Annotated in this window: 53 protein-coding genes and 1 riboswitch (1 of these 54 running past the window's edge); of the genes, 26 read left to right on the plus strand and 27 right to left on the minus strand. The window is 65.2% G+C overall.

Annotation, left to right across the window (positions count from 1 at the left end):
- The 4 genes from XM53_RS06150 to smpB all read right to left on the minus strand — a co-directional run.
- Window positions 1–646: aminotransferase class I/II-fold pyridoxal phosphate-dependent enzyme (locus tag XM53_RS06150; protein WP_144435477.1), on the minus strand; the 646-nt coding region annotated here is incomplete at its 3' end.
- Window positions 646–1,503 carry a 3-mercaptopyruvate sulfurtransferase gene (sseA, locus tag XM53_RS06155; protein WP_057791389.1) on the minus strand — a complete coding sequence of 286 codons (858 nt, stop codon included), beginning with the start codon at window positions 1,501–1,503 and terminating at the stop codon, window positions 646–648. The genes XM53_RS06150 and sseA, both read right to left, overlap by 1 nt.
- A gap of 81 nt (window positions 1,504–1,584) precedes the next feature.
- Window positions 1,585–1,875, minus strand: coding sequence for a hypothetical protein (locus XM53_RS06160; RefSeq protein WP_057791391.1), 291 nt, complete (start codon window positions 1,873–1,875; stop codon window positions 1,585–1,587).
- 96 nt (window positions 1,876–1,971) lie between these two features.
- Entirely contained in the window at window positions 1,972–2,448 is a 477-nt protein-coding gene (gene smpB / locus XM53_RS06165) for an SsrA-binding protein SmpB (RefSeq protein ID WP_057791393.1), read from the minus strand.
- 224 nt (window positions 2,449–2,672) lie between these two features.
- A riboswitch (TPP riboswitch) is annotated at window positions 2,673–2,761 on the plus strand.
- A 36-nt stretch (window positions 2,762–2,797) separates the two neighbouring features.
- Between smpB and thiD the strand changes: the two genes are divergently transcribed.
- The 5 genes from thiD (at window position 2,798) to XM53_RS06190 (ending at window position 8,663) form a co-directional block, all read left to right on the plus strand.
- A complete protein-coding gene (gene thiD, locus XM53_RS06170; protein WP_057791395.1) occupies window positions 2,798–3,622 on the plus strand; it encodes a bifunctional hydroxymethylpyrimidine kinase/phosphomethylpyrimidine kinase in 825 nt (274 codons plus the stop codon).
- Window positions 3,623–3,780: 158 nt separating this feature from the next.
- Window positions 3,781–4,944 (plus strand): WD40/YVTN/BNR-like repeat-containing protein, encoded by a 1,164-nt coding sequence (locus XM53_RS06175; RefSeq protein WP_057791397.1) that lies wholly within the window; start codon window positions 3,781–3,783, stop codon window positions 4,942–4,944.
- 81 nt (window positions 4,945–5,025) lie between these two features.
- On the plus strand, window positions 5,026–6,225 hold the full coding sequence (locus XM53_RS06180) for an aminotransferase-like domain-containing protein (protein WP_057791399.1): 1,200 nt from the start codon (window positions 5,026–5,028) through the stop codon (window positions 6,223–6,225).
- Window positions 6,226–6,270: 45 nt separating this feature from the next.
- The gene (gene pncB, locus XM53_RS06185; RefSeq protein ID WP_057791401.1) at window positions 6,271–7,563 is read left to right on the plus strand and encodes a nicotinate phosphoribosyltransferase; all 1,293 of its coding nucleotides are present in this window, start codon (window positions 6,271–6,273) and stop codon (window positions 7,561–7,563) included.
- 8 nt (window positions 7,564–7,571) lie between these two features.
- A complete protein-coding gene (locus XM53_RS06190; protein ID WP_057791403.1) occupies window positions 7,572–8,663 on the plus strand; it encodes a CaiB/BaiF CoA transferase family protein in 1,092 nt (363 codons plus the stop codon).
- A 103-nt stretch (window positions 8,664–8,766) separates the two neighbouring features.
- Here XM53_RS06190 and XM53_RS06195 read toward each other — a convergent pair whose 3' ends face one another.
- Complete coding sequence (locus XM53_RS06195) at window positions 8,767–9,114, minus strand: antibiotic biosynthesis monooxygenase family protein (protein WP_057791404.1); 348 nt, start codon at window positions 9,112–9,114, stop codon at window positions 8,767–8,769.
- On the minus strand, window positions 9,111–9,437 hold the full coding sequence (locus XM53_RS06200) for an NIPSNAP family protein (RefSeq protein WP_057791407.1): 327 nt from the start codon (window positions 9,435–9,437) through the stop codon (window positions 9,111–9,113). Before XM53_RS06200 ends, XM53_RS06195 begins: the two co-directional genes overlap by 4 nt.
- A gap of 75 nt (window positions 9,438–9,512) precedes the next feature.
- Here XM53_RS06200 and XM53_RS06205 point away from each other — a divergent pair, with 75 nt between their 5' ends.
- The 9 genes from XM53_RS06205 (at window position 9,513) to XM53_RS06245 (ending at window position 20,801) form a co-directional block, all read left to right on the plus strand.
- Window positions 9,513–10,208, plus strand: a complete 696-nt coding sequence (locus XM53_RS06205) for an ArsR/SmtB family transcription factor (protein WP_057791409.1) — start codon at window positions 9,513–9,515, stop codon at window positions 10,206–10,208.
- A gap of 175 nt (window positions 10,209–10,383) precedes the next feature.
- Window positions 10,384–11,841, plus strand: coding sequence for a MocR-like pyridoxine biosynthesis transcription factor PdxR (gene pdxR / locus XM53_RS06210; RefSeq protein WP_057791411.1), 1,458 nt, complete (start codon window positions 10,384–10,386; stop codon window positions 11,839–11,841).
- Between the two features lie 245 nt (window positions 11,842–12,086).
- Complete coding sequence (gene xsc, locus XM53_RS06215) at window positions 12,087–13,865, plus strand: sulfoacetaldehyde acetyltransferase (protein WP_057791413.1); 1,779 nt, start codon at window positions 12,087–12,089, stop codon at window positions 13,863–13,865.
- A gap of 158 nt (window positions 13,866–14,023) precedes the next feature.
- Complete coding sequence (locus tag XM53_RS06220; RefSeq protein WP_236544431.1) at window positions 14,024–14,881, plus strand: phosphate acyltransferase; 858 nt, start codon at window positions 14,024–14,026, stop codon at window positions 14,879–14,881.
- Window positions 14,878–15,936, plus strand: coding sequence for an acetate/propionate family kinase (locus tag XM53_RS06225; protein WP_057791417.1), 1,059 nt, complete (start codon window positions 14,878–14,880; stop codon window positions 15,934–15,936). The genes XM53_RS06220 and XM53_RS06225 overlap by 4 nt, the downstream gene beginning before the upstream one ends.
- A 123-nt stretch (window positions 15,937–16,059) precedes the next feature.
- Entirely contained in the window at window positions 16,060–18,885 is a 2,826-nt protein-coding gene (locus XM53_RS06230; RefSeq protein ID WP_057791419.1) for a molybdopterin oxidoreductase family protein, read from the plus strand.
- A 115-nt stretch (window positions 18,886–19,000) separates the two neighbouring features.
- Window positions 19,001–19,153: a DUF2244 domain-containing protein gene (locus XM53_RS22975; RefSeq protein WP_144435478.1), complete on the plus strand. Its 153-nt coding sequence runs from the start codon at window positions 19,001–19,003 to the stop codon at window positions 19,151–19,153.
- Window positions 19,150–19,929: a 4Fe-4S dicluster domain-containing protein gene (locus XM53_RS06240; protein WP_057791422.1), complete on the plus strand. Its 780-nt coding sequence runs from the start codon at window positions 19,150–19,152 to the stop codon at window positions 19,927–19,929. The genes XM53_RS22975 and XM53_RS06240 overlap by 4 nt, the downstream gene beginning before the upstream one ends.
- Window positions 19,929–20,801, plus strand: a complete 873-nt coding sequence (locus XM53_RS06245; RefSeq protein WP_057791425.1) for a dimethyl sulfoxide reductase anchor subunit family protein — start codon at window positions 19,929–19,931, stop codon at window positions 20,799–20,801. The genes XM53_RS06240 and XM53_RS06245 overlap by 1 nt, the downstream gene beginning before the upstream one ends.
- 2 nt (window positions 20,802–20,803) lie before the next feature.
- Here XM53_RS06245 and XM53_RS06250 read toward each other — a convergent pair whose 3' ends face one another.
- A complete protein-coding gene (locus XM53_RS06250) occupies window positions 20,804–21,400 on the minus strand; it encodes a DUF1523 family protein (RefSeq protein ID WP_057791618.1) in 597 nt (198 codons plus the stop codon).
- 185 nt (window positions 21,401–21,585) lie between these two features.
- Here XM53_RS06250 and XM53_RS06255 point away from each other — a divergent pair, with 185 nt between their 5' ends.
- The 3 genes from XM53_RS06255 to XM53_RS06265 all read left to right on the plus strand — a co-directional run bounded on the left by XM53_RS06255 (window position 21,586) and on the right by XM53_RS06265 (window position 23,294).
- The gene (locus tag XM53_RS06255) at window positions 21,586–22,185 is read left to right on the plus strand and encodes a TetR/AcrR family transcriptional regulator (protein ID WP_057791427.1); all 600 of its coding nucleotides are present in this window, start codon (window positions 21,586–21,588) and stop codon (window positions 22,183–22,185) included.
- 91 nt (window positions 22,186–22,276) lie between these two features.
- Window positions 22,277–22,951, plus strand: a complete 675-nt coding sequence (locus tag XM53_RS06260; RefSeq protein WP_057791429.1) for a PspA/IM30 family protein — start codon at window positions 22,277–22,279, stop codon at window positions 22,949–22,951.
- A 37-nt stretch (window positions 22,952–22,988) separates the two neighbouring features.
- On the plus strand, window positions 22,989–23,294 hold the full coding sequence (locus XM53_RS06265) for a hypothetical protein (RefSeq protein ID WP_057791430.1): 306 nt from the start codon (window positions 22,989–22,991) through the stop codon (window positions 23,292–23,294).
- Window positions 23,295–23,358: 64 nt separating this feature from the next.
- On the opposite strand, the gene XM53_RS06270 is transcribed toward XM53_RS06265, so the two are convergent.
- Window positions 23,359–24,597 (minus strand): aminopeptidase P family protein, encoded by a 1,239-nt coding sequence (locus tag XM53_RS06270; protein WP_057791432.1) that lies wholly within the window; start codon window positions 24,595–24,597, stop codon window positions 23,359–23,361.
- A gap of 162 nt (window positions 24,598–24,759) precedes the next feature.
- On the opposite strand from XM53_RS06270, the gene XM53_RS06275 reads away from it, so the two are divergent.
- Window positions 24,760–25,758: a P1 family peptidase gene (locus XM53_RS06275; RefSeq protein ID WP_057791434.1), complete on the plus strand. Its 999-nt coding sequence runs from the start codon at window positions 24,760–24,762 to the stop codon at window positions 25,756–25,758.
- 108 nt (window positions 25,759–25,866) lie between these two features.
- Here the strand turns inward: XM53_RS06275 and XM53_RS06280 are convergent, their stop codons facing one another.
- Window positions 25,867–26,655 carry an alpha/beta hydrolase gene (locus XM53_RS06280; protein ID WP_057791436.1) on the minus strand — a complete coding sequence of 263 codons (789 nt, stop codon included), beginning with the start codon at window positions 26,653–26,655 and terminating at the stop codon, window positions 25,867–25,869.
- Between the two features lie 83 nt (window positions 26,656–26,738).
- Here XM53_RS06280 and XM53_RS06285 point away from each other — a divergent pair, with 83 nt between their 5' ends.
- From XM53_RS06285 to XM53_RS06300, 4 genes are all read left to right on the plus strand, one after another.
- The gene (locus XM53_RS06285; RefSeq protein WP_057791437.1) at window positions 26,739–28,217 is read left to right on the plus strand and encodes an NAD-dependent succinate-semialdehyde dehydrogenase; all 1,479 of its coding nucleotides are present in this window, start codon (window positions 26,739–26,741) and stop codon (window positions 28,215–28,217) included.
- Window positions 28,218–28,225: 8 nt separating this feature from the next.
- Window positions 28,226–29,110: a dihydrodipicolinate synthase family protein gene (locus XM53_RS06290; RefSeq protein ID WP_057791439.1), complete on the plus strand. Its 885-nt coding sequence runs from the start codon at window positions 28,226–28,228 to the stop codon at window positions 29,108–29,110.
- A 187-nt stretch (window positions 29,111–29,297) separates the two neighbouring features.
- Window positions 29,298–29,834 carry an RNA polymerase sigma factor gene (locus XM53_RS06295; protein WP_057791620.1) on the plus strand — a complete coding sequence of 179 codons (537 nt, stop codon included), beginning with the start codon at window positions 29,298–29,300 and terminating at the stop codon, window positions 29,832–29,834.
- The gene (locus tag XM53_RS06300) at window positions 29,831–31,855 is read left to right on the plus strand and encodes a vWA domain-containing protein (RefSeq protein WP_057791440.1); all 2,025 of its coding nucleotides are present in this window, start codon (window positions 29,831–29,833) and stop codon (window positions 31,853–31,855) included. Before XM53_RS06295 ends, XM53_RS06300 begins: the two co-directional genes overlap by 4 nt.
- Before the next feature lie 236 nt (window positions 31,856–32,091).
- Here the strand turns inward: XM53_RS06300 and XM53_RS06305 are convergent, their stop codons facing one another.
- The 6 genes from XM53_RS06305 to XM53_RS06330 form a co-directional block, all read right to left on the minus strand.
- Window positions 32,092–32,559 carry an Hsp20 family protein gene (locus XM53_RS06305; RefSeq protein WP_057791442.1) on the minus strand — a complete coding sequence of 156 codons (468 nt, stop codon included), beginning with the start codon at window positions 32,557–32,559 and terminating at the stop codon, window positions 32,092–32,094.
- Between the two features lie 141 nt (window positions 32,560–32,700).
- Window positions 32,701–33,522 carry a trypsin-like serine peptidase gene (locus tag XM53_RS06310; protein WP_057791444.1) on the minus strand — a complete coding sequence of 274 codons (822 nt, stop codon included), beginning with the start codon at window positions 33,520–33,522 and terminating at the stop codon, window positions 32,701–32,703.
- 3 nt (window positions 33,523–33,525) lie between these two features.
- Window positions 33,526–34,320 (minus strand): trypsin-like serine peptidase, encoded by a 795-nt coding sequence (locus XM53_RS06315; RefSeq protein WP_057791446.1) that lies wholly within the window; start codon window positions 34,318–34,320, stop codon window positions 33,526–33,528.
- 101 nt (window positions 34,321–34,421) lie between these two features.
- A complete protein-coding gene (gene glcF / locus XM53_RS06320) occupies window positions 34,422–35,708 on the minus strand; it encodes a glycolate oxidase subunit GlcF (protein ID WP_057791448.1) in 1,287 nt (428 codons plus the stop codon).
- Window positions 35,709–35,763: 55 nt separating this feature from the next.
- Complete coding sequence (gene glcE, locus XM53_RS06325) at window positions 35,764–36,900, minus strand: glycolate oxidase subunit GlcE (RefSeq protein ID WP_057791450.1); 1,137 nt, start codon at window positions 36,898–36,900, stop codon at window positions 35,764–35,766.
- 44 nt (window positions 36,901–36,944) lie between these two features.
- Entirely contained in the window at window positions 36,945–38,384 is a 1,440-nt protein-coding gene (locus tag XM53_RS06330; protein ID WP_057791452.1) for an FAD-linked oxidase C-terminal domain-containing protein, read from the minus strand.
- Between the two features lie 143 nt (window positions 38,385–38,527).
- Between XM53_RS06330 and XM53_RS06335 the strand changes: the two genes are divergently transcribed.
- On the plus strand, window positions 38,528–38,887 hold the full coding sequence (locus XM53_RS06335; protein WP_057791454.1) for a hypothetical protein: 360 nt from the start codon (window positions 38,528–38,530) through the stop codon (window positions 38,885–38,887).
- A gap of 168 nt (window positions 38,888–39,055) precedes the next feature.
- Here XM53_RS06335 and XM53_RS06340 read toward each other — a convergent pair whose 3' ends face one another.
- Genes XM53_RS06340 through XM53_RS06355 form a run of 4 tightly spaced genes read right to left on the minus strand, consistent with a single transcriptional unit; the run spans window position 39,056 to window position 45,754 of the window.
- On the minus strand, window positions 39,056–41,104 hold the full coding sequence (locus tag XM53_RS06340) for a hypothetical protein (RefSeq protein ID WP_057791456.1): 2,049 nt from the start codon (window positions 41,102–41,104) through the stop codon (window positions 39,056–39,058).
- On the minus strand, window positions 41,101–43,875 hold the full coding sequence (locus XM53_RS06345; RefSeq protein ID WP_057791457.1) for a DUF4159 domain-containing protein: 2,775 nt from the start codon (window positions 43,873–43,875) through the stop codon (window positions 41,101–41,103). Before XM53_RS06345 ends, XM53_RS06340 begins: the two co-directional genes overlap by 4 nt.
- Window positions 43,872–44,750, minus strand: a complete 879-nt coding sequence (locus XM53_RS06350; protein ID WP_057791459.1) for a DUF58 domain-containing protein — start codon at window positions 44,748–44,750, stop codon at window positions 43,872–43,874. Before XM53_RS06350 ends, XM53_RS06345 begins: the two co-directional genes overlap by 4 nt.
- Window positions 44,747–45,754, minus strand: coding sequence for an AAA family ATPase (locus tag XM53_RS06355; RefSeq protein ID WP_057791462.1), 1,008 nt, complete (start codon window positions 45,752–45,754; stop codon window positions 44,747–44,749). Before XM53_RS06355 ends, XM53_RS06350 begins: the two co-directional genes overlap by 4 nt.
- A gap of 69 nt (window positions 45,755–45,823) precedes the next feature.
- Between XM53_RS06355 and XM53_RS06360 the strand changes: the two genes are divergently transcribed.
- Window positions 45,824–46,405, plus strand: coding sequence for a DUF1285 domain-containing protein (locus XM53_RS06360; RefSeq protein WP_057791464.1), 582 nt, complete (start codon window positions 45,824–45,826; stop codon window positions 46,403–46,405).
- Window positions 46,406–46,420: 15 nt separating this feature from the next.
- Here XM53_RS06360 and XM53_RS06365 read toward each other — a convergent pair whose 3' ends face one another.
- The 5 genes from XM53_RS06365 to XM53_RS06380 form a co-directional block, all read right to left on the minus strand.
- A complete protein-coding gene (locus tag XM53_RS06365) occupies window positions 46,421–47,002 on the minus strand; it encodes a YdeI/OmpD-associated family protein (protein ID WP_057791466.1) in 582 nt (193 codons plus the stop codon).
- 165 nt (window positions 47,003–47,167) lie between these two features.
- Window positions 47,168–47,293, minus strand: coding sequence for a hypothetical protein (locus XM53_RS23890; protein WP_268873914.1), 126 nt, complete (start codon window positions 47,291–47,293; stop codon window positions 47,168–47,170).
- Window positions 47,294–47,594: 301 nt separating this feature from the next.
- Window positions 47,595–50,393: a DNA polymerase I gene (gene polA, locus XM53_RS06370; protein ID WP_057791468.1), complete on the minus strand. Its 2,799-nt coding sequence runs from the start codon at window positions 50,391–50,393 to the stop codon at window positions 47,595–47,597.
- 777 nt (window positions 50,394–51,170) lie between these two features.
- Window positions 51,171–51,797: a TIGR02117 family protein gene (locus XM53_RS06375; RefSeq protein ID WP_160321368.1), complete on the minus strand. Its 627-nt coding sequence runs from the start codon at window positions 51,795–51,797 to the stop codon at window positions 51,171–51,173.
- Window positions 51,798–51,874: 77 nt separating this feature from the next.
- Window positions 51,875–52,054: a zinc-finger domain-containing protein gene (locus tag XM53_RS06380; RefSeq protein ID WP_057791472.1), complete on the minus strand. Its 180-nt coding sequence runs from the start codon at window positions 52,052–52,054 to the stop codon at window positions 51,875–51,877.
- 74 nt (window positions 52,055–52,128) lie between these two features.
- On the opposite strand from XM53_RS06380, the gene XM53_RS06385 reads away from it, so the two are divergent.
- On the plus strand, window positions 52,129–53,058 hold the full coding sequence (locus tag XM53_RS06385) for an ABC transporter ATP-binding protein (protein WP_057791474.1): 930 nt from the start codon (window positions 52,129–52,131) through the stop codon (window positions 53,056–53,058).
- A 4-nt stretch (window positions 53,059–53,062) separates the two neighbouring features.
- On the opposite strand, the gene XM53_RS06390 is transcribed toward XM53_RS06385, so the two are convergent.
- The 3 genes from XM53_RS06390 to XM53_RS06400 are packed head-to-tail and all read right to left on the minus strand — an operon-like array spanning window position 53,063 to window position 55,918.
- Window positions 53,063–53,893, minus strand: a complete 831-nt coding sequence (locus XM53_RS06390) for an ion transporter (protein WP_057791622.1) — start codon at window positions 53,891–53,893, stop codon at window positions 53,063–53,065.
- A gap of 49 nt (window positions 53,894–53,942) precedes the next feature.
- A complete protein-coding gene (locus XM53_RS06395; RefSeq protein WP_057791476.1) occupies window positions 53,943–54,329 on the minus strand; it encodes a histidine triad nucleotide-binding protein in 387 nt (128 codons plus the stop codon).
- Window positions 54,330–54,340: 11 nt separating this feature from the next.
- The gene (locus tag XM53_RS06400) at window positions 54,341–55,918 is read right to left on the minus strand and encodes a DUF5928 domain-containing protein (RefSeq protein WP_057791477.1); all 1,578 of its coding nucleotides are present in this window, start codon (window positions 55,916–55,918) and stop codon (window positions 54,341–54,343) included.
- Between the two features lie 150 nt (window positions 55,919–56,068).
- On the opposite strand from XM53_RS06400, the gene XM53_RS06405 reads away from it, so the two are divergent.
- Window positions 56,069–56,150 carry the 5' portion of a sulfotransferase family protein gene (locus XM53_RS06405; protein ID WP_057791479.1) on the plus strand. The gene runs 737 nt beyond the window's last position, so the window shows 82 of its 819 coding nt (coding positions 1–82); it begins with the start codon at window positions 56,069–56,071; its stop codon lies off the right edge, out of view.

Genomic DNA, 56,150 nt, shown 5'->3' on the forward strand with positions numbered 1-56,150 from the left:
CGCCGAAGCCCTGGTACGCGATGTCGATCATCGGGATGGCGCCCTTGGCGTTGGCCAGGTCTGTGACGTCGCCCCATTGCTGCATCGTCAGATTGGCGCCGGTCGGGTTGTGGCAGCAGCCGTGCAGCAGGATCACGTCGCCCGCTTTCACGCCGTCCAGGTCCTGCATCATGCCGTCGAAATCGACGCCGCCGGTGTCGTTGTCGAAATAGCGGTAGGGGACGTGTTCGATCCCCATGTGCTTGAGGATGCTGAGGTGGTTGGGCCAGGTCGGGTCCGACACGAAAACCCGGGCACCGGGGTTGGCCATCTTCACCAGGTCGAAGGCCTGCCGCACTGCGCCGGTGCCGCCGGGTGTCGCCACCGCCGCCACCGCATCGCGGGGCGCGGCATCGTCCAGGATCAGCCTGATCATCGCGTCGGAAAAGGCCGGGTCGCCGGCGAGGCCGACATAGGCCTTGGTCTCTTCCTCGTTCCACCATTCCTTTTCGGCGGCCTTGACGGCGCGCATGATCGGTGTGCGGCCTTCGGCATCCTTGTAGACACCGACGCCGAGGTCGATCTTGGTATCGCGCGGATCGTCCTTGTAGGCCTGCATCAGCGCGAGGATCTTGTCGGCGGGTTGTTCCTTGAGGTGTTCGAACATCAGGCTTCTCCGGTTGCGACGGAGACGGTGGGGAAAGCGCCCCATTCGGTCCATGATCCGTCATAAAGCGCGTGGTCGGTCTTGCCGATCCGTTCCAGCGCAAGGTTGATCACCGCGGCGGTCACGCCCGAGCCGCAGCTTGTGATGACGGGTTTCGACAAATCCGCCCCGGCCGCGTCGAAGATCGCGCGCAGCGCATCGGGGGATTTCATCGTGCCGTCATCGTTGAGCAGGGTGCTGTAGGCCACGTTGCGGGAATTGGGGATGTGCCCGGCACGCAGACCTTCGCGCGGTTCGGGTTCGTCCCCCCGGAATCGGCCAGGCGCGCGCGCGTCGAGGATGGTGTAATCGCCCAGCTTGGAGGCGGCGGCGACTTGCGTCACGTCCTTGACGCGGTGCGCTTCGCGCCGAACGGTCATGTGGCGGTCGCGGATCATCGGGGGCAGGTCCTCGGTCGGGCGGCCCTCGGCCAGCCACTTGGGCAAGCCGCCGTCCAAAACCGCCACATCGGTCTGGCCCATCAGGCGGAAGAGCCACCAGACGCGGGCCGCCGAAAAGAGGCCGTGGGTGTCGTAGACCACCACCTGGTGACCGTCGCCAACGCCCATCTGGCGCATGCGGGACATGAACTTTTCCACCGGCGGCGCCATGTGCGGCAGGTCCGAGCGGTGGTCGGAGATGTCGTCGATATCGAAGAAGCGCGCGCCGGGGATGTGCGCCTGGTCATATTCGGCGCGTGCATCGCGATCGACGCCGGGAAGGAAATACGTGGCATCCAGGATCCTGAGGTCGGGATCGGTAAGATGCGTGGCCAGCCAGTCGGTGGATACCAGTGTTTTCGGATCGTCGTTCGCCATGACAGCCCCCAGATGCGGTTGACAGTGACGTAGCGCGGGACGCGGGACAGTGCAAGCGAACGGGGTGTGTCGCAGGCCGGGTCAGCGGGTGAGGATGTTGCGCAAAAGACCGGCCGCCAGCAGGCAGGCGCCACCGCCGAGACCGCCCGCGGCCAGTTGCGTTATCAGGGCCGCAGGATCGAGGGCGGCGCTGTCCGGTGGTGTCTGAGCAAGCCCGCCAACGCCCAGCAGGGCAAGGGCATGGTTGCCCAACGCACCGCCGAGAACGCCGCTGAGGGAATTGATCAGAAGCCCGAGGTTAAGACGGGGAAGTAGGCCGCCGGCGATGTTGCCGCCGATGGCGCCTGCGATCAGACTGATCAGTAAGTCCATGCGTCCCGGTCCCCCGTGCAATCTCGCGTGTCGCTTCCAGAACGGGGGGAGAATAGCAAAAGTCGAGGCACCCGCAGAGAGTGCAAACCGACGCGCTTACATACCGTGGCGCAAAAGCCGCTGCTTCTGGCGGTTCCAGTCGCGCTTGGCCTCGGTCTGGCGCTTGTCGGTGTTCTTCTTGCCCTTGGCGATGCCGATCTTGATCTTGGCGATGCCGCGGTCGTTGAAATACATCACCAAGGGCACGAGGGTCATGCCCTTGCGCTGGGTCTCGTTCCACAGACGCGCCATTTCCTTGCGCGAAACCAATAGCTTGCGGCGCCGACGGTCCTCGTGACCGAAGGGCACGGCCTGCTCGTAGGGAGCGATGTAGCTGTTGACCAGCCAAAGCTCGCCATCCTCGACCGCGGCATAGCTTTCGGCGATGTTGGAGGTCTTCTGGCGCAGGGATTTGACCTCGGACCCTGCGAGCACCATGCCGCATTCCAGATCGTCCTCGATGGCATAGTCGTGCCGCGCCTTGCGGTTCTCGGCGACGACCTTGTAGTTCGGATTGATCTTGGGTTTCACCATGTCGGGCCTGCCTTGGGAACGTGCAAGGAACCAAGATAGACCCTGCGCGCCGGCCTTCCAACCCCTTCGGAGCGAATCGAAAGCTTAACACGGGGCGAGACGCGAAAACCGTGTCGGTATCGCGTCGGTATTTGCGGCTGTATCGCGTCGGTGCCATTGTCCGACCCCCACTTTTAGGCCACCGTGCGGTGCGGTTGACAGGCCGTGACCCGAGCCTATCCTTTCGGCAGAGCCAGGGGCGCCTTCGGGCTGAGATGTACCCTTTGAACCTGACCCAGATCATGCTGGCGGAGGAAGGCGCGACCGAAGCCGGTCGGACCCAGCCTTTTGCCGCAGCGAAAGGAGCCGGATGAACCCCGAGACAAACACCACAGCCAAGGGCCGGATCGCCAACATCCTGTCGGTCGCCGGGTCGGACCCGTCGGGCGGGGCCGGGGTGCAGGCGGACCTCAAGGCGATCTCGGCGAACGGGGCCTATGGCATGGCCGCGCTGACGGCGTTGACGGCGCAGAACACCCAAGGCGTGCAGGGCGTGCATCTGGTGCCGCCGGAGTTCGTGGCTGACCAGATCAGAGTGGTGGCCGAGGACGTGCGCATCGACGCGGTCAAGATCGGGATGATCGCCACGGCGGAGATCGCCCGGGCGGTGGCGGAGACCTTGCCGGACGTGCCGGTCGTGCTGGACCCGGTGATGGTGGCCAAGGGCGGCGCGTCGCTGTTGGCCGAGGATGCGGTGGCGGCGCTGCGCGAGGCGCTGGTACCGAAGGCGGCGGTGATCACGCCGAACCTGCCGGAGGCCGCGGCGCTGCTGGGCTGCGACGCGGCGGTGACGCGCGGCGCGATGGCCGAGCAGGCAGAGGCCTTGCGGGCGCTGGGCTGCGCGGCGGTGCTGCTGAAGGGTGGGCACCTTGATGGCGAAGAGAGCCCGGACGTGCTGGCCGATGCAAACGGTGTGCACTGGTTCGAGGGCGTGCGGGTCGACACGCGCAACACCCACGGCACGGGCTGCACCCTGTCGGCGGCGCTGGCGGCGCGGATCGGGCGGGGAGAGCCGGTGCCCGAGGCGGTGGCCGAGGCCAAGGCTTATGTCGCGCGGGCGATTGCTGGGGCCGGGGCGCTTGACGTGGGCTCGGGGCACGGGCCGACGCATCATTTCGCCGGGATATGGGCGTGACCTTTGTATTGGGGCGCATTCCGCCCCGGACCTGATCCGGGGCCTCTCGTCGCACGGTAACGAGACTGCCTTTGACGGATCGGGATCGGCCAATTCCCGCTCTGAGGAATCGCTGCTGGACGTGGTAGGCTTTGGCGAACCAAGCGGAGCCGCGTGCCATGTCTTCCTCCAGCGTCAGCCTTCTTGTCGGCACCACCAAGGGTGCCTTTATCCTGTCCTCAGGCGCAGGCCGCGACAGTTGGGACGTTACCGGCCCGCATTGCGACGGCTGGTGCATCAACCACATTGCGGGCGATCCCGACACCGGCACGATCTGGGCCGGGGGTGGCGGTGCGTTCTTCGGGGCGGGCGTGTGGCGGTCCGAGGATCAGGGCCGGACGTGGACGCTGGAGCGGCTGACGCGGGGGCAGATGGACGACTGGGCGGCGAACGATCCGGGCTTTGCCGAGATGATCGGCTGGACCGATGCGCCGCTGCCGTTCGACGGCAGCTTTGAACAGGTCTGGTCGCTGGGGTTCGCGCACGGGACGCTATACGCCGGAACGAAGCCCGCCACCTTGTTGAAGAGCACGGATCATGGCCGGACATGGGCCAAGGTGGATGCGTTGACCGAGCATCCATCTGCGAAGGATTGGAACCCCGGGGCCGCGGGGCTGGTCCTGCACAGTATCGTTTTCGACCCTGACGCGCCCCAAAAGCAGTGGATCGGGATTTCCGCCGCCGGGGTCTTTGCCACCGAGGATGGTGGCGCGAGTTGGGAGCGGCGCAACCGGCTGTCCAATGCCGAGACCTGCGGCGCGCATGACCATCCCGCCGCGCCGCGTGACGGCGAGACCGGGCATTGTGTGCACAACATCATGCGCGCGCCGGGCGACGCGGACCTGCTCTATCAGCAGAACCATCACGGCGTCTGGCGGTCGGCGGATGGCGGACGGTCGTGGGACGACATCACCCCGGGCCTGCCCTCGACCTTCGGCTTTCCGATCCGGGTGCATCCGCGCGATCCGCGTACGATCTGGACGCTGCCGCTGAATGGCGACATGGCGGGGCGGTATCCGCCCGATGCGGCCTGTGCTGTCTGGCGGTCGTGCGACGGGGGCGAGACATGGGAGGCGCTGCGCGAAGGGCTGCCGCAAAAGAACTGTTTCTTCACCGTGCTGCGGCAGGCCATGGCCGGGGACACGCAGGAGGCGCCGGGCCTTTATTTCGGGACCAATTCGGGGTCTGTCTTTGCCAGCCTTGACGAGGGCGACAGCTGGCGCGAGATTGCGCGGCACATGCCCACCATCCTGTCGGTCGAGGCGTTCGAGCCTGTGGGCTGAGCGCGCAGGACGGGAATTGAACAGTCGTTCATTTTCCTTTATGCACGCCCCGACCCCTTGCACGACTTCGGGAGACAGCCGATGCCCCAGCGCCCCGCCTTTGCCAAATGGCTTGACGACACCAACGACGTGACCGCCACCTTTCTTGCCGCCGGGCGTATTCCCGGGCTGGTCAACCTTGGCGGTGGCCTGCCGGGCACGGAAATCTGGCCGGTCGAGGACATGACGAAGCTGGCGACATCCGCCGTGGCCGATCATGCGGACGAGACGCTGGCCTATGCCCCCGTCGCTGGCCTGCCCAAGCTGCGGGACCTGATTGCGGCGCGGTATTCTGAAGGGGACCTGACGCTGACCCGCGACAACGTGTTGATCACCGCGGGCGGGGCGCAGGCGCTGAACCTCATTGGCACGGTTCTGCTGGAGGAAGGCAGCACGGTCGCCTCGCAGACGCCGGCCTATCTCGGCGCGCTCGACAACTGGCGGCCGCGGCAGCCGGTCTATCGCCCGATGCGACTGGAGGCGAACGACCTTGACCCGGTGGCGGCCATGACCGGCGCACAGTTTGCCTATACGGTGCCGAATTTTTCGAACCCGACGGGCAAGCTGGTGAATGCGGCGACGCGCCGGCGGCTGGTGGATGCCGCGCACCATACCGGCACCTGGCTGATCGAGGATGACCCCTACGGCACGCTTTATTATGACGACGCACCGATGCCGCGGATGCTGACGCTGTCGGCGGAGGAGGCCGGGGCGCCTTATGACGGGCCGGTGATCTATCTTGGCACGGTGTCCAAGGAGCTGGCGCCGGGTTTGCGGATCGGGTGGATCATCGCCGCGCCCGAGATGATCGAGGTGCTGAAGGCGGCCAAGCAGAGCGCCGACATGTGCACCAGCGGCCTGTGCCAGCAGATCACCCATGACGCCTTTGCAACCGGGCTGGCCGATGACATGCTGCCCAACATCCTCGACCTTTACCGTGCGCGGCGCGATGCACTGTGCGCGGCGATGGACGAACATTTGCCCGACCTGTTCACATGGGAGCGGCCGACGGGGGGCATGTTCGTCTGGGCCACGGCGAAGGACCCCGCGCTAGATACCAACCGGCTGATGGAGGTGGGGCTGGAGCATGGCGTGTGCATTTCGCCCTCGTCGGTGTTCGACCCCGAGGGGCGCGACCATAGCTCGATCCGCATCAACTTTACCTACAATACCGAGGACAAGCTGGTGACCGGTATCGAGCGCCTGGCGACAGCGACCCGCGCCGCGCTTGCGGAGGCGTGACCCTTTTGCTCTAACGGGCGGCAACGTGACTACCGGAGGCCGCCCATGGTCGACATCGCAACCCGTGTCTGGAACCACAAGTGGAAGATCGACCCGATCGTCCGGTCCCTGATCGACACCGATTTCTACAAGCTGCTGATGTGCCAGTCGGTGTTTCGCAACCGGCCCGACACCACCGTCACGTTTTCGCTGATCAACCGGACCAAGGATGTGCGGCTGGCCGAGCTGGTGGACGAGGGCGAGTTGCGCGAACAGTTGGACCATATCCGCTCGCTGTCGCTGTCGCGGGGGGAGTCGACGTGGATGCGCGGCAACACGTTCTATGGCAAGCGGCAGATGTTCACGCCCGAGTTCATGGACTGGTTCGAGAAGCTGCGGCTACCGCCCTATCACCTGGAAAAGCGCGACGGGCAGTACGAGCTGACCTTCGAGGGCAAGTGGCCCGAGGTGATGCTGTGGGAGATCCCGGCGCTGGCGGTGCTGATGGAGCTGCGCTCGCGCGCGGTGCTGCACGACATGGCGCGGTTCGAGTTGCAGGTGCTGTACGCCCGGGCAATGACCAAGCTGTGGGAAAAGGTCGAGCGGCTGCGCGGAGTCGAGGGGCTGCGGATCGCCGATTTCGGCACGCGACGGCGGCATTCCTTCCTGTGGCAGGACTGGTGCGTGCAGGCGATGACCGAACGGCTGGGCGACAATTTCGTGGGCACCTCAAACTGTCTGATCGCCAAGAATCGCGACCTCGAGGCGATCGGCACCAACGCGCACGAGCTGCCGATGGTCTATGCCGCGCTGGCCGAGGATGACGCGACGCTGGCGCGCGCGCCTTATGAGGTGCTGTCGGACTGGCACGACGAGCATGACGGCAACCTGCGGATCATCCTGCCCGATACATACGGTACCGAAGGGTTTCTGGACAAAGCGCCCGACTGGCTGGCCGGGTGGACGGGCATACGGATCGATTCAGGCGACCCGGCGACCGGGGCCGAGATCGCGATCCGGTGGTGGAAGGACCGGGGCGAGGACCCGACGCGGAAGCTGATCATCTTTTCCGATGGGCTGGACGAGGAGAAGATCCTGTCGCTGCACAAGCAGTTCGCGGGCCGCGTGCGGGTGTCGTTCGGGTGGGGGACGCTGTTGACCAACGATTTCCGCGGCCTGACGCCGGGGGATGCGCTGGCGCCTTTCAGCCTGGTCTGCAAGGCGGTGGCCGCCGATGGCAAGCCCACGGTGAAACTGTCGGACAACCCGCGCAAGGCGATGGGACCGGAGGACCAGATCGAGCGCTACAAGCGGGTCTTCGGGGTAGGGGACCAGGAGGAGATGGAGGTGGTGGTGTGAGCACCGCAATGCTCACCGGCATCCGCATCATCGAATTCGAGGGCCTTGGCCCCGCGCCCTTCGCGGCCATGATGCTGGCGGATTTAGGGGCGGAGGTGACGGTGATCCAGCGGCCCGGGTCTGCCAATCCGACGATGGGTGCGCACAACATGCTCGACCGGGGCAAGCGGGCGGTGGTGCTGGATCTCAAGGATCCCGGGGACATGGCGGCGGCGAAGGCGCTGGTGAGCGAAGCCGACGCCCTGATCGAGGGGTTGCGGCCCGGGGTGATGGAGCGGCTGGGGCTGGGGCCGGACGTGTTTGCCGAGAGCAATCCGAGGCTGGTTTATGGGCGGATGACCGGCTGGGGGCAGGACGGGCCCAAGGCGCATCTGGCGGGGCATGACTATAACTACATCGCCACGGCGGGGGCGCTTTACTATGCCTCGGTGCCCGGTGATGCGCCGCTGACGCCGCCGACGATCGTGGGGGATATCGGGGGCGGGGCGCTGTACCTTGTGGCCGGTATTCTGAGCGGTCTGCTGAACGCGCAGCGGACGGGCAAGGGCACCATGGTGGATGCGGCGATCACCGACGGGTCGGCGCATATGATGGCGCTCTTCATGGCGATGGCGGGGGGTGAAAACCTGTCGCGGGAGCGGGGGCAGAGCCTGCTGGACGCGCCGCCCTGGGGGCGGACCTATGCCTGTGCAGACGGGCAGTACCTGTCGGTGCAATGCTTGGAGCCGCAGTTCTATGCGCTTTTCCTTGACCTGCTGGGGCTGGAGGACGATCCGCTTTTCGTGGCGCAGTACGATCGGGCGCGGTGGCCAGAACAGTCGGCGCGGCTGTCGGCGCTGTTCGCGGCGCGGCCGGTCGCGCATTGGGCCGCGCTCTTTGACGACACGGACGCTTGCGTCGCGCCGGTGCTGAGCCCGTGGGAGGCGGCGGAGGATCCGCATATCGCCGCGCGGGGGATCTGGCACGCGGGAGAGACCGGGTTGCAACCGGCCCCGGCGCCGCGGTTCGACGGGCAGGCCCCGGCGCCGAACCCGACGCCAGAGCGGGGTCAGGACACCGAGGCGGTGCTGGAGAATTTGCGCGCGCGCGACCTGATCTGACGGTTTATTCCAGTCGCTTCCGTATGGTCGGGTATCCCGGACGTGGCCCGGGATCCCTTGCCACGAGAGGTCCCGGGTCAGGCCCGGGACGGGGCGTGCGGGGTCAGCCGCCGTGGACCTGTTTGCTGTCGGCGGGCGCCTCGTCGCGTTCGAACATGCCGTAGTCGCGGATCACCGACACGACGCGCAGGCGGTAATCGTCGAACATGATCTCGCGGCCGGCGCGCTGGGCGCCGCGATGCGCTTCGAGCCGGCGCCATTCGTCGAGGGCGGCCTCGTCGCGCCAGAAGCTGAGGGAGAGGAGTTTCTCGGGGTTCATCAGGCTTTGAAACCGCTCGACCGAGATGAAGCCGTCGATGCCTTCCGCAAGCGGTTTCATCTTGGCGGCCATGTCGAGATAGGCGTCTTTCTGGTCGGGGTGTGGCATGACCTCGAAGATGACGGCGATCATTTGGGGGCTCCTTCCTGTGGGTTTGAGACACATTTCAGGAAGGTGCGGTCCTCGCGCAAGAGGAACTTCTCGGATTGGGCGAAGGCGTAGTTTTCGCGCCCCAGCGGATCGGCGGCGAGGCGGGCGCGATAGGCTTCGTATTCGGCCAGGTCGGGGATGTTGTAGATGCCGTAGACCAGGGTCGAGGAGCCTTCGTGGGGGGCGAAATAGCCGATGAGGTCGGCGCCGCAGCGCGGGATCGCGGTGCCCCAGTTGCGGGCGTAGCGCGCGAGCTGGGCATGTTTGGTGGGGTCGATGTGGTAGCGGATGATGCAGGTGAGCATGGCCGGTCTCCTTGGATGGGTTCGGGAATGTTCTAGCCGATGGACAGGTTTTAATGGTTCGGTTATTGTCGAACTATGAAAGACGGACCTGACATATCCCGTGTAGCCGCGCTGATCGGAGATCCGGCGCGGGCGAATATCCTGACCGCGCTGATGAGCGGCAAGGCTCTGACCGCGAGCGAGCTGGCGGGCGAGGCGGGGGTGACGTTGCAGACGGCCTCGGCGCATCTGTCGAAGCTGGAAGGTGGCGGGCTGATCGCGCTGCGCCGCGAGGGGCGGCACAAGTATTTCCGGCTGGCGGGCGACGAGGTGGCGGATGTGCTGGAGGCGCTGATGGGGCTGGCCGCCGGGACCGGCGCGCTGCGCACACGACCGGGGCCGCGCGACCCGGAGATGCGGCGGGCGCGGGTCTGTTACAACCACCTGGCGGGCGACATGGGCACGCAGATGTATGATGCGCTACTGGCGCGGGGCGTGTTGCGGCGGAGCGGTGCGGCGCTGGAGCTGACGGCGGCGGGGCGGAGATTCGTGGCCGGGTTCGGGATCGACCTGAACGGTTTGCCGAAATCGCGGGCGCCGCTTTGCCGCGACTGCCTGGACTGGTCGGAGCGGCGGTCGCACCTGGCGGGGCAACTGGGGCGGGCGATGTTGAGCCGGATGGAGGAGATGGGTTGGGCGGCGCGGGTGACGGGTACGCGGGTGGTGCGGTTTTCGCGCGACGGAGAGGCGGCGTTTTCGGAGGTCTTTGGCGGGAGGTCGCGCCACGTTTGAGCGGCGCGTGGGTTTTCACCCACCCTACGCGTTCGGGACGGTTGCGCGTAGGCGCGGGCGTTGCCCTGCCGGTCAGGTGTTCAGGTGCCTCCGGCGGGAGTATTTGGGGAACAGTGAAAGCCGTGGGCATCGGTCCAGATTGCGGGGGCGATGAGACCAGTGTAGAGTTCAGCTTATGGCCATATCGGTGGAAAGCTTTTTCCTGTCGCCCGAGGCGGAAGGGACGTTGCAGGCGCAGATCCAGCAGATGATCGCGCAGGGCATCCTGTCGGGGCGATTCCGCAAAGGCGAGAAGCTGCCCTCTTCGCGCAGGATGGCCGAGCACCTTGGGGTGAGCCGGATCACGGTGACGCTGGCCTATACCGAGTTGCAGGCCAACGACTATCTGGAGAGCCGAGACCGGTCGGGGTATTTCGTGTCGCAGAACGCGCCGGAACCGCCGGCATTCACGCCAAGTGCGGCGAAGGGCGACATGATCGACTGGGGGCGGGCGATCGGGCGGCGTTACACCGGCGGGGCGACGCCGGAGAAGCCGCGGGATTGGTCGAGCTATCCCTACCCGTTCATTTTCGGTCAGACGGATCCGAGCCTGTTCGATCATGCAAGCTGGCGGCATTGCGCGCTGCGAGCGCTGGGGCAGAAGGAGTTCCAGGCGCTGGCGGCGGATGCCTATGACCAAGACGATCCCAAGCTGATCGAGTTCATCGCGCGGCATACGCTGCCACGACGGGGGATCCTGGCGGAGCCGGGAGAGATATTGCTGACGATGGGGGCGCAGAACGCGCTGTGGCTGACCGCGCAGGTGTTGCTGACGCAGCGGCGGACGGCGGCGGTGGAAGAGCCGTGTTACCACGCGCTGCGCGATATCCTGACGCAATCGCGTTGTCACATGGCGCCGGTGCCGGTGGATCGTGATGGGCTGCGGCCGCAGGCCCTGCCGGAGCGGGCGGAGGTGATTTTCACCACGCCGAGCCACCAGGCGCCGACGAATGCGACCATGCCGCTGGACCGGCGACAGGAGCTGCTGACCCGCGCGCGGGAGATGGAGGCGCTGATCGTCGAGGACGATTACGAGTTCGAGATCAGCTTTCTGCGCGCGCCGCTGCCATCGCTGAAATCGCTCGATACCGATGGGCGGGTGATTTACGTGGGCAGCTTTTCCAAGTCGATCTTTCCGGGGCTGCGGCTGGGTTACCTGGTGGGGCCGCAGGCGTTCATCCGCGAGGCGCGGGCTCTGCGGGCGAGCGTGCTGCGGCATCCGCCGGGGCATGTGCAGCGGACCACGGCCTATTTCCTGAGCCTGGGGCATTACGACAGCCTGATCCGGCGGATCGGCAAGGCCTATGCGCGGCGGCGGCAGGTGATGGAGACCGCGCTGGAGGATCAGGGCCTCGGCGTGGAAGGGCGCGGCGTGTTCGGCGGAAGCTCGATCTGGATGCGGGCGCCGGAGGGGGTGGATACCGAAGATCTTGCGCGCCGGTTGCAGGCCCGGGGCGTTCTGATCGAGCCGGGGCGGCCGTTCTTCGAGGCGGCGCGGGCGCCGCGGAATTTCTACCGGCTGGCCTATTCCTCGATTCCTTCGGAGCGGATTGCGGACGGGATCGGGATACTGGCGAATGAGCTGAGGGCGTAAGGCCAGTTGGGGCCTTGGTGCGGAATCGCTCGAACGCCTTGTTCAAAAGGCGGAAACGGACCTTGGCCGGACGCGCCACATGTCGATTTTGCTGATTTTTGAGACCCAAAGTCTCAATAAAAATCCTCTCTGGCTATAGTATGCAGCGGAAACTGGCCCTAGAATGGGGGTGACTGCAAGGGTAGCTTCCCCTCAAACCGCGCCGGGGGAGGACCGGCCCTTTTCCAATGTTCAGGAGCACTGTCATGAAGATGACCACCGAAGAAGCCTTTGTCAAAACGCTGCAACGTCATGGGATCCAGCACGCGTTCGGGATCATCGGGTCGGCGATGATGCCGATCTCGGACTTGTTCCCGAAGGCCGGGATCACGTTTTGGGACTGTGCGCACGAAGGCAGCGCGGGGATGATGGCCGATGGCTATACCCGTGCGACCGGCAAAATGAGCATGATGATTGCCCAGAACGGGCCGGGGATCACCAATTTCGTGACCGCCGTGAAGACCGCCTATTGGAACCACACGCCGCTTTTGCTGGTGACGCCGCAGGCGGCCAACAAGACCATCGGACAGGGCGGGTTCCAGGAAGTCGAGCAGATGAAGCTGTTCGAGGACATGGTGGCCTATCAGGAAGAGGTGCGTGACCCGACGCGGGTGGCCGAGGTGTTGGCGCGGGTGATCAGCCAGGCCAAGCGCCTGTGCGGTCCGGCGCAGATCAACATCCCGCGCGATTTCTGGACGCAGGTGGTGGATATCGAGATCCCCCAGGCGATCGAATTCGAGGTCAGCCCCGGTGGCACCAAGTCTGTGGCCGAGGCCGCCGCGCTGTTGAGCGAGGCCAAGAACCCGGTGATTTTGAACGGTGCGGGCGTCGTGCTGTCCAAGGGCGGGATCGAGGCGTCGATGGAGCTGGCCGAGCGGCTGACCGCGCCGGTCTGCGTGGGCTATCAGCACAATGACGCGTTCCCGGGCTCGCATCCGCTGTTTGCCGGGCCGCTGGGCTATAACGGCAGCAAGGCGGGGATGGAGCTGATCAAGGAGGCGGACGTGGTGCTGTGCCTGGGCACGCGGCTGAACCCGTTTTCCACCCTGCCGGGCTATGGCATGGAATACTGGCCTGCCAATGCGAAGATCATCCAGGTGGATATCAACCCCAACCGGATCGGCCTGACCAAGAAGGTGACCGTGGGGATCGTGGGCGATGCGGCCAAGGTGGCGCAGGGTATCCTGAAGAACCTGAGCGAGACGGCGGGGGATCACGAGCGCGACGCGCGCAAGGCGAAGATTGCCGAGACCAAGAGCAAATGGGCGCAGCAGCTGGCCAGCATGGACCACGAGGATGACGACCCCGGCACCACGTGGAACGAGCGGGCGCGGGATGCCAAGCCCGACTGGATGAGCCCGCGCATGGCGTGGCGGGCCATTCAGGGCGCGCTGCCGCGAAATGCGATCATTTCCAGCGATATCGGCAACAACTGTGCAATCGGCAATGCGTACCCCGATTTCGACGAGGGGCGGAAATACCTGGCGCCGGGGCTGTTCGGGCCCTGTGGATACGGCCTGCCCGCCATCGTGGGGGCCAAGATCGGGTGCCCGGACGTGCCCGTTGTGGGCTTTGCCGGGGACGGTGCGTTCGGCATCGCGGTCAACGAGCTGACCGCAATCGGCCGGAGCGAGTGGCCGGGGATCACGCAGATCGTTTTCCGCAACTACCAGTGGGGGGCGGAAAAGCGGAACTCCACGCTTTGGTTCGACGACAACTTCGTGGGCACGGAACTGGACGATGACGTGAGCTATGCCGGGATCGCCCAGGCCTGCGGGCTGAAAGGTGTCGTGGCGCGGACCATGGACGAACTGACAGATGCGCTGAACACGGCGATCAAGGAGCAGATGGAGAACGGCACGACAACGCTGATCGAGGCGATGATCAACCAGGAGCTGGGCGAGCCGTTCCGCCGGGATGCCATGAAGAAACCGGTGGAAGTGGCCGGGATCAGCGCCGACGACATGGTCGAGCAACGGGTCTGAGACGTCGCAATCCTGTGGCCCCGCGGGCATACTCTTGCCACGCGGGGCCGATCAGGGCCCTGGACAGAGCGACAGGACAAGACATGACAGACCGATATCCCTTTCTCGCCGCAAGTGAACCCACGTGCCCGCCTTCGTTGTTGGCGCGGGCGCAAGGCTTGCCGCGGCCGCGTGTGGCGCTGGTGAATGCCGGGGCGCCGAACCCGTTGCAGGGCATCCGAGAGGCGGCCGAGGCCGGTCTGGCCGACCCGGTGCTGATCGGGGACAGCGACAAGATCAAGGCTGTGGCGAAAGAGATCGGGTGGGATATCGCGGGGCTGCCGCTGATCCATGCGCCGAAGGAGACAGCCGCGCCGGTGGCGGCCGAGATGGCGCGGACCGGCGAGGTGGGCGCGATCATGAAAGGACAGATTCATACCTCGACCTTTCTGAAAGGCCTGCTGCCGTCGGCGGCGGGGCTGCGCGAGAAAGGCACGCGCTGCGGGCATGTGTTTCACATCACGATGCCGGGGTCCGAGCGGCCCCTCTTGTTGACCGATGCGGCGCTGAATGTGGACCCGGACGTTGAGACGCGGCAGGCGTGCCTGAGCCATGCGGTGATGCTGGCCTACAAGCTGGGGATCGAGCGGCCAAAGGCGGGGATATTGGCCCCGACCGAGGACCCGATCCCGACGGTGCCCAACACGATGGAGGCGGTCGAGATCGCGGAGTGGGCGCAGGGCGCGCTGCCGGGGGCGGTGGTGCAGGGGCCGATGGCGATGGACCTGATCCTGTCGAAGGCGGCGGCAGAGGCGAAGAATTATGAGTCGGAAGTGTCGGGCGATGCCGACATCATGCTGACGCCGAACATCACCACGGGCAACGCGCTGTTCAAGCTGATGTCGTTCGGCATGGGGTGCTGTTGTGCCGGCGTGGTGCTGGGCGCGAAGGTGCCGATATTGCTGACCAGCCGGGCGCAGGGCGCGGAAGAGCGCATCGCCTCGGCGGCGCTGGGCGTGATCGGGGGGGCGGCATGATCCTGGTCGTCAATGCCGGGTCGTCCTCGATCAAGGTGGAGTTGTTCACGCCTGCGCTGGAGTCGGTTCTGTCGGGGTCGGTGACAGAGATTGGCGGACAGGGGCGGCTGAGCCTGGGGGGTGAGACGCAGGACGTTTCGGTTGCGGACCATACGGCGGCGTTGGGTTTGATCCTGGAGAAGTTGGAGGCGGCGGGGCACCCGGTGTCGTCGCTCGCGGCGGCGGGTCATCGCGTGGTGCATGGCGGGGCGCATCTGACGGCGCCGGAGCGGCTGACCGACGAGGTGATTGCGAGGATCGAGGCGGTGGTGCCGCTGGCGCCGCTGCACAATCCGCACAACCTGTCAGGGGTGCGGGCGCTTGCCGGGCTGGCGCCGGACCTGCCGCAATTCGCCAGTTTCGACACGGCGTTTCATGCGACCAACTCCGACGTGGCGGTGACCTATGCCCTGCCGCGAGCGGAGCGGGACAAGGGCATAAGGCGGTACGGGTTTCATGGCCTGTCCTATGCCGGGATGGTCATGCATTTCGGGGATGACCTGCCGCAGCGGTTGCTGGGGCTGCATCTTGGGAATGGCGCGAGCCTGTGCGCGATGGTCGAGGGAAAGTCTGTGGCGAATTCGATGGGGTACTCGCCGCTGGATGGCCTTGTGATGGGCACTCGGACGGGGTGCATCGACGGGATGGCAGTGCTGCGACTGGCCGAGGATCACGGGATCGAGGGCGCGGGCACGATCCTGAACAAGGAAAGCGGGCTGAAGGGGCTGGCCGGGACGAATGACATGGCCACTCTGTTAAGTCGCGATGATGAGGATGCGCGGTTCGCCGTCGAGCATTTCTGCTACTGGGCGGCGCGGCAGGCCGGGTCCGCTATTGCCGCGATGCATGGCGTGGACGCGGTGGCGTTTACCGGGGGCATTGGCGAGAACGCCGCGACGATACGGGACCGTATCATGGAGCATCTGAAGTGGCTGGGTGAGATCCCTGTGCACGTGGTGCCCGCCGACGAGGAACGGCAGATTGCGCGAGATGTGGTCGGGCTGTTGCCCGGCTGAGCGCATGAGATTTTCGGCTTTCCCGGCAAAACGCTTCGGGAAAGCGAACGAACCGAGAGAAGCGGTCGCGGGGCGGTGCGAACTGGCCTAGCGTGACCGGGACAAGCCAAGGGAGGCGACGACATGCTGGATCAGCCCAAACTGGACACCTCGCCCAAGGTGTCCGACGAGGTGCGCAAGACGACCTGCTACATGTGCGCCTGCCGCTGCGGGATCAACGTGCACATGAAGGATGGCAAAGTTGCCTATATCGAGGGCAACCGCGACCACCCTGTGAACAAGGGCGTGCTGTGCGCCAAGGGCAGTGCGGGGATCATGCAGCACAACGCGCCGTCGCGTCTGCGGGCGCCGCTGAAGCGGGTCGGGCCGAGGGGGTCGGGCGAGTTCGAGGAAATCAGCTGGGACGAGGCGCTGGAGATCGCCACCGGCTGGCTGGAGCCGCTGCGGCAGGAGGCGCCGGAGAAGCTGGCGTTCTTCACCGGGCGAGACCAGAGCCAGAGCTTCACCAGTTTCTGGGCGCAGAATTTCGGGACGCCGAACTATGCCGCGCATGGCGGGTTTTGCAGCGTCAACATGGCAGCGGCGGGCATCTACACGATGGGCGGCGCGTTCTGGGAGTTCGGGCAGCCGGACTGGGAGAATACGAAGCTGTTCATGATTTTCGGCGTGGCCGAGGACCATGACAGCAACCCGATCAAGATGGGGCTCGGGCGGGTGAAGGAACGCGGCGCCAAGGTGATCGGGGTGAACCCGATCCGGTCGGGATATAACGCGGTTGCCGACGAGTGGGTCGGGATCACGCCGGGGACCGATGGGCTGTTCATCCTTGCGCTGGTGCATGAATTGCTGCGCGCGGGGAAGATCGACCTGCGGTATCTTGCGGAATACACCAATGCCCCGGTGCTGGTGAATTGCGATGCCAGCTCGCCGGACCACGGCCTGCTGATGCGCGACGAGAACGGCAAGCTTCTGGTGATCGACCGGGTCACCGGGGAGCCTGCGGCGTTCGACAAGAAGGGCGTGAAGCCGGACCTGTCGGCCAGCTATGAAAAGGATGGCGTGACGCACCGGCCGGTGATGCACCTGCTGGCAGAGCGGTACATGGGCAAGGAGTATGCGCCCGAGGCGGTGGCGGAGCGGTGCGGCGTGAGTGCGCGGCGTATCCGGGCGATTGCCGCGGAGCTGGCGCGCGTGGCCTTTGAGGAAGAGATCGTGCTGGAACGGGAGTGGACGGATTTTCGGGGCCAGACGCACAAGACCATGGTGGGCCGCCCGGTGAGCTTTCACGCGATGCGCGGGATCTCGGCGCATTCGAATGGGTTCCAGACCTGCCGGAGCCTGCACCTGTTGCAGATTCTGCTGGGGTCGGTCGAGGTGCCTGGTGGGTTCCGGTTCAAGCCGCCTTATCCCAAGCCGGTCAGCATCCACCCGACGCCGCATTGCAAGGTGACGCCGGGCAAGCCTTTGGACGGCCCGCACCTGGGGTTCGTGCGCGGGCCGGAAGACCTGGCGCTGAAGGAAGACGGCACACCTGCGCGGATCGACAAGGCGTTCACCTGGGAGAACCCGATGAGCGCGCATGGCATGATGCATATGGTCATCAGCAATGCCCATGCGGGGGACCCCTACAAGATCGACACGCTGTTCATGTACATGGCGAACATGGCGTGGAATTCCACGATGAATACGCGCGGCGTGATCGACATGCTGACCGACACCGATGAGGACGGCGAGTACGTCATTCCGCACATCATCTATTCGGATGCGTATAGTTCCGAGATGGTCGCCTATTCCGATCTGATTCTGCCCGACACGACCTATCTGGAGCGACATGATTGCATCAGCCTGCTGGACCGCCCGATCTGCGAGGCGGATGCCGCCGCTGACGCCATCCGCTGGCCGGTGGTTGAACCGGACCGCGACGTGAAGGGGTTTCAGACGGCGCTGGTGCTGCTGGCCAACAAGATGAAGCTGCCGGGGTTCACCAACGAGGATGGCAGCGCCAAGTGGGCGGATTACGCCGATTACATCGTCAACCACGAACGCAAGCCGGGCATTGGCCCACTGGCCGGGTGGCGCAAGGGCGAGGACGGGCTGACCCACGGGCGCGGGGCGCCGAACGAGGACCAGCTGAAGACGTATATCGAGAATGGCGGGTTCTTCGTGAACCATATCGCCAAGGAACACGCCTATATGAAGCCGTGGAACATGGGCTATCAGGAATGGGCGGTGGGCATGGGTCTCTATGACAGCCCGCAGCCCTATATCTTTGACCTTTATGCCGAGACGATGCGCAAGTTCCAGCTGGCCGCCGAGGGGCATGGGGAGCGGCAGCCGCCTGAGCACCTGCGCGAGCGGATCAAGGCGACGCTGGACCCGCTGCCGGTGTGGTATCCGCCCTTCGAGGACGGGCATGTGGACCCGGTGGAATATCCCGTGCACGCGCTGACGCAGCGGCCTATGGCGATGTATCACTCGTGGGGGTCGCAGAATGCGTGGCTGCGGCAGATCCATGGGCGCAATCCGCTGTATCTGCCGACCAAGATATGGGAGGCGAACGGCTTTGCCGAGGGGGATTGGGCGCGTGTGACCTCGGCCCATGGCGAGATCACGGTGCCGGTGGCGCATATGGCGGCGCTGAACGAGAACACGGTCTGGACGTGGAACGCGATCGGCAAGCGCAAGGGCGCCTGGGCGCTGGAAAAGGACGCGCCGGAGGCGACGAAGGGGTTTCTGCTGAACCATCTCATTCACGAGCTTTTGCCGCCCAAGGGCGACGGGCTGCGCTGGGCGAACAGTGATCCGGTGACCGGACAGGCGGCATGGTTCGACCTGCGCGTGAAGATCGAGAAGACGGCGGCCCCCGACGAGGTGCATCCGACATTCGCGCCGATCCGGTCGCCGGTGGGGACCGGGCCGGATGAGTTGCGCTGGAAGGTGGGCAAATGAGCGCGGGAATTTTCTGCCCAGAAAATTGCCAAGACTTTTCGAAAAGTCTTGGGCGGAAAATGCGTATTTTCCGGCCCATTTTCTGCGCGGAACTTGGGTGTGCGGAGGTGCGGCGGTGAGCGGCAAGACCCTGACATTGATTGCCATACTGGCCTTCGTGATCTTCGTGGTCGGAACCTTCGTGTGGTTCATCGGCAATTGGAATTCGAGCGAGGATGCGCCCCAGAGCGGTGGCGTCCCAGCCAAGACAGAGGAGCGGCAGGCATGACGACGCTTCCCGAAACGACGCAGCGCAAAATGGGGCTGGTGATTGACCTCGACACGTGCGTCGGCTGTCACGCCTGCGTGGTCAGCTGCAAGGGGTGGAACACCGAGAATTACGGCGCGCCGCTGAGCGATCAGGACCCTTATGGGGACGACCCGCGCGGCACGTTCCTGAACCGGGTGCATTCCTACGAGGTGCAGCCCCTGGCCGAGAGCGGGATGCCGCATCCGGCGGCGCAGCTCATTCACTTCCCGAAGTCGTGCCTGCATTGCGAGGACGCACCATGCGTGACCGTATGTCCAACCGGCGCCAGCTATAAACGGGTCGAGGACGGGATCGTTCTGGTGAACGAGAGCGATTGCATCGGCTGCGGGCTGTGTGCCTGGGCCTGTCCCTATGGCGCGCGCGAGATGGACGAGGCCGAGGGCGTGATGAAGAAATGCACGCTGTGCGTCGACCGGATCTACAACGACAACCTGCCCGAGGAGGACCGGGTGCCGGCCTGCGTGCGGACCTGTCCGGCGGGGGCAAGGCATTTCGGGGATCTGGGCGATCCTGACAGCGACGTGTCCAAGCTGGTCGCGGAACGCGGCGGCATGGACCTGATGCCGGAACAGGGCACGAAACCCGTGAACCAGTACCTGCCGCCCCGGCCCAAGGACCGCGTGATGGCCGCGCCAGACGCGCAGATCGACGTGCTGGCGCCGCTGCTGGCCCCCGTGGCGGAAGAGCCGAAAGGGTTCATCGGCTGGCTTGATAAAGCGCTGGAGAAGATCTGATGCATCCCGCACCGTCCGTTATCGTATTCACCACGCTGTCGGGCCTTGGATTCGGCCTGCTCTTTTGGCTTGGGCTTGGGGTCATCGTGCCAACCGGATGGGTCGCGTTCACGTTCTTCGTGATTGCCTACCTGCTGGCGGTGGGTGGGCTGATGGCCTCAACTTTTCACCTGGGCCACCCTGAGCGGGCGCTGAAGGCGTTCACTCAATGGCGGTCCTCGTGGCTGAGCCGGGAGGGGGTGTCGTCGGTCGCGGCGCTGGTCGTGATGGCGATCTATGGCGCGGGGCTGGTGTTTTTCGACACGGCCTGGTTGCTGGTGGGCATCACCGGCGCTGTGCTGTCGGCGGTGACGGTGTTCACCACCTCGATGATCTATACGCAGATGAAGACGGTGCCGCGCTGGAATACGCCGCTGACGCCGCTTTTGTTCATGGCGATTGCACTGGCCGGGGGCGCATTACTGGCGGGACAGGTGGCGATTGCGCTGATCCTGATACCAATTGCGGCGCTGGCGCAGGTGGCTTGGTGGCTGCGCGGGGACCGCGCGTTCGCGCAGAGCGGGACGGATATGGCGACGGCCACGGGATTGGGCAATATCGGCACCGTGCGGGCATTCGAGCCGCCGCATACCGGCAACAACTACCTGCTGCGGGAATTCGTCTATGTGGTGGGGAGAAAGCACGCGCAGAAGCTTCGGATGATCGCGCTCTTGTTCGGGTACACGATTCCTTTCGTGCTGCTGCTGGTCCCGTTTTCGCATATAGCGGCGCTGGTGGCCGTGTTGGCGCATCTGGGCGGGATCGCGGCGTCGCGCTGGCTGTTTTTTGCGGAGGCCGAGCATGTGGTCGGCCTCTACTACGGCAAGCGTTAGGTCTACAGGCGGTCGCGACCGGGCTGCGGATCGGTGAGGCCCCATTCGTCCGTGGTTGGGTCGATCCGGCGTTCGCGGAAGCGCACCCAGCGGGCGCGGATGGCCCAGACGAGCGCCGCGAGCAGGGTCAGGAAGATGATGTTGAACCACGGAATGATCGTGACGTTCGGACCCTCGACCCGCGCCACCGAGATGGCGTTGGGAAAGATCGACAGGAACTCGTTACGCCAGCCGTAATGGGTGATGGAGACCCATTTCGGCGTCTCGGAGGTGGAGCGCTGGTCGGCGGCCTCGGCCTGAAGGTTCGTGGTGTCGAACTTGAAATAGGGCGGCCAACCCCAGCCGGTATCCTCGTTGCGGTAAACCATGACTTCGCCATCGGCGAGGCGGGTCTGGATGAAGAAGATGTCGCGGTTGACCGTGCCTTCGGCGTCGCCGCTGCCCACGTTCGACCAGAAGATCGAGTTTTCGCCGAAGTCGATGCGCTTTTCATAAGTATCGGTGATGCGCGCGATATCGTGCTGCGGAAGGGTGTAGTGCAGAAAGCCCGCGACCAGCAGCCAGAAGGCGGCGACGAAGATCCATTTGACGTAGTGCATGGCGGCCCCTTGCGATTGTGTGTTTGCTTTCGGTTCAGCGCCGATGCGCCGGCTGTTGTGCGCGATATAGTGTGACATTGACCCGGGGGACAGGGCAAACCGGGATCTGGTTTGCGGTGTCGCTTCGGGGTTGGCTTTTGCGCCATGATGTATACTCCTGAACGAAGTTCAAGTTCGGAGGCTGCATGGCGGGTAAAGTTGAGGCGCGGCGCGACGCGCTGCGAAAGACGTTGATCGACCTGGCCGAGGTGAAGGTGACGGAAGGCGGACTCACGGCGGTCAAGGCGCGGGAACTGGCGCGCGAGGCGGGATGCGCGCTGGGGGCGATTTACAATGTGTTCGGAGATTTGCACGACATCGTCATCGCGGTGAACGGGCGCACATTCGTGCGGCTGGGGCAGGCGGTTGAGGCCAGCCTGGAGGATCGCCTGCAAGACAGCCCGACGGACCGCATGATCGCGATGTCAGAGGCTTATCTTGATTTTGCGGAGGCCAATCGTAACGCATGGCGGGCGCTTTTCGAAGTGCAGACGGTGGCGGGTGTCGAGGCGCCGGACTGGTATCATGAACAGATGAAACGTCTGTTCGGCCTGATCGAGGCCCCGGTGCGGGACTGTTTTCCGAAGATGCCGGAGGACGATGTGGTGCTTATGGCGCGGGCACTGTTTTCATCGGTGCACGGCATTATCGCGCTGGGACTGGACAATCAGGTGTCAGAGGTGTCGCGCGCCGATATGACCCGGATGATTGCACTGGTGATCGGGAATGTCACCGGAAACAGATAGTTTCTGAACATCGTTCAAAATATTTCTTGAACGATGTTCAATCTGCTGTATATCTCTATTCATGAACATTGTTCACGAAAGGGATTGGAATATGTTCACGACACTGAAGACATTGATCGCCGGGGCGAATGCGCGGGCGGAGGAGCAGGTCAAGGACGCCTTCGCGATCGAATTGATCGATCAGAAGATCCGCGACTCGGATGCACAGTTGAGGGCGGCGAAGGCGACCTTGGCTTCGCTCATTCAGCGGCAGAGGTCGGAAAAGCGGATCCTGGACGCTTTGCAAGGCCGGATCGACACGATGGTGCGACGGGCGGAAGATGCCTTGGCTGCAGAGCGCGAAGACCTTGCCCGACAGGCGGCGGATGCCGTCGCGACGATGGAGAACGAGGCGCAGCTTCGGCAGGGCACGGTCGACCGGCTGGAGGCCAAGGTGATCCGGCTGCGCGGAAGCGTGGAAGTGGCGCATCGGCGGCTGATCGACCTCAAGCAGGGCGCGGTGACGGCCCGGGCCATCCGCCGCGAGCAGCAGGTGCAGGGCTCGCTGCGGACCACGATCGGCAACACGTCGGCCGCGGACGAGGCCGAAGAATTGATCGCGCGGGTCGTGGGGCGGGATGATCCGTTCGAGCAATCGCAGATCCTTCAGGGGATCGAGGCGGACCTGAACCATGAAAGCCTGGATGCCCGCATGGAGGAGCAGGGCTTTGGCCCGGTGACGAAAGTGACGGCGGACCAGGTGCTGGATCGGCTGAAGCGCAAGTAACTGAAATCCATTTCTAAAGCGAACGAGGAGACGACCAATGCAATTCAATGACAAACCCGACAACACCGTGATCATGGCGTTCAACGCGATTGGCGTGGCGGCGGCTTATGTACTGCTGGGCATGTCGCTGTGGCTTTCGACCGAGGTGCCGCTGTCGACCAAGGGGTTCTGGGGGATCGCGGTGCTGCTGCTGACGCTGAGCCTGGTGAATTTCGTGAAATACCGGTTCGAGAACCAGGCGCGGATCGACCGGATCAACCGGATCGAAGAAGCCAGGAACGAAAAGCTGCTGGAGGATTACGTGGGCGAGAGCTATGGGCCCGAGCGCAAGGACGCGGCATAGGTTAGTGCCACAGATCAGGGCTGAAGCGCCCCCCGGGAATTTTTCCGGGGGGCGTTTTCGTGTTTCAGCCGACCACGTTGAAGTCCGGCCCGTAGGGGTAGCCGGTGATGTTCTCGTTACCGTTTTCGGTGATGACCAGCACGTCGTGTTCGCGGTAGCCGCCGGCGCCGGGCTGGCCCTGGGGGATGGTCAGCATCGGTTCCATCGAGATGACCATGCCGGGTTTCAGCACGGTGTCGATATCCTCGCGCAGTTCGAGGCCCGCCTCGCGGCCGTAGTAATGCGACAGGATGCCGAAGCTGTGGCCATAGCCGAAGGTGCGGTATTGCAGCAGGTCACGCTCGGCCAGGAAGGCGTTGATCCTGTGGGTGACCTCGGCGCAGGAGATGCCGGGCTTGAGCAGGGACATGCCGTATTCGTGGGCGGCGACGTTGGCCTGCCAGATGGCGAGCGAGGCGGCGTCGACCTCGGCCGCGAACATGGTGCGTTCGAGGGCCACGTAATAGGCCGAGACCATCGGGAAGGTGTTGAGTGACAGGATGTCGCCGCTCTGGAGTTGCCGGGACGTGACGGGGTTATGGGCGCCATCGGTGTTGAGGCCGGACTGGAACCAGACCCAGCTGTCGCGGTACTCGGCATCGGGGAAGCGGCGGGCGATTTCCAGCTCCATCGCGTTGCGCCCGGCCATGGCCACATCGATTTCACGGGTGCCGATGCGCACCGCGTCGCGGATGGCATGGCCGCCCACGTCGGCGATGGCGGTGCATTGACGGATGAGCGCGATTTCGGCCGGGGACTTGGCCATGCGCTGGGTCATGGTGTGAGTTGACAGGTCGACCGTTTCCTTTGGCGAAAGGAAGTGGTCCAGCTTGCCACATTGTTGGAGCGTGAGGTGGTCGGACTCAAAGCCGATGACGCCGCCGGTGCCGGTGACGGACGCGATGGCGCGCCAATAATTGTCGCGCTGCCAGTCGGTATAGGTGATGTTGTCGCCGTGGCAGCGGCGCCACGGCTGGCCCGCGTCGATGCCCGCCGAGATGGTGACGCTGTCGGTCGCCGTCACGACAAGGCCGTAGGGCCGCCCGAAGGCGCAGTAAAGGAAGCCCGAATAGTAGGCGATGTTGTGCATCGAGGTGAAGACGGCGGCGGTGACGCCGGTTTCCGCCATGATGCGGCGCAGGCCGGTCAGGCGCTGGTCGTACTCGGAGGCAGCGAAGGGCAACGGGGCCTTTTCGCCGTTGTGGAAGCGGTAGAATTCGGGGCGTGCGCCCGTGACATCGGTGTGGATTTGGGGTGCAGTCATCGTGTGACCCTCCTAATCAAAGAAAGGTCCCGGCGTTCAGGACTGTTGGGGTAGGAACCCGTGATTGGGGCGACGCCATCGCCCCCGGGTCTGACGCTGTTCTTGCAGAGCGGGGCAGGTCTGGCAAGATGATTTGCGACATTGCGAGGACGGGAACGAATCATGACGGCAAGACCGGGCAAGCGGAATCTGATCACGGATGTGCCGGGCATACTGGTGGGGCAGGCCGAGGATGCGGCGGTGAAGACCGGGGTGAGCGTTGTGGTGAGCGACGCGCCGTTCACGGCGGGCGTGCATGTGATGGGCGGGGCGCCGGGCACGCGGGAGACGGATTTGCTGGCCCCGGACAAGGTGGTGGAGGAGGTCGATGCGCTGGTGCTGTCGGGCGGGTCGGCGTTTGGCCTGGATGCGGCGTCGGGCGTGGCGGATGCGTTGCGCGCCGAGGGGCGTGGGTTTGCCGTGGGCGACCAGCGCGTGCCAATTGTGCCGGGGGCGATCCTGTTCGACCTGCTGAATGGCGGGGAGAAGGACTGGGGGGAGAACCCGTATAAGACACTTGGGCGGGCGGCGCTGGCGGCCCGGAGAGAGGCTTTCGAGATTGGCAGTTTCGGGGCCGGAGCGGGTGCGGTGACGGCGGATTTCAAGGGCGGAATTGGCTCGGCCTCGGTCGTGCTGGCATCGGGCGTGACTGTGGGGGCGCTTGTGGCGGTCAACGCGCTGGGGTCCGCGGTGGCCGGCGAGCGCGGAGAGTTCTGGGCGGCGCCGTTCGAGATGGAGGGCGAGTTTGGCGGATTGGGCGCGGCGCGCGCGTTCGGGGATGTGCAGGAGCCTCGGACAAAGCTGGCGCAGCACGCGGCGACGACGATTGGGATCGTGGCGACGGATGCAAAGCTGACCCAGGCGCAATGCACGCGGATGGCGGTGGCGGCGCATGATGGGTATGCCCGGGCGCTGTTGCCGTCGCACACGCCTATGGACGGGGATCTGATCTTTGCCGCGGCAACGGGGCACGGGGACGCGCCCGACGTGGCGGGGCAGTTGGCGCTGGGCCATGCGGCGGCGAGTTGCGTGGCGCGGGCGATTGCGAGGGCGGTTTTTGCGGCACGTCCGGCGGAGAGGGACGGGGTGCCGTGTTGGGCGGAGCGGTTCAGTCAGGGATGAGGCGCGGGGGCGCGTGGGTTTTCACCCACCCTACGCAGGGCCATTGCGTCGGGCGCGTGGCGGGCTTTGGCTTTTGAGTATTTTTGCCAAGAAAGAGCGCGGTGTCGCTTAGCCCAGGATATCGGTCATGAGCGGGCTGTCGGGGTCTTTCAGGGCGTCGATGATGTCGAAATGGTGACGGCCCGTGTCGATGCGCAAAGGGCAGGACCAAGCGTCGGCCTGCCAGCGGGCCTGGTCGAGGAAGACGGGGCGTTCCTCGGCGCCGACCCAGATGCGGGTGGGGATGCCGAGGCGGTCGGTCATGAGGGCCGGGCTTTCGGCGGCGGCGCTGGTTTCGGTGAGCTGGAACTGGTCGTTCATCGATGTCTGCAGCAGCGGGCGCAGGTCGGAGACCGGGGAGATTGGGGTGATCGTGGTGATCCGGTCGGTGACGTTGTCAGGCAGGAGGCCGGGTTCAGCCATGCGCGAGACGAGGTGGCCGCCGGCGGAGTGACCGGCAAGGGCGACGGGGCCATCGGTGGTGCCCGCGATGGTCTGGATGGCGCGCGCGATCTGGTGGGTGATGTCGGCGATGCGGACATCGGGGCAAAGGTCGTAGGAGGGCATGGCGACGGACCAGCCACGGGCCAGCGCGCCGGTGGCGAAGTGGGACCAGTAGCTGCGGTCGAAGCGGAGCCAGTAGCCGCCATGAACGAAGATGAGCGTGCCTTCGGGCGCGGCTTCGGGGCGGAAGATATCGTAGGCCTGGCGGGGTGTGTCGCCGTAGGGAACGCCGAGCTCGTCGCGGCCTGGTGCGCGTGCCTCGCGGAAGGCGGCCGCCTCGGCGGCCCAGCGCGGCGGATAATCCTCGCCGCCGGGGATGTTGGGGACGTTGGCATAGGCGTCGTCCAGTTTCATGATTTTCTCCTTCGGTCTGGCCCTAGACATTCCGTGCCCCAGATGCTTTGCCATGAGCAACAGTTTTTGCCGGAGGATGCGCCATGCTCGATACTGCCACCAACCTGAAATCGCTTTTGAAAGATCCCGACCTGCTGGCCGAGAAGGCCTATGCCGGGGGTGAATGGATCGACGGCGCGGACGGCGCGACCTTCGAGGTGGTGAACCCGGCGCGGGGTGACGTGATTGCCAATGTGGCGGACCTGGATCGCAAACAGGTGGCCGATGTGATCGCGGGGGCGGCGAAGGCGCAGAAGGAGTGGGCCAAGTGGACCGGCAAGGAGCGCGCCGCGGTGCTGCGCAAGTGGTTCGATCTGATGATGGAGCACCAGGATGACCTGGGAACGATCCTGACCGCCGAGCAGGGCAAGCCGCTGGCCGAGGCCAAGGGCGAGATCGCCTATGGCGCGTCCTTCATCGAGTTCTTCGGCGAGGAGGCCAAGCGGGTCTACGGCGAGATGATCCCGGGCCATCAGCGCGACAAGCGGATCATGGTGCTGAAACAGCCGATCGGGGTGGCCGCATCCATCACGCCGTGGAACTTCCCCAACGCGATGATCACGCGCAAGGCCGCGCCTGCGCTGGCGGCGGGCTGTGCGTTCGTGGGGCGTCCGGCGGCGGAGACGCCGCTGTCGGCCACGGCGATGGGCGTGCTGGCCGAGCGGGCGGGCATCCCGGCGGGAGTGTTCAACATCGTGACCTCGTCGCGGTCGTCGGACATCGGCAAGGAGTTCTGCGAGAATCCGAACGTGCGCAAGCTGACCTTTACCGGGTCCACCGAGGTGGGGCGCATCCTGCTGCGGCAGGCGGCCGACCAGGTGATGAAATGCTCGATGGAGCTGGGCGGGAACGCGCCCTTTATCGTGTTCGACGATGCAGATGTGGACGCCGCCGTGGAAGGCGCGATCATGTGCAAGTTCCGCAACAACGGGCAGACCTGTGTCTGTGCCAACCGGATCTATGTGCAGGCTGGGGTCTATGACGCTTTTGCCGAAAAGCTGAAGGACCGGGTGAGCAAGATGAAGGTGGGTGACGGGCTGGAAGAGGGCACCGAGCTGGGGCCGCTGATCAACCCGGAAGCGTCGGAGAAGGTGGTGGAGCATATCGAGGATGCCAAGGCCAAGGGCGGCAATGTGATCCTTGGGGGTGCGGATGGCGAGATGGACGGCAACTTCTTCCAGCCGACGATCCTGACGGGTGTGACGCAGGACATGAAGGTGAGCCAGGAAGAGACGTTCGGGCCGTTGGCGCCCTTGTTCAAGTTCGAGGACGAGGATGACGTGATCACCATGGCGAACGATACGATCTTTGGCCTTGCCAGCTATTTCTACGCCAAGGATCTGAGCCGCGTCTACAAGGTAGCCGAGGCGCTGGAATACGGGATTGTCGGCGTGAACACCGGCATCATCTCGACCGAGGTCGCGCCGTTCGGCGGGGTCAAGCAGTCGGGGCTGGGCCGCGAGGGCAGCCATCACGGGATCGAGGATTTCCTGGAGCTGAAATACGTCTGCATGAGCGTGTGAGGCACGGCATGGACGGCGGGTTTCACGGGGTCTTTCCCTATCTCGTCTCGCCGCTGGATGGCGAGGGCCGCGTCAAACGCGAGGTTCTGACGCGGCTCTGCGACGACCTGATCGACGCTGGCGTGCATGGGCTGACGCCATTGGGCTCGACGGGGGAGTTCGCCTATCTCAGCTGGGCGCAGAAGCGCGATATCGTCGAGACGGTCGTGGCCGCCGCCAAGGGCCGGGTGCCTGTGGTGGCGGGCGTCGCGGCGACGACCACGTCGGAGGCGGTGCGGCAGGCGCGGGAATTCGCGGCGATGGGCTGTGACGGTATTCTTGCCGTGCTTGAGGCCTATTTCCCGGTGAGCGATGCCGGCATCAAGGACTATTTCACCGCCGTAGCGGCGGCGGGGGATCTGCCGATCGTGATCTACACCAATCCTAATTTCCAGCGCAGCGACCTGAGCGTGGCTTTGATCGCGGAACTGGCGGAGGTGGAGAACATCCGCTGTCTGAAGGATGCGTCGAGCAACACGGGGCGGCTGTTGTCGATCATGGACCGGGTGGGCGACAAACTGGATATCTTTGCTGCGTCGGCGCATATCCCGGCCTGCGTGATGCTGATCGGGGGCAAGGGCTGGATGGCGGGGCCCGCGTGCATCGTACCGAAGCAGAGTGTGAAATTGTATGAGCTGTGCAAGGTCGGGCAGTTTCAGGCGGCGATGGAATTGCAGCGCGAGCTGTGGTCGCTGAACCAGGCGTTCGCCAAGTACAACCTGGCGGCCTGCGTCAAGGGTGGTTTGGAACTGCAGGGCTATGACGTGGGTGCGCCGCTGCCGCCGCAGGACGGGCTGAGCGATGCGGGGCGGACCGAGTTGAGGGCGGTGCTGGAGCGGGTCGGGGCGCTTTAAGGGGCACGATAGGTGGGATGAAATCCCACCCTACGCGGAGCTTCGGGGGCGCTGTCATCGTCGGGCTTTAACCAGAGAATCTCTGGGAGAAAGAGATCCTCGATCAAGTCGGGGATGACGTTCTCAAAAAAATTCCACCCTGCGCCAAGGATTGACGCCTGGGCGGCGTCCTACAATCGTGATGCGTATGACAGTCAGTGACGAAACCCTGGCCCAAGCCGCCGCCGATGGCGATGCGGCGGCGTTCTCGACCCTCGTCGAGCGGCATTACGATGCCGTGTTCCGGCTGGCCTTTCGGCTGACCGGCGCAAGGGCCGAGGCGGAGGACCTGACACAGGATGTGTGTGCTGGCTTGCCAGCAAAGCTGTCGGGGTTTCGCGGGGCGTCGAAGTTCACCACCTGGCTATGGCGGGTGGTGGTGAATGCTGCCCATGACCGGCGGCGGCGGGCGGCGACGCGGGCGAAATACGCGGAAGGCTGGGGCGATTGGGAGGTGGACCGGCGGGCGGCGGAGGCGGAAGTGGCCGAGGCCGTCGATTGGTTGACGCAAGCCATGAGGGCCTTGCCGGAGGACTTGAGGGACACGCTGGCCCTGGTGCTGGACGACATGAACCATGCCGAGGCGGGCGAGGTGCTGGGCATCTCGGGCGGCACGGTGGGCTGGCGCATATCTGAGGCGAAGAAACATTTGCGCGCGATGCGTGCGCGAGAGGAGGACGCATGAGCGACGACCTCGACGATCTGAAGGCCATGATGCGGGCCGCGACGCCGAAGCCGGATGCCGACAGGAAGGCGGCGGATCTGGCGTTGGCGCGGAAAAACTTTGCCGATCTCCAAGAGGTGTGGGATGACGCACGTCAAACCTCTGATCGCCCGAAAGCGGGCCTTGTCAGAGGAGTGACGGATATGTTGACGCGGATGAACACACGCGGGGCGCTGACGGCGACGACGGCGCTGGTGGCGCTGGGAATGGTCGTGGTGGTGCCGGACTGGCGGAACGCGCCGGCGCTGCGCGGGGCGCAGCCGGTGGTGACCGAGGCGGATGACAGTTTGGCGGACGCAGGCGTGCGTAGGGAAGCGCCGGTGCCGGAGGCGGCGGAGGAGATGGTGCTGGACGTGGCCCCGGCGGAGCCTGCACCGGAGGCCGAGGCGCCGCAGCCCGTGCCGATGCCATCGCCGCAGGTGGCGCGGCCGGAGTCGGGTCTGGCGAAGCAAAGGCAGATCGCACCGCAGGCGATGCAGTCGCAGGCCTTGTCCGATGCGGAGGGATATGCCGGGGGTGTGGCCAACACGGCGCCGGTCGGGCGGATCGAGCAGCCGGGCTCGGATGACGCTATGGCATTGCCCGAAATGGAAAGCGAAGCGTTTCCCGACGCTGTACCGAACGCGCTGAAGATCACCAGTGAGGAGCCGGTGTCGACTTTTTCGATCGACGTGGATACGGCATCGTATGGTGTGGTGCGGTCGTCCTTGCGGGCTGGATACCTGCCGCCGCGGGAGGCTGTCCGGATCGAGGAGATGGTGAACTACTTCCCCTATGACTATGCCGCGCCTGAAGGTAATGCGCCGTTCCAGCCGACGGTCAGCGTGACGGACACGCCGTGGAACCCGGACACGAAGCTGGTGCATGTCGCGATCCAGGGCGAGACGCCCCCGGTAGAGGACCGCCCACCGCTGAACCTGGTGTTCCTGATCGACACGAGCGGGTCGATGCAGGCGGCGAACAAGCTACCGCTGCTCAAGCAGTCCTTGGCGCTGATGCTGCCGCAACTGACCGAGCGGGACAGCGTGGCGATCATCACTTATGCTGGCAGCGCGGGGCAGGCGCTGGCGCCGACACCGGCGACGGAGCGAGAGACGATCCTGGGCGCGCTGGACCGGCTGGAGGCCGGAGGCTCGACGGCGGGGCAGGCGGGATTGCAGCAGGCTTATGCGCTGGCCGGGGAGATGAGTGGCGACGGCGAGGTGTCGAGGGTGATCCTGGCGACGGACGGGGATTTCAATGTGGGGATCAGCGATCCGGAGGCGTTGAAGGACTATATTGCCGAGCAGCGCGAGAGCGGCACCTACCTGTCGGTGATGGGGTTCGGGCGCGGCAATCTGGACGATGCCACGATGCAGGCGCTGGCGCAGAACGGGAACGGGCAGGCGGCCTATATCGACACGCTGTCCGAGGCGCAGAAGGTGATGGTCGACCAGGTGACCGGTGCGCTTTACCCGATTGCCGATGACGTGAAGATCCAGGTGGAGTTCAACCCGGCAGCCGTGGTCGAGTACCGGTTGATCGGGTACGAGACGCGTGCGCTGCGGCGTGAGGATTTCAACAACGATCGGGTGGATGCGGGCGATATCGGGGCCGGGCACCAAGTGACCGCGCTTTACGAGATCACGCCGGTGGGCTCGCCCGCGCAGATGAGCGACCCGCTGCGCTATGGCGAGGCGGAGGCGGTGCGCGGGGATGCAGGCGAGCTTGGGTATTTCAAGCTGCGGTACAAGGCGCCGGGTGAGGATGAAAGCCGGTTGATCGAGCAGGCTATCGTTGAGGGTGCCGAGGCTGGTTCAGAGGCGCGGTTCGCGGCGGCGATTGCCGGGTTCGGGCAGCTGTTGCGCGGGGAGACGTATCTTGGCGACTGGGGGTATGCGGAGGCGATTGCGCTGGCGAATGGGGCGAAGGGGGAAGACCCGTTCGGCTATCGGGCCGAGGCGGTGCAGCTGATGCGGCTGGCGGAGAGCCTGTCGCGGTAGGTGCGGCGCGGAATCAAGGTGCAGCTTGCTGCACCGCCGCGCATCGCCGGGCCGCCCGGACGGCACGGCGATTGGGCTAGGCTGGGTGCGCCGCTTATTTCTTTTGCGGGTTTGGCCGGGATAAAGCGCTATAGAATAACGGTTGGATCGCCGTACCGCGGCCCGAAGATGCGCGGCCCCCAACAAAAAACGCCCCGTGGCTGCCACGGGGCGTTTCGCGCGGTAGGATCTGCCGTTTAGTTGACAGTTTCGGCGTCAACGACATCCTTGTGGGTGGACGTACCGCTGGCGATCTCGATGCGGCGGGGTTTCAGCCGCTCGGGCACTTCGCGCACCAGCTCGATATGCAGCATACCGTCGGTATGGGTCGCCCCGGTGACCTTGACGTGGTCGGCCAGCTGGAACTTCCGCTCGAACGCGCGGGTGGCGATGCCGCGGTGCAGGTAGGTGCGCTCGCCGTCCTCTTCGGCCTTGCGGGCCGAGACGATCAGCGCGCCTTCGCGCAGTTCGACCGAGAGTTCGTCATCGCTGAACCCTGCGACGGCGATCGAGATGCGGTAGGCATCGTCGGCTGTCTTTTCGATATTGTAAGGGGGGTAGGTCGGTTGATTGACGTCGCCGGCAAGGACGCGGTCCATCATGTCGGCAATCTGGTCAAACCCGATGGAAGCCCGGTAAAGCGGGGCAAGATCAAAGTTACGCATTGGAATCCTCCGTTGAGCGATACCTATGTGGATGCCTTCCCGAACGGGACAGGCGGTTGATGTCGACCCGCGACGCGGCGTCGGACAAACGCTATTTGGGAAGCGAAAAAGCCGGTTTCAAGCCCCTGCGTTGGGTTGAAATCACTGGATTTTCTCGAAACGGGCCCCCGAGGCGTTGCCGCCGCGGGTCACATCGACCTTGCGAAAGCCGGTATTGGCGGTCGAAGGGGCCGAGGCAGCGCTGGCGCGCAGCTTGCGCTTGAGGTCATCGACCGTGTCGGGCAATTCCATGCCATAGGCGACGGTCGTGCCATGCTCGGTCTTGTGGCCGCCGACGACAAGGCTGACGATGCGGGCACGGTAGCCGCCATCGGAAAAGACCGGCGCGCCCGAGGAGCCGAAGGTCACGTTGCAGTTGAAGGAAATCAGGCCCTCGCCGCGGCGCAACACGTCGCACTGGCGTTCCCAGGACAGGGCGTCATCGCGCTTGCGTCCGTAGGAGACCACGCTGACATTGTCGCCCCGCGTGGGGTTCATGTGCAGGGCAAAGGGGCTGGCGGTGGCGGTGGGAATGGGGGTGCTGAGTTCCAGCAAGGCCACGTCGCGGCGCACATTATCGGCGGACATGCCGTCGGAGGCGCGATAGCCATCGGCCACCACGTAGCGGCTGATGTTGCGTGCGGCGATGGCGGCGCCGTCACGCAGCCCGGCGCGAAACACGATACGCTCTGGCAGAATCGGCGCGCCGCGGTTGTCGAAGACGCAGTGAGCCGCCGTCAGCACAAGGTTGTCGGCAATCAGCGTGCCGGTGCAATAGCTGTCCTGGCCCAGATCGATCCGGCCCACGGCCTCCCACCCCAGAAGGTCGTCGCGGTTGGTCAGCCGGATCAGGTCGCTGGCGGTGGCCAGGGTGGGCAGCGTCAGAGTGAAGACGAGCGTGAAGAGCGAAAACAGACGAAACATAAATCAATCCAGGTCGGGCACGGCGAATTTCGCGCCGGTGTTGCGGTTCTGGCCGGTCGAGAACATTTCGACCCGGGCCTGGTCTTGCAAGCGTTCGCCGCTCTCGAGCGCGTGGCGCATCAGGGCAAGCGGCCTGTCGAGAGAGGCGCCAAGGGCGACCTTCTTGCCGTGGATCTCGGCCATGGCGGAGACGACCGACACGATGCGTGGCGCGCCGGTGTCGTCGAAGGAAAAGACCGGTGCGCCGGACGCGCCGTAATCGACGTCGCAGGACATCACCAGCACGCCGCTGCGCTGTTCCAGCACCTGGCACATGTCCTGAAGCGAGGGTGCCTCGGAGCGTTCGCGCGCATAGCTGACCAGCCCGATGCGTTCATGCTTGCGCGGCTGGGTGTCGGTCTGGAACGGGACAACGCCGGACTTGGCGATGGGGTGGTGCAATTCCAAGAGGGCGATGTCGTTACGCACGCGCGCGGCGTCGATCCGGTTGGAATAATCGTATTCGGGATGCACCACCGCGCGGCGGACCCAGCGATAGGCGGTGGCGCGGCCGTTGCGCCAGCCGGCGAGAAACTCGATATTCTGCGTATCGACAGGCTTGCCCGTCGTGGCATCGAACAGGCAGTGCGCCGCCGTCAGCACGAGGTCGGGCGCGATCAGGGCGCCGGTGCAAAAGCCGTTTCCGCCGATGTCGATACGCCCCACGGCCTGCCACTGGCGGCCGTCATCGGTGGTGTCCAGTCGCTGGAGCATGGCATCCTGTGCGGATGCGGGCGACATGGACCAGAGCAGGGCCATGACCAGCCCTGTGAAACCTATGCTCTTGAACAAACCGGGTGCCTCACTTGATTTTCAAGCGGGATACCGGCGCAATTTGTCGAAAATAGGGCTGTCGCCTGTTAATCGTGCAAGGCTGGCGGTTTCGGTCCGCCGGTGGCCCAGTCGAGCAGTTCGACGGTGTGCACGACGGGTACCCCGGTGCCCGAGCCTATCTGCATCATGCAGCCGATATTGCCTGTGGCGATGATGTCGGGCGACTTGGCCTCGAGCGTCTGAACCTTGCGCGTTTTCAACTGCTTGGAGATCGCGGGCTGCATCAGGTTGTACGTGCCGGCCGAGCCGCAGCACAGATGCGCGTCGGCCGGTTCGACCACCTCGAACCCGGCGTTTTTCAGCAGGGTCTTGGGGTGGGTCTTGATCTGCTGGCCGTGCTGGAGCGAACAGGCGGCGTGGTAGGCCACGCGGGTGCCGCGGGGCGTACCCTCGGGCAGGTCGAGCTGCATCAGGAGTTCCGAGACATCCATGGCGATGGCCGAGACGCGGGCGGCGTCCTCGGCCAGCGCCTCGGTGCGGAACATGTGGCCGTAATCCTTGACGGTGGTGCCGCAGCCGGAGGTGTTGATGACGATGGCATCGAGGCCGCCCTCGTCCATCTCGGCGGTCCAGGCGCGGATGTTGTGGGCTGCCGTCGCGTGGCTCTCGGAGGTCTTGCCCATGTGGTGGGTGAGCGCCCCGCAGCAGCCTGCGCCCTTGGCCACCACAACCTCGCAGCCCAGCCGGGTGAGCAGGCGGATGGTGGCGTCGTTGATGTCGGTGTTTAGCGCCTTCTGCGCGCAGCCGGTCATCAGGGCGACGCGTTTCACGGGCTTGTCTTTCGCCGGGAAGGTTTGCGGGTCGTCATTGCGGCTGACTGGCGGGACATTCTTGGGGGCCATGTCGACCATCGCGCGCAGGCGGGCGTCGGGCAGGGCCCATTTGAACGGTTTGGCGATCTTGGCGCCGAGCATCGCGATGCGGAAACGGTTCGGGTAGGGCAGGATGCGCGCCAGCGTCCAGCGCAGGACACGCTCGAACATGGGGCGTTGGTAGCGATCCTCTATATACTCGCGGGCGTGGTCGACAAGGTGCATGTAGTGCACGCCCGAGGGGCAGGTCGTCATGCAGGCGAGGCAGGACAGGCAGCGGTCGATATGCTTGACTGTCTCGCGATCCGGGTCGCGGTCGTTTTCCAGCATGTCCTTGATCAGGTAGATGCGGCCCCGGGGGCTGTCGAGTTCGTCGCCCAGCACCTGATAGGTGGGACAGGTGGCGGTGCAGAACCCGCAATGCACGCAGGAACGCAGAATCTCGTTCGAGCGCTGGATGGCAGGGGATTTGAGCTGTTCGGCGGAAAATTCGGTTTTCATACGGTAGGCAATCTACTCAGCGGTGCGAGGGCAGGGCAAATGATGGACGTGCACGTCACGCGGCGCGGCCCATCAGGCCGGGGTTCAGGATGCCGCGCGGGTCAAAACGTGCACGCAGCCCGTCCTGAAGTGCTGCGATGGGCGGCGAAAGCGGTTGGAAGGCACCGCCGGCGCGGTTGCCGCGGATGAGTGTGGCGTGGCCACCGGCGGCATTCACGGCGGCGCGGATGGTGTCGGCGTGGGTGTTTTGCGGCACGCGCAGCCAGACAAGGCCACCGCCCCAATCGTACAGCGCCTCGGCCCCGTCGACCTGCGCTTTGATCCCGGGCGCGTCGGAGGGTTTGACCGAGAGGCGCCAGATATCGCCTTCCCCATCGTGGAAACATGCGACATCGCGGATGTCTTGCCACAGCGTGGTGTTGGTGTCGGGGTCGGTTTCGACCTTTGCCGCGCCAAGGTCGGCCAGAAGCGTCTGGATCTGGCCGGCACGGTAGGCCACGGATTTCTCGAAACCCTCGATACGCAGGCAGGTCTGCGGGCCGTCCGCCGTCTGGCGGTGGGCGGCGCCGGTGATCTCGAACGGCGAGCCGAGCGCGCGGGAGAGGGCGGCGACGGCGGTGGTGTCGTCGAGACCCGAGAGCGTGATCGTGGCGGTGTGGTGCGATGCGGGCAGCACCTTGAGCGCCAGTTCGGTCAGCACCCCAAGGGTGCCGTAGCTGCCGGCCATGAGCTTCACGAGGTCGTAGCCGGTGACGTTCTTCATCACGCGCCCGCCATTGCGGGTGACCTGTCCCTGCCCGTCCACAAAGCGGACGCCCAGGAGGAAGTCGCGCGCGGCCCCGGCCTGGATGCGGCGGGGGCCAGAGACATTGGCAGCGAAGACGCCGCCGATGGTGGGCTCGCCGGTCGTGCCCAGAAGGCCGCGATGGTCCATCGGCTCGAACGCTAGGCGCTGGCCCTCTGCAGCCAGGGTCTTGCGCACCTCCTCGACCGGGGTGCCCGCCTGCACCACCAACGTCAGCGCGCCGGGCTCATAGAGCGTCACGCCCGTCAGCCTCGAGGTTGTCAGCGGCTGGCCGTTGACTGGCACGCCGATGGGGCGCGTGCCGCCGCCCATGATGCGCAAGGGCTCGGAGGCGGAGGCGACCATCTCGGCCAGTTCGGCCTCGGAGGTGGGGGCAAGGGCTTTCATTGTTCCAAAAATACTCCGGGGTCCGGGGCAGCGCCCCGGGAGGGTCATTCAGCCGCGATCCGGCGAGTATCGGAGGACGCCAGCGGAAAGACCTTGGCCGGGTTCAAGAGCCACTTGGGGTCGAACACATCCTTGACGGCCATCTGGATTTCCAGGTCGGGCGGGTCGTATTGATGCAGCATCAGGTCGCGCTTTTCGATGCCCACGCCATGCTCGCCCGTAAGGCAGCCGCCGACCTCGACGCAGAGTTTCAGTATCTCGGCGCCCAGCTCCTCGCAGAGTTCCAGGTCGCCCTCCTTGTTGGCGTCGAACAGGATCAGCGGGTGCATGTTGCCGTCGCCCGCGTGAAAGACGTTGGCGACGTCGAGGCCGTATTCCTTGGACATCTCGCCGATGCGTTTCAGCACATAGGGCAGTTCGTTGACCGGGATGGTGCCGTCGAGGCACATGTAGTCGTTGATCTTGCCCATGGCGCCGAATGCGGATTTTCGGCCCAGCCAGATGCGCTTGCTCTCATCCTCGGACGAGGATTGGCGCAGCTCGACAGGGTCGTGCTTGCGGGCGATGTCCATGATCGTCTCAAGCTGCTCGTCGATCTCGGCGTCGGAGCCTTCAACCTCGACGATCAGGAGCGCCTCGCAATCTGGGTAGCCGGCACCGGCGAAGGCCTCGGTCGCGCGGATGCAGGGGCGGTCCATGAATTCGATCGCCACCGGCAGGACGCCGGCCTTGATGATGTCCGACACGCATTGGCCCGCGATCTCGGACGAATCGTAGCCGATCAGCACGGGGCGCGCGCCTTCGGGCTTGTGCAGAATGCGCAGGGTCGCCTCGGTGACGATGCCAAGCTGGCCTTCGGAGCCGCAGATGAGGCCCAGAAGATCGAGACCTTCGGCATCGAGATGCGCGCCGCCGATCTCGGTCACGGTGCCGTCCATCAGCACCATCGTCACGCCCATCAGGTTGTTGGTGGTGACGCCGTATTTCAGGCAATGCGCGCCGCCCGAGTTCATCGCGATGTTGCCCGCGATGGCGCAGGCCAGTTGGCTGGATGGGTCGGGCGCGTAGAAAAAGCCGTCTTCCTCGACCGCGCCGGTGACCGAAAGGTTCGTGCGCCCGGTCTGCACGCGGATGAAGCGGTTGTCGTAGTCGGTTTCCAGCACCTCGGTCATGCGGGCGACGCCGATGATCACGCTGTCCTCGGTCGGCAAAGCGCCCCCGGCGAGCGAGGTGCCGGCGCCGCGCGGCACGACGGGCACGCCCATGTCGTTGCAGATCCTGAGGGTCTCGGAGACCTCTGCCGTGGAGGCGGGCAGAACCACGGCCAGGGGCGGGCATTTGTAAGCCGTCAGCCCATCGCATTCATAGGCGCGGGTCTCGGACGGGTCGTGGATGAGCGCCTCGCGCGGCAGGAACGACGCCAGCCGGTCGAGCAGTTGCGACTTGCGGGCAAGGATGGTCGGGTTCGGCTTTGGCATGTCCATGGCGGATCTCCCAGGATTGGTAAGATAATATAACCAATTCGAAGCAGTCGCAAGTGCGGCATCCGCGACGCAATGACAAGAACAATTCTGTCAGCACACGGTTGTGAGTGCATGTATCGTGACCCTCGCCTATATTAGCAGACATGAAAAGACTCGCTGCATTTTTCCTGGCCGCGCTGCTGGCTACTCCGGCCATCGGCGAAGAGCCGCAGGTATTGGACGTGACCGTCGAAAAGGCGGGCATGGTGTGGAATATTCACGTGACGATACGCCATCCGGACACCGGGTGGGACCATTATGCCGACGGCTGGGAAGTGCTGGATGCGGCGGGCAACCGGCTGGGGTATCGCGAGCTGATGCATCCGCACGTGAACGAGCAGCCGTTTACCCGGTCGCTGAGCGGCGTGGTGATCCCGGATGGCACGCGCGAGATCTTCGTGCGGGCGCATTGCTCGGTCGACGGCTGGGCCGGTGCGCAGAAACGCGTGGCGTTGCAACCCTGACAGAATGAACGCGCCCGAAGGCGCGTGCAGGTTGGTCTCGGGGTCGGCCATGAGGCCGACACCTCGGTGGCCTCTTGGCGGCGTGACGCGGTTATCCAAGCGTGGCGCGTGTGGTCGGTGTGGCAGCCTCCGGCGGGGATATTTTTGGCCAGAGGAAGCAGGGCGTGATTATTGGCGGCCTTCGCGGAGCCAGCCACCGACGATGAGGGTTGCGGCCAAGAGCAGCACCAGCCAGGCCGGCAGAAGTGGTGTCTGGGTGACCGAGCGGGTCTGGTAGGCGTTGCGATCCAGAAGGCCGATCCAGCCGCGCCCCGACATGGCGCGGCCTTCGCGCACGGTGCGCACGCGCGGCGTGCCGTCGGCCAGCGGGTGGATGCCACCGCCGGTTTCGGAGATGTAGGGTTCGAGCGTTTCGGTGTCGGCGATGGTGTTCTCGAATTCCACAGGGGAGGCGGGGCCGAGGCCGATGACCGCTGTATGCTCGCCGTTTTCCAGCCTGTAGAGGCCGATGGTGGGGCCGTCGAACAGCGCCTCGAACCGGCCGGGCGAAACCTCTTCCAGCTCCATCTCGATCTGTTCGTCCTCGGGTGTGGTGATGGTGACCGGGCCGACGGACTCTTCGAGCGAGCGGCGGATGATTCGCATCTGCTGGCCGGTCGCCTCGGCCCAGAGCGCTTCTTCTTCCAGTTCAGGTTCCTTCATCATCCAATGGGCGAGACGGCGCAGGAGTTCCAGCTGCGGACCGCCCCCCTCGAAGCCGCGGTTCCAGAGCCAGGCGTGGTCAGAGGCCAGAAGCGCCACGCGGCCTTCGCCGACGCGGTCGAGAGTGAGCAAGGGACGGTCGCCGACGCCGGTCATGACCGTGTCGCCGGAGGTTTCCTCGACCTCGATCTGGCGCATCCAGCGGCCCCATTCGCCGCCGAATTCCTGTTCCAGCCCGGAGGTCACGGGGTGGCGCTGGCCCAGGTCGGTGATCGAGGGGCTGTAGCGTTCCTCGAGCACGCGGGCGGTCGGGCGGCCGGGCAGGATGGCCTCGAGCGGCGTGCGGTAGAGGCTGTCGGCGGCGGCATAGTCGGGCCCGGCGGCGATCAGGACCGCGCCGCCGCCTTCGACGTAGTTGCGGACGTTGTCGAGATAGAGCGAGGGCAGGATGCCGCGACGCTTGTAGCGGTCGAAGATGATCAGGTCGAAATCGTCGATCTTTTCAAGGAAGAGCTCGCGGGTGGGGAAGGCGATGAGGGACAGCTCGCGCACCGGGACGCCGTCTTGTTTCTCGGGCGGACGCAGGATGGTGAAGTGGACGAGGTCGACCGAGCTGTCGGATTTCAGGAGGTTGCGCCAGGTGCGCCCCCCGGCGTGGGGCTCGCCCGAGACGAGCAGCACGCTGAGCCGGTCGCGGACGCCGTTGATCTGGACGAGCGCGGTGTTGTTGCGGTCGGTCAGTTCGCCCTCGACGGCGGGGGTTGAGAATTGCAGCACGTTGCGGCCGCCATGGGGCAGGCGCAGGGGCAGGTCGATATCCTCGCCCAACGGCACGTTGAACCGCTGTGGGTCTTCGCCGTCGACCGAGACGTCGACCGGTACGGTGGAGGTGCCTTCGGGGGCGGCGCCGTCATCGGTGATGCGCAGGGTCATCTGGATTTCCTCGCCCAGGATGGCGAAGGCGGGGGCGTTTTCGACCACCAGCTTGCGGTCCCAGTCGTCCTCGCGGCCGGTGTGCAGCAGGTGGAGGGGCGCGGGCATGTCGGGGGCGCGGTCGAGGTCGTGCAGGCGGCCGTCGGACATCAGGATCGCGCCGGCGATGCGGGCGCGGGGTTCTTCGGCCAGCGCCTCGGACAGGGCGGTCATGAGCTGGGTGCCGGTGTTGTCGGCACCGTCGGGGACGGTGATGCGGCGCAGCTCGGTGTTGTCGCGCGCGGCAATGCGGGCGGCGAGGTCGTCCGCCGTCGTGTCGGTTAGCGAGGCGCGGTCGCCCAGGGTCTGGCTGGCGCTTTCATCCTCGATCATCAGGACGATGTCGGAGAGCGGCTCGCGGTCTTCGGCCTGGTAGACAGGGCCGAGGAGCGCCGCCAGCACCACGAGACCGGCCAGCGCGCGGAAGGGCCAGCCGGAGAGGCCGCGCCAGATGGCAAGCGCGGTGCCGGCCATCATCATGGCCGCGAGGGCCGCGATGAGCCACGGGTTCAGGAGCGGTTCGAAGACGATGCTGCCGGTCATTGGCCAAGCCTGTCGAGAAGGGCGGGCACGTGCACCTGGTCGGATTTATAGTTGCCGGTCAAGACGTGCATCACGAGGTTGACGCCGAAGCGGTACGCGAGTTCGCGCTGGCGTTCCCCGGCAAAACCGCGGCCCACGGGGAACAGCGGATTGCCGCGCTCGTCCATGGCCCAGGCCGACGCCCAGTCATTGCCGCCGATGACGACGGGCGTGACGTTGTCGTTGAGATTGCGGAAGGGCATACCCTCGACCTGTTCGGCGTCGGCGGGTGCGGATTCGACCCAGACGGAGCGGCCGGTGTGGCGGCCTGGAAAATCCTGAAGAAGGTAGAAGGTGCGGGTGAGCACGTGGTCCTCGGGGATGGGCTCCAGTGGGGGGATGTCGAGCGGGCGGGCGAGGCGTTGCAGCTTGCGGCCCGCGGGAGACGAAGCGCCGAAGCCCGCGACATTGGCGTCGCGCGTGTCGAAGAGGATCATGCCGCCGGTGCGCAGATAATCGTTGAGCTTGACGTAGGCTTCCTCGGACGGGATCGGCTGATCGGGGGATATCGGCCAGTAGAGGAACGGGTAAACCGAAAGCTCGTCGGTTTCGAGGTTCACGCCGACGGGGTCTGCCGGTTCGACGGAGGTGCGGAAGAAGAGGGTTTCGCCAAGGCCGCGCAGGCCAGCATGGGCGGCGTTGTCGAGGCTGCGGTCGCCGGTGATGACATGGCCCAGCACGACCTCGGACGCGGCCATCAGGGCCTTTTCGTCGGCCTCGGTCATGGTGCTGTCTTGCGCGTCGGCCATGTGGGGCGTGAGCAGGAGCGCCAGAACAAGGGCGGACATCGTGGCGCGGGCGGGCAAAAGGCGGCCTGAAAGGCCCAGCGAGGCGAGGATGTCGGCCATCAGGATCAGAAGCGCCCCGGCGAGGAACCAGCCGCCCAGCGCGGCCTCGGGCGGGCGGTCGAGGCCGAGGACGGGCAGGTTGGCGGGCCAGCTGACCGGGGTGAGCGTGGTGCCCGAGGGAAGCACGTTGAGCGCGAGGCGCCGGTCGGGGCCGTCATAAAGCCCCGGGCGGAAATCGGGGCCGGGGACATCCTCGACAAAGCGGGTGCCGTCGACGCCGGGCAGGGTGCTGGCATCTTCCAGAACGCCGGAGCCCGACAGGACCTGCACGGGCTGCCAGGTGGTGCCTTCAAGCTCGGCCAGGTCGGGCAGGGCGAGGCTGGAGGATATGGCCAGCCGTTCGAGCATCTGCACGAAGAGGCCCGAGAGCGGCAGGGTGGACCATTCGGCGTTGGCGGTCACGTGGAAGAGGACGACCTGGCCCTGTCCGATGCGTTTGCGGGTCACAAGCGGCGTGCCGTCGCTGAGTTGGGCGATCACGCGGTCCGCGAGCGTGGGGTCGGGCTGGGCCATGACCTGGGCCGTCACCGTCACGTCGGAGGGCACGTCGAGGCCGAAGAAGGGGCTCGATTCGGGGAAGGGGGCCAGCTCCTTGGGTTCGCCCCAGCTCATGGCGCCGCCGACGGAGCGGCCCCCGGCGCGCAAGCGGACCGGCATGAGCGGGTCTTCGTCGCTGCGCGAGACGTCCGAGGCGGCGAGGCGCGGCCCGGCGAAGCGCAGTAGCATGCCGCCACGGTCGGTCCAGTCCATGAGGTCGGCCTGTTCGGCGCCCGAGAGCGTGGCGACATCGGCCAGCACGACGACATCGGGATTGGCGGGCAGGACGTCGCTGAGGCTGCCGTCGAGCAGGTCGGCGGTGGGTTCGAGCGCCTGTTCGAGGTAGTGGAGCGGCGACAGAAGTTCGAGGCCTTCGCGATCCTCGCGGCCGGCGATGAGCGCCACCTCGCGGCGCTTGAGGCTGTCATCGGTCAGGGTGACGGCGCCGGCATGGGACTGGCCGGCGATTTCGAACCGGGTGAGTCGGGCGCGGAGTTCGGCGGGCAGGGACAGGAGCGTGGTGGCTTCCTTGGCGCCGGCCTCGAACGTCATCTCCTGCGTGGCGAGAAGGCGCTGGGCGCCGGAGGGGTCGCGGCCATGAGCCTCGACCGTGATGTCGCGGGCGGGGCCGGGATTGGCGCGGGTGGCGGTGAGGCGGAGGGCGTCGTCCTCGACCACCGCGGGGGTCAGGGCGTAGATCGGCACGGCGCTTTCGTGCACGGTGACGGGGCCGCGATCCTGCAAGGCGTCAAGCAGGGTCTGACGGCCCTCGCGGGCAAGGCCGTCGGAAAACCAGCGGGTTTCGAAGTCTTCTTCGCCGAGCAGGGTGGCGGCTTGTTCATAGTCCTCGGGCTGCGGCGACCACGCGGCGGGGGCGAGGCCGGTGAGGCGCGTGCGCCACGTTTCGGCGGACTGGAAGACCGGCGCCTCGGGGTCGGAGAGTTGCAGGATGCCGACGGGGCGGGCGTTACGCCCGGCCTCGGCCAGCAGGGACTCGAGCAGGTCCTCCTGCGCGGGCCAGTCGCGGGCGCTGGCCCAGCTGGAATCGAGCACGATCAGCATGGGGCCGGTGCGGTTGGCCTGGGCCTGGTCCTGCGGGTTGAGGATGGGGCCGGCGAGGCCGATGATGACGGCGGCGACGGCCAGCATCCGCAACAGCAGCAGCCACCAGGGCGTGCGGTCCGACACGCTGTCGTCGTCGCGCAACCCCAGAAGAAGCGCCACGCCGGGAAAGCGACGGCGGATGGGCGCAGGCGGCACGGCGCGCAGGATCAGCCACAGGATGGGGAGTGCTGCCAGCGCCACCAGAAGCCAGGGCGCGGCGAAACCGATGGGGCCGATGGTCATCGCCCGTGCCCCCCGTCGAACGCGTTATAGAGCCAAAGAAGCGCGGATTGCGCGGAATCCGATGTGTGGTGCGTGCCGTAGAGCCAGCCGGTGGTGGCGCAGAGGCGGCGCAGGTCATCCTTGCGAGCGGCGAGGCGCTCCAGATAGCGGTCGCGCAGTTCGGACGCCTTGAGCGTTTCATGCACCATCGTGCCGCCCACCGATTCAAAGATCGTGCGGCCGCGGTAGGGAAAGCTTTCCTCGGCCGGGTCGAGGATCTGGTAAAGCACGCCGCGCACGCCGCGGTCGGCGGCGGCGGTCAGCGCGTGGCGCACCGGGTCGAGATCGCCAAGGAAGTCCGACAGGAACAGGGCGCGCCCGTGCGAGAGCATCCCGGTGGTTTGGGGCGCGCCGTAATCGTCGGGGCCGTCCTGGCCAAGGGCCATGGCGAGGCGCTCGATCTGGGCGTCGCCGCGGCGGGGCGGCAGGTCGGCGCCCGAGAGGCCGATGCGTTCGCCCGCGCGATTGAGCAGGATGGCGATGGCCAGCGACAGAAGGCGGGCGCGGTCGGCCTTTTGCGGCAGGCTGTCATCGGAAGCAAAGCGCATGGAGGCCGCGCCGTCGACCCAGAGGGTGACGCTTTGGGCGATCTGCCATTCGCGCTGGCGCAGGAATTGCGTGTCCGAGCGGGCGGAGCGGCGCCAGTCGATATGGCGCAGCTCGTCCCCGGCCTGCACCGGGCGGTATTGCCAGAAATCGTCGCCCATGCCCGCGCGGCGGCGGCCATGCTCGCCCAGCAGGACGGTGCCCGCCAGATGCTCTGCCCGCGCGAGAAGCGCGGGAAAGCGGGCGGCCTCGGCCTCGGACCGGGCGCGGAGAGGCGCGATCTGGGTCAAGCGGCGGCCTCGGTCCTCGTCACTTGGGCGACGGTGGCGGCGATGAGGTCGTCGAGGTTTTCACCCCGGGCGCGCGCGGCAAAGTTGAGCGCCATGCGGTGGGTCAGGACAGGCTGGGCCATGGCCGCGATATCGTCGGAGTCAGGGGCAAGCCGGCCCTGAATCATCGCGCGGGCCCGGACGGTCAGCATCAGCGCCTGCGCGGCACGCGGGCCGGGGCCCCAGGCGACGTTTTCGCGCACCGTCTCCGACGAGGTGGCGTCGTCGGGGCGGAAGGCGCGGACAAGATCGATGATCTGTTCCATCACGGCCTCGCCCACGGGCATCCGGCGCAGGAGGGTCTGCGCGGCAATCAGCTCCTCGGCGGTAAAGACCTGGTGCGCCACATCCTCGGTCGCGCCGGTGGTGGCCAGCAGGATCGCGCGCTCGGTGTCGCGGTCGGGATGGGGCACGTCGATCTGCACGAGGAAGCGGTCAAGCTGGGCCTCGGGCAGAGGGTAGGTGCCCTCTTGCTCGATGGGGTTCTGCGTTGCCAGCACGTGGAAGGGCGGCGTCAGCGGGCGGTCCTCGCCGGCGACCGAGACCTGCCGTTCCTGCATCGCCTGAAGCAGCGCCGACTGGGTGCGGGGGCTGGCGCGGTTGATTTCGTCGGCCATCAGAAGCTGGCAGAAGATCGGGCCGGGAATGAATTTGAACGCGCGGGTTCCGTCGGCGCCGGTTTCCAGCACCTCGGAGCCCAGGATGTCGGCCGGCATCAGGTCTGGCGTGAACTGCACGCGGTTCGAATCGAGGCCCATGACGACACTGAGGGTTTCGACCAGCCGGGTCTTGCCGAGGCCGGGCAGGCCCACCAGCAACCCGTGCCCGCCGCACAGCAGCGCCGAGAGCGACAGGTCGACGACCCGTTCCTGCCCGATGAAGCGGCGGGTGATCGAGGCGCGGGCCTGGGCCAGCTTGTCTTCGAGGGCTTCGATCCCGGCCAGCAGGTCGGCGTCGTCGGTCATGGCAAAACTCCGGTATGGGCTATATCGCTTGGGTAGAGTGTATCGCGCGCAAGCAAAATGGCAAAAGCAATGAGCAATAAATCGGTCACAACCCCGTCAGCGGAAAGCCTTGCCGAAACGGCACGCAAGGAAAGCGGCAAGGGCCTGCCGCCTGTGCATTTGTGGAACCCGGAGTTTACCGGCGAGATCGACATGCGGATCGCGCGGGACGGGACGTGGTACCACGAAGGCACGGTGATCGAGCGGCAGGGGCTGGTGCGGCTGTTTTCGACCATCCTGAAGAAGGAAGGCGACCGCCATTACCTTGTCACGCCGGTGGAAAAGGTGGGAATCGTCGTGGAGGACGCGCCGTTCGTGGCGGTGGATTTTGAGGCGGAAGGCGAGGGCGCCGCGCAGATGCTGGTGTTCGTGACCAACGTGGGCGATCACGTGCTTGCGGGTGCAGATCATGCGATCCGGGTGGAAAGTGACCCCGAGACGGGCGAGCCGTCGCCCTATCTGCACGTGCGGGCGGGACTGGAGGCCCTGATTGACCGCAAGTCGTTCTATCGGCTGGTGGACCTGGGCGAGCACGAGGATGGATGGTTCGGCGTCCGGTCGGACGGGGCGTTTTTCCCGATGATCCCGTCCGAGGAACTGCCGGCCGGATAAAGGCCGACGGCTGTGTCAGCGCCGAAACGGGGTCGGACGCCGGTTGGAGGCGGCGCTGTCGACCACGTCGTTGATCCTGTTTTCACGTGTCGATGCTGACTTGGCGGTCTTGATCCATTCGAGCGTGCCGCGCCGGATGCTGCGCGGCCAGTCATCCCACACCGCCACGAGATCGCCCAGCGCGCGGATCAGGTCTTCGGGGCAATCGAGACGGTCGACATCATCGAGGAAGGTCCACATCCCGCTCGCTTTTGCGGCGGTGACGAGCGCCTCTCCGGCGGGTTGAAGGCGACCGGCGGCGCGCAGGGCGCGGACCTTGGCCTTGTTCACGGCGGACCAGGCAGAGCGGGGATTGCGCGGTGCGATCAGGAGGCTGGTGCGGTCGTCGTCGACCTTGCGCGGCTGGCTGTCGATCCAGCCCCAGCAGAGCAATTCCGAGACGATCTCGTCATAGGCGATGTAGTGCGGGGTGTGTTTGCGATACGTTACAAGCCAGACCGAGGGCGAGCGATCATGATTGGCGGCAAGCCATGTGTGCAGGTCGTCCTGTGACCTGACCTCGACCCTGTTTGCGGTGTCTGCTGCGCGTTTGGCCATGATGCAGTCAGATACGCGGCATCGACCGAAACGGATGATTGAGGACACAAAAAAACCCGATGCGGGGGCATCAGGCGGATCGGCTGTCGCGGCGAGTCGGAAAGTAACCCGGGTCGAAGCGGGCACCCGAAGGTGCCGTGCCCCGACCCGGGAAGACGTCGAAGATTAGTACTTCGTCGTGACGGGCTCAGGCTCAACCGGAACCACGACTTCTTCTTGTTGTTGCTGTGCACAGGCGGCCAGGCCGACGGTTGCGATGAGAGCAGCAATCATTGCAGTTTTGTTTTTCATGTGAACAAATTCCTTCCATGTCACGCGCCCGATACTGTGTTTGAACGCGATTTGTTGTCAACACAAGAGCTTGCGTAAAAACGCGAATCTCCGGCTGCTATGGCTTCTAGGACAGCATTTTTGCCACGTAAATGCCTTTTTGAGCGGGATTCCGCGATTTTTAAGGGGTTTGGCGCTGTTGCAACTGTGCTACTTTTGCAATTCGCCTTGGAAAAACCGCTTTCCCGGCCCGCAGAACGGCCTATCGCGCGGGCGCTCGATTCCGCGACGGCTCGCCTGGTTCCAAGGCATTTCGGCGGTTCTAGTGCGCTTGGGCCCAGTTCGCGCCACGCCCCGCGTCGACCACGAGCGGCACGTCGAGATGCAGGGCCGGGCGGGCGGCCTCTTCCATCACCTTGCGGGCGGTTTCGATGACCTTGTCCTCGGCCCCGTCCGAGACCTCGAACAGCAGTTCGTCGTGCACTTGCAGCAGCATCTTGCAGGGCAGGTCGGCGATGGCGTCGGGCATCCGAATCATGGCGCGGCGGATGATGTCGGCGGCGGTACCCTGGATCGGCGCGTTGATCGCGGCGCGGCGGGCAAAGCCGGCGCGCGGGCCCTTGGCGCTAATCTCGGGCGTGTGGATCTTGCGGCCGAAAAGGGTCTGGACGAAGCCGTGGTCCTTGGCGAAGGCGACGGTGTCGTCCATGTAGGTGCGGATGCCCGGGAAGCGTTCGAAGTAGCGGTCGATGAAGGCTTGCGCGTCGGCGCGGGGAATGCGCAGGTTCCGCGCCAGGCCGAAGCCCGAGATGCCGTAGATCACGCCGAAGTTGATCGCCTTGGCGCGGCGGCGGATCTCGGGTGTCATGTCGTCCATCGAGACGTCGAACATCTCACTTGCGGTCATGGCGTGAATGTCCTGTCCGTCGCGGAAGGCGTCCTTGAGGGCCGGGATATCGGCGATATGGGCGAGGATTCGCAGCTCGATCTGGCTGTAGTCCAGCGCGACGAGGGTGTTGCCGTCCTCGGCCACGAAGGCCTCGCGGATGCGGCGGCCTTCCTCGGTGCGGATGGGGATGTTCTGCAGGTTGGGATCGGTCGAGGCGAGGCGGCCCGTGCTGGCGCCGGTCTGGACATACGAGGTGTGGACGCGGCCCGTGTCGGGGTCGATGTGGTCCTGCAGGGCGTCGGTATAGGTGGACTTGAGCTTGGAGACCTGCCGCCAGTCCATCACCCGGGCGGGCAGGTCGTGTTCGGTGGCGAGATCCTCGAGCACGTCGGCAGGGGTGGAATACTTGCCATTCTTGCCGCGTTTGCCGCCCGGCAGGCTCATCTTGTCGAAGAGAATATCGCCCAGCTGCGCCGGGGAGCCGACGTTGAACTTCTCGCCCGCAAGCTCGTGAATCTCGGCCTCGAGCCCGGCCATTTTCTGAGCGAAAGCGGCGGACATGCGGCTGAGTGTATCCTTGTCGACCTTGATCCCGTGCCGCTCCATCTGCGCCAGCACGGGCACCAGCGGGCGTTCGAGGGTCTCATACACGGTGGTGACCTTCGCGCGGTGCAGTTGCGGCTTGAACGTGTGCCAGAGGCGCAGGGTGATGTCGGCATCCTCGGCGGCGTATTTCACGGCCTCGTCGATGGGCACGCGGTCGAAGGTGATGGCGGATTTGCCGGTGCCCAAGAGATCCTTGATCGGGATCGGCGTGTGCGACAGGTAGCGTTCGGCGAGCGTGTCCATGCCGTGGCCGTGCATCCCGGAATAGAGCGCGTAGGACATCAGCATGGTGTCGTCGATGGGCGCCATGGCGATGTCGTAATTGGCCAAGATCTTGGTGTCGTATTTCATGTTCTGCCCGATCTTGAGAATCGCGGGGTCCTCGAGCACGGGTTTCAGGACGTCGAGCGCATCCTGCATCGGGATCTGGCCGTCGAGCAGCGCGTCGGAGCCGAAGAGGTCGTCGGCATTGCCGTCCTTGTGGCCCAGAGGGATATAGCACGCCTCGCCCGGGTCGATCGACAGGCAGATGCCGACCAGATCGGCCTGCATTTCGTTGAGCGAGGTGGTCTCGGTATCGACGGCGACGTAGCCGCGGGCGGTGATGCGGTCGATCCAGCCTTGCAACGCTTTCATGTCCGAGACGCGTTCGTATTTCGAGGGGTCGATGGCGGGCCAGTCGGGCGCGCTGTCTTCGCCAGGGTCCGGTGCGGTGGGTTCGGGGATGGCGGGCGCCTCGACATCCAGCGCGTCGGCGATGCGCTTGGTCAGGGTGCGGAATTCCATCTCGGTCAGGAAGGCCAGCAAGGTGTCGGGATCGGGGTCGCGCACCTCTAGGTCGTCGAGGGTGAAATCGAGGGGGGTTTCGCAGTCGAGTTGGACGAGTTTCTTGCTGAGTTCGATCTGCTCGCGTTTCTCGATCAGGGTCTCGCGGCGCTTGGGCTGCTTGATTTCCTCGGCGCGGTCGAGGAGTTCTTCGAGGCTGCCGTATTCGTTGATCAGGAGCGCGGCGGTCTTGATGCCGATGCCGGGCGCGCCGGGGACATTGTCGACGCTGTCGCCGGCCAGGGCCTGCACGTCGACCACACGCTCGGGGCCAACGCCGAATTTCTCTTCGACGCCTTCGCGGTCGATGCGGCGGTTCTTCATCGCATCCAGCATTTCGACGCCGTTGCCTACCAGCTGCATCAGGTCCTTGTCAGAGCTGATGATGGTCACGCGCCCCCCGGCGTTGCGGGCCTGGACGGCGAGGGTGGCGATGATGTCGTCGGCCTCGTAGCCTTCCATCTCCTTGCAGGCGATGTTGAAGGCCTCGGTCGCGCGGCGGGTGAGGGGGATCTGCGGGCGCAGGTCCTCGGGCATTTCCTCGCGGTTGGCCTTGTACTCGGGGTACATGTCGTTGCGAAACGTGTGGCTGCCCTTGTCGAAGATGACGGCGACATGGGTGGGAGCGTCGGCGCCGGTGCTGTCCTCGACATATTTTTGCAGCATGTTGCAAAAGCCCGACACGGCGCCGATGGGCAGGCCGTCGGATTTGCGGGTAAGTGGGGGCAGCGCGTGGTAGGCGCGGAAGATGAAGGCCGAGCCGTCGATCAGGTGCAGGTGATGTCCCTTGCCGAATGCCATTTGCCGCGCCTTTCGTTGATGTCGGGTTACGTATCTCATGCCCGTGAAGGCAGTTCCAGCCTGACTTTTCGTGGCGGGATGTGCGCGCTGCAGAATGGGTGAGGCACGGTAATAGCTCTTGTGCCTTACCAGTCTGGCGTACGTCGAAAGGCAACGGCGCGGCGGGTGTTTGCAAGGCGCGGCTTGGTTTGTGACGTAAGGGAACTTTTTGAGTTATCTTGAGTTATCAATGTCTTGGGGGACTTTGCCCGAATTGGAGACACTGATTTTCTGCTGAGGGACTGGACCGATCGGAGCGGATCGGGCACACTAAATGCCGTAGGAAGGCTGATTTTTTAAAGCGATTTTATGATGTGACGACTGCATTACGGTCGGCCTTTCTACACGAAACTTGAAACCTGTGGCGCCGGTCGAGCGCGCCTTGGCCGAACCGCCGCTTCAAGCGGAGAAGGAAAATGGCCAAGACAAACACAAAACCCCCCGATGCGACACGTGACAAACCGGGCGAGCCCGTCAAACGCGGAGACGCCGAGAAACCAATCATTGTTTCGAGACGGGTCTTCAGCGATTTCGCGATGATTTGAGGCGCAAGGGCGCCGAAGACAGATATTTCAGGACCGGCCAGGTCGTGACCGCGCCATCTGCGAGGAACGACATTTCAAGGGCCAGAGGTCAGTCGCCTATTTACTCTAATCCGGCGAGCTGGCGATGTTCGGAAACCACGTCCCGAATGCGTTTTGCGCCTGCAACGCGCCGGACGGGAAAGGCCGCAGCCCGTCACTCGGGGTGGAACCAGCGGTGCGATAGCGTGACGGCATAGGGTGTCGGGGTCCATGCGCCGAAGCGGATACCAGCGCGGCGCAGGATGCGGGAGACCCAGGTGTTGCAGGTACGGAAGATATGGAAGCTGCCTGTTGCCTCGAAGAACATGTCCGTGTCAGTGAAGCCGGGGGCGGGAAGCGCGATGGCTTCGTAGTCTGCGTCAAGCTTCAGTTGTCGGAGGATCGCCATCAGAAGCCCGGAATACTCTGCGGGCGTCACCTTTAACGCCGGGCTTTCGTAGCCTTGGGGCAGTGCGCCGATCACGTCGGCGCGCAGGACGGCTTCGTCGCCGGTGACGGCGCGCCAGAGCGTGGCGGCGGGCATATCGCTGTAGGAGCCTTCGTGGGTGTAGAAGGCGCGGCTGCCCCAGCCGATCACCAGCCACTCGGCCTGTGGGTCTGCAAGGGGCAGGCCCGCCTGTTCAAGATGGAAGAAGCGTGCCCGTGTCCGGGGTGTCAGCGGCAGGAGGAGGTCATAGTGGATGGGTCCGGCCACAAGCCGTATCTCGATGGGCGGGCCGCCTTCGGCGGAGGGATTGGGCGAGAGCGAGCCGGGGATCAGGGCGCCTGCCACCGCGGACACGAGGTAGAGACTGATCAGCGCGAGAACGGCCAGAAAGCCGAGGAACAGGCGCTTTCCGGCGACCCGCAGAGCCTGCTTCAGACCTTGCCCTCAAAATCGCGGTGGACCAGCTTGGCGTCGCAATAGGGGCATTCGACAAAGCCCATGTCCTGCGGGATGGTCAGCCACACGCGCGGGTGGCCCAACGCGCCTTCGCCGCCATCACAGGCCACGCGGTAGCTGTCGACGATGCGGGTTTCGGGGGCTTCGGTCACCATTGACGGCGTTCCTTTTGGCTGCAAGTAGGTCGGGGCAGACTATATCCGAGAGACATCCGGGGACAAGAGCCGCCATGCCGACAAATGCAATCGAAGTGAGAGGCCTGGAGAAGGTCTATGGCGGTGGTAAGCGCGGCATGGCCAAACCTGCCTTGACGGGGGTGGATCTGGACGTGCCCAAAGGGTCGGTCTTTGGCCTGTTGGGGCCGAATGGCGCGGGCAAGTCGACGTTGATCAACATCCTGGCCGGGCTGGTGACCAAGACCGCGGGGCAGGTGAAGATCTGGGGGTTCGACCAGGACGTGAACCCGCGGCAGAGCCGGGCGTCCATTGGCGTGATGCCGCAGGAGCTGAACCTGGATCCGTTCTTTGCGCCGCGTGCGGCGCTGGAGGTGCAGGCGGGCCTTTATGGCGTGCCCAAGAAGGACCGGCGCAGCGACGAGATACTGGAGCTGGTGGGGCTGAGCGACAAGGCCGAAGCCTATGCGCGCACGCTGTCGGGCGGGATGCGGCGGCGGCTGCTGCTGGCCAAGGCGCTGGTGCATCACCCGCATATCCTGGTGCTGGACGAGCCGACGGCGGGCGTGGATATCGAGCTGCGCCAGATGCTGTGGCAGAACGTGCGCAAGCTGAACGAACAGGGGATGACGATCATCCTGACGACGCATTACCTGGAGGAAGCCGAGGAGATGTGCGACGAGATCGCCATCATCAACGAAGGATCGGTCGTGGCGCGGGACAGCACGGCGCACCTGCTGAGCCAGATGGACCGTCGCACGATGGTGATCGAGCCCGAGGCCGACCCGGTGGCGCTGCCCGAGGGCGAAGGGCTGACCGTCGAGACGCGGCCCGGGGGGCAGGTTGCGATCAGCTATCGTTCGACCAAGATGTCGGCCGAAGCGGTGCTGGAGGCGGTGCGGGCCTCGGGGATGCGGATCCGGGACGTGCGGACCGAGCAGGCGGACCTGGAAGAGGTTTTCCTGGAACTGACGCGCTCGCGGTAAAAGCCTATTTGTCCGACAGCCGTTTCTCGATGGCGCGCAGGCGTTGCAGGACTTCTTCGCGGTAGTCGTCGGTGCGCTCGTTGGCCTCGAGGTTGTGGGCGTCCTGCATCGAGTTCACGATCAGACCGACGACAAGGTTCACCACCGCGAAGGTCGTCACCAGGATGAAGGGCACGAAGAACACCCAGGCGTAGGGGTAGACCTCCATCACCGGGCGGACGATGCCCATGGACCACGATTCCAGCGTCATGATCTGGAAGAGGGAATAGCCCGAACGGCCAATCGTGCCGAACCATTGATCGAACAAAGCGGCCTGTTCGGGCGTGCAGGTGGGGCAGCCGCCGCCGAACAGTTTGGTCGCCATGACCGAGCCGATGTAGAACAGGATGCCCATCAGCAGGAACACCGAGCCCATGCCGGGCAGGGCGTTCATCAGCCCTTCGACCACGCGGCGCAGGGACGGGGTGACCGACAGGATCCGCAACAGGCGCAGGATGCGCAGCGCGCGCAGGACCGACAGGCCTTGCGTGGCGGGGATTAGCGAGATGCCGACGATCACGAAGTCGAAGACGCTCCAGCCATTGCGAAAGAACGCGGCGCGGCGCGCAAAGAGTTTCAGCCCGATCTCGACCACGAAGATGGCCAGGCAGATCTTGTCCAGCATGACGATGAGCGGGCCGGCGGCCTGCATCGCACGGTCGGAGGTTTCCAGGCCAAGGACCGCGGCATTGAAGAGGATCACCGCGAGGATGAAATTCTGAAAGCTCGTGCGGCTGACGAGGGCTTCGACGCGGGCGCGCAGCGAGTGCGGTTGGGTCTGTGTGGACTGGCTCATGGCGCTGGATATGGGGCAGGGCGCGCGGGCGCGCAAGGCACGGTTTGGATCAGTTGTCGGCCTTGGCCAGCATCCGCCCGAGGCCGCGCCCGCCGAGGATGTGAAGGTGGTAATGCGGCACCTCCTGCACGCCGGCTTCGCCCGCGTTCGAGATGGTGCGATAGCCCGGATTGCCGTCGCCCGGCGAGACGCCGGTCATGGCGCAGACCTGGGCTGTGACGCGCATGAAATCGACCAGTTCCGCCTCGGACGCTTCGGCGGCGAAGTGATCGTGGCAGACATACGGACCCTTGGGGATGACCAGCACATGCACGGGCGCCTGCGGCTGGATGTCGTTGAAGGCAAGCGTGTGCTCGGTTTCCAGCACGGTGTCGTTGGGGATCTCGCCGCGGAGGATCTTGGCGAAGATGTTCTGGTCGTCATAGGAAAAGGACATGGTGTGCGGCCTCAATCGGCGTAAAGGTGATCGGTTCGGGCAATCTCTAGCGCCTTGTCGGGCGCGATATCAAGGAAACGGGCGATAAGGCCCGCGTTATCCTCGGGGTCGTTCGACTGTTTCATGATGCTATGATTCTCGAACTCGGCGTCGCGGATGCGGTCGGATTCAAAGTTGATGTCGCCGCGGATCGTCGGCAGCAGGCGTTCCAGCGTTTCCTTGGGGGTCTGGGTGCCGGCCAGCCCGACGCGGCGGGCATGGCCCACAAGGTAGGCATCGGAGAATTCGCACTGGATTTCCAAAAGCTTGGTGGTGGAGCGGTCGTTGCAGAAATCCTCGAGCAGGTCGATATTACCGGGGTCCATGCAGACGATCAGGCGATCGGTCTCGAAATAGTCGAACAGCATCCGCATCAGTGCGCGGCGGTGGCGGGTGCGCTTGCCCAGCGTGGCCTGGATGCCGCCGAGGTCGGGCAGGTGGGTGTTTTCCTCGTTGAAGAGGTATTCGATGGCGGGCACGTTGGTGACCTGGCGGATCTTGTCGATCATCCGCTTGGCGACGTGCCATTTCTTGCAGATGATGATCATCAGCTCGCGTTCGCGGCCCAGGGTGCTTTCGGTTTCCCAGAACCGCAGGGCGAAACGGCGGCCGATGCGCCCGCGCCCGGTGAGAAACTTGAAGAGGCTGCGCCCCTCGTCCGAGATGTTGAAGCGGGCGTCCTCATCGGCGTAGAGCGCGCCGAGACGGGTTTTCAGCTCGGTCGCCTCGGGGCTGATCTTGCGCGCAAAGAGCGCGTCCTGGCTGAGCAGCAGGTCGTAGTGATCGTTGTAGAAGGTGACCGGCATCCCGTAATCGGTGAACATCAGGAAGGTCAGCGTGCGTGTGCGGATTTCATTCTCGGGGACGAGATGGCGCACGAGGGTCTGAAAGAACGTTTCGTCGGGAATCCAGGTGGTGCGGAAAAACCGCATCACGTCGCGGCGCTTGCGGGTGAAGTCGAGGATCCACTCGATGGTGCGGCGGCGCAGGCACCACCACTGGCTGCCGATCTGGATTTGCAGATCGGCGGGGATCTCGCGCTTGAGGCGCAGCTTTTTCTGAATGTTGAACGAGGTGTAGAACAGCCACTTGTGGTTTCGTTCGTTGAAGAAATGGCGGTAGATCAGCCGCTCTTCCTTCATCCCGGTCTTGATCCAGTCGGACGAGAAATAGTCGAAGCTTTCGATGTAATCGACATCGTGGGCGTCAAGGAAATCATGCGCGTAGCGGGCCGATTTGATTGCCGCGCAATCGCCCGACAGCATGTAGAAATGCGTGGCGCGGGGGAACGCGTCGACCGCCGCCTCGATCGAGTACAGCGTGGCCTGTACGAGCGACCACTCGCCCCAGCCGCACTTGATGCGCTTGCGGGCGAACGTGACATTGGGATTGTCGGCCAGCGCCTCGCGGATCTTGCGGTAATGTTCGGGCTTGGCGCGGGCGTCGAAGTGGATCGACATGTAGTCGCCCGCCGCGGTCAGCATGTTCGCCTGTCCGATGATCGCATCGGGGTCCTTGTGGCATAGCAGAATGAAGGCGATCCTGGCCATGGGCGAAACGATTGACCTGCTCTTTTGTCGATTGTTTATAGTGATAGAGATGAACAGCCGTTGAATAAACAGGCTTTCTTTGGTTTTTTTAACGGGTTAAACACGAATTGACCCGACAAGAACCAGAACGGCGGGGTTGGAGGCAGGCAGATGGGCTTTCCCGGTACATGGATGACGGAAAGCGAGAGCATGGTCTATCGGGTGGTGCCGAAATGCGCCTGCTCGACAATCG

It is taken from the genome of Roseovarius atlanticus (assembly GCF_001441615.1).
Classification (GTDB): Bacteria; Pseudomonadota; Alphaproteobacteria; order Rhodobacterales; family Rhodobacteraceae; genus Roseovarius; species Roseovarius atlanticus.

Excerpts from the sequence above, each read along its gene's own strand:
- sseA (WP_057791389.1), bottom strand. The coding sequence starts at position 1,503 with ATGGCGAACGACGATCCGAAAACACTGGTATCCACCGACTGGCTGGCC.
- XM53_RS06160 (WP_057791391.1), bottom strand. The coding sequence starts at position 1,875 with ATGGACTTACTGATCAGTCTGATCGCAGGCGCCATCGGCGGCAACATC.
- smpB (WP_057791393.1), bottom strand. The coding sequence starts at position 2,448 with ATGGTGAAACCCAAGATCAATCCGAACTACAAGGTCGTCGCCGAGAAC.
- thiD (WP_057791395.1), top strand. The coding sequence starts at position 2,798 with ATGAACCCCGAGACAAACACCACAGCCAAGGGCCGGATCGCCAACATC.
- XM53_RS06175 (WP_057791397.1), top strand. The coding sequence starts at position 3,781 with ATGTCTTCCTCCAGCGTCAGCCTTCTTGTCGGCACCACCAAGGGTGCC.
- XM53_RS06180 (WP_057791399.1), top strand. The coding sequence starts at position 5,026 with ATGCCCCAGCGCCCCGCCTTTGCCAAATGGCTTGACGACACCAACGAC.
- pncB (WP_057791401.1), top strand. The coding sequence starts at position 6,271 with ATGGTCGACATCGCAACCCGTGTCTGGAACCACAAGTGGAAGATCGAC.
- XM53_RS06190 (WP_057791403.1), top strand. The coding sequence starts at position 7,572 with ATGCTCACCGGCATCCGCATCATCGAATTCGAGGGCCTTGGCCCCGCG.
- XM53_RS06195 (WP_057791404.1), bottom strand. The coding sequence starts at position 9,114 with ATGATCGCCGTCATCTTCGAGGTCATGCCACACCCCGACCAGAAAGAC.
- XM53_RS06200 (WP_057791407.1), bottom strand. The coding sequence starts at position 9,437 with ATGCTCACCTGCATCATCCGCTACCACATCGACCCCACCAAACATGCC.
- XM53_RS06205 (WP_057791409.1), top strand. The coding sequence starts at position 9,513 with ATGAAAGACGGACCTGACATATCCCGTGTAGCCGCGCTGATCGGAGAT.
- pdxR (WP_057791411.1), top strand. The coding sequence starts at position 10,384 with ATGGCCATATCGGTGGAAAGCTTTTTCCTGTCGCCCGAGGCGGAAGGG.
- xsc (WP_057791413.1), top strand. The coding sequence starts at position 12,087 with ATGAAGATGACCACCGAAGAAGCCTTTGTCAAAACGCTGCAACGTCAT.
- XM53_RS06225 (WP_057791417.1), top strand. The coding sequence starts at position 14,878 with ATGATCCTGGTCGTCAATGCCGGGTCGTCCTCGATCAAGGTGGAGTTG.
- XM53_RS06230 (WP_057791419.1), top strand. The coding sequence starts at position 16,060 with ATGCTGGATCAGCCCAAACTGGACACCTCGCCCAAGGTGTCCGACGAG.
- XM53_RS06240 (WP_057791422.1), top strand. The coding sequence starts at position 19,150 with ATGACGACGCTTCCCGAAACGACGCAGCGCAAAATGGGGCTGGTGATT.
- XM53_RS06245 (WP_057791425.1), top strand. The coding sequence starts at position 19,929 with ATGCATCCCGCACCGTCCGTTATCGTATTCACCACGCTGTCGGGCCTT.
- XM53_RS06250 (WP_057791618.1), bottom strand. The coding sequence starts at position 21,400 with ATGCACTACGTCAAATGGATCTTCGTCGCCGCCTTCTGGCTGCTGGTC.
- XM53_RS06255 (WP_057791427.1), top strand. The coding sequence starts at position 21,586 with ATGGCGGGTAAAGTTGAGGCGCGGCGCGACGCGCTGCGAAAGACGTTG.
- XM53_RS06260 (WP_057791429.1), top strand. The coding sequence starts at position 22,277 with ATGTTCACGACACTGAAGACATTGATCGCCGGGGCGAATGCGCGGGCG.
- XM53_RS06265 (WP_057791430.1), top strand. The coding sequence starts at position 22,989 with ATGCAATTCAATGACAAACCCGACAACACCGTGATCATGGCGTTCAAC.
- XM53_RS06270 (WP_057791432.1), bottom strand. The coding sequence starts at position 24,597 with ATGACTGCACCCCAAATCCACACCGATGTCACGGGCGCACGCCCCGAA.
- XM53_RS06275 (WP_057791434.1), top strand. The coding sequence starts at position 24,760 with ATGACGGCAAGACCGGGCAAGCGGAATCTGATCACGGATGTGCCGGGC.
- XM53_RS06280 (WP_057791436.1), bottom strand. The coding sequence starts at position 26,655 with ATGAAACTGGACGACGCCTATGCCAACGTCCCCAACATCCCCGGCGGC.
- XM53_RS06285 (WP_057791437.1), top strand. The coding sequence starts at position 26,739 with ATGCTCGATACTGCCACCAACCTGAAATCGCTTTTGAAAGATCCCGAC.
- XM53_RS06290 (WP_057791439.1), top strand. The coding sequence starts at position 28,226 with ATGGACGGCGGGTTTCACGGGGTCTTTCCCTATCTCGTCTCGCCGCTG.
- XM53_RS06295 (WP_057791620.1), top strand. The coding sequence starts at position 29,298 with ATGACAGTCAGTGACGAAACCCTGGCCCAAGCCGCCGCCGATGGCGAT.
- XM53_RS06300 (WP_057791440.1), top strand. The coding sequence starts at position 29,831 with ATGAGCGACGACCTCGACGATCTGAAGGCCATGATGCGGGCCGCGACG.
- XM53_RS06305 (WP_057791442.1), bottom strand. The coding sequence starts at position 32,559 with ATGCGTAACTTTGATCTTGCCCCGCTTTACCGGGCTTCCATCGGGTTT.
- XM53_RS06310 (WP_057791444.1), bottom strand. The coding sequence starts at position 33,522 with ATGTTTCGTCTGTTTTCGCTCTTCACGCTCGTCTTCACTCTGACGCTG.
- XM53_RS06315 (WP_057791446.1), bottom strand. The coding sequence starts at position 34,320 with ATGGCCCTGCTCTGGTCCATGTCGCCCGCATCCGCACAGGATGCCATG.
- glcF (WP_057791448.1), bottom strand. The coding sequence starts at position 35,708 with ATGAAAACCGAATTTTCCGCCGAACAGCTCAAATCCCCTGCCATCCAG.
- glcE (WP_057791450.1), bottom strand. The coding sequence starts at position 36,900 with ATGAAAGCCCTTGCCCCCACCTCCGAGGCCGAACTGGCCGAGATGGTC.
- XM53_RS06330 (WP_057791452.1), bottom strand. The coding sequence starts at position 38,384 with ATGGACATGCCAAAGCCGAACCCGACCATCCTTGCCCGCAAGTCGCAA.
- XM53_RS06335 (WP_057791454.1), top strand. The coding sequence starts at position 38,528 with ATGAAAAGACTCGCTGCATTTTTCCTGGCCGCGCTGCTGGCTACTCCG.
- XM53_RS06340 (WP_057791456.1), bottom strand. The coding sequence starts at position 41,104 with ATGACCGGCAGCATCGTCTTCGAACCGCTCCTGAACCCGTGGCTCATC.
- XM53_RS06345 (WP_057791457.1), bottom strand. The coding sequence starts at position 43,875 with ATGACCATCGGCCCCATCGGTTTCGCCGCGCCCTGGCTTCTGGTGGCG.
- XM53_RS06355 (WP_057791462.1), bottom strand. The coding sequence starts at position 45,754 with ATGACCGACGACGCCGACCTGCTGGCCGGGATCGAAGCCCTCGAAGAC.
- XM53_RS06360 (WP_057791464.1), top strand. The coding sequence starts at position 45,824 with ATGAGCAATAAATCGGTCACAACCCCGTCAGCGGAAAGCCTTGCCGAA.
- XM53_RS06365 (WP_057791466.1), bottom strand. The coding sequence starts at position 47,002 with ATGGCCAAACGCGCAGCAGACACCGCAAACAGGGTCGAGGTCAGGTCA.
- XM53_RS23890 (WP_268873914.1), bottom strand. The coding sequence starts at position 47,293 with ATGAAAAACAAAACTGCAATGATTGCTGCTCTCATCGCAACCGTCGGC.
- polA (WP_057791468.1), bottom strand. The coding sequence starts at position 50,393 with ATGGCATTCGGCAAGGGACATCACCTGCACCTGATCGACGGCTCGGCC.
- XM53_RS06380 (WP_057791472.1), bottom strand. The coding sequence starts at position 52,054 with ATGGTGACCGAAGCCCCCGAAACCCGCATCGTCGACAGCTACCGCGTG.
- XM53_RS06385 (WP_057791474.1), top strand. The coding sequence starts at position 52,129 with ATGCCGACAAATGCAATCGAAGTGAGAGGCCTGGAGAAGGTCTATGGC.
- XM53_RS06390 (WP_057791622.1), bottom strand. The coding sequence starts at position 53,893 with ATGAGCCAGTCCACACAGACCCAACCGCACTCGCTGCGCGCCCGCGTC.
- XM53_RS06395 (WP_057791476.1), bottom strand. The coding sequence starts at position 54,329 with ATGTCCTTTTCCTATGACGACCAGAACATCTTCGCCAAGATCCTCCGC.
- XM53_RS06400 (WP_057791477.1), bottom strand. The coding sequence starts at position 55,918 with ATGGCCAGGATCGCCTTCATTCTGCTATGCCACAAGGACCCCGATGCG.